Raw genomic sequence first — 56748 nt, 5'->3', positions numbered from 1 at the left:
CTTAATTCCCCGCTTTTATGATGTCACAGGGGGAGCAGTTCGCATTGACGGACGAGATGTAAAAAGTTTTACCCTCAAAAGCCTCAGATCGCGGATTGGGATTGTATTTCAGGAAACCACCCTCTTCTCTGGCACAATCCGTGAAAATATTGCCTATGCAAAACCCGATGCAACCCTAGATGAGGTGATTGAGGTGGCAAAAACTGCCCAAATGCACGATTTTATCAGTAGTCTACCTGATGGGTACGAGACGATTGTGGGTGAACGGGGCGTGGGCTTATCTGGTGGACAAAAACAACGAATTGCGATCGCTCGTACCTTACTGACCGATTACAGCATTCTGATTCTGGACGATAGCACCTCGGCTATAGACGCTAAAACGGCTGCCCAGATTCAAGCCGAACTAGATCGCTTAATGCGCCAAAAAGCTTGTACAACTTTTGTAGTAGCTCAACGCATTAGCACCGTTAAAAATGCCGATCGCATTTTTCTCATGGATAAAGGACGATTGATGGCACAAGGCACTCACGAGGAATTGATGCAAACCAGCCCACTCTATGGTGTGATTTTGGAATCTCAAGTAAAGGCGAAAGAAAAAAATGATACCAAACTAAAATAAATAGTCTTGCATCAGATTTTTATCACAGCCTTGTAATCAAAACAAAGACTTTTAATCAAAAATTCAAAATCTAAAATCCAAAATTACTATGAGAGGCACAGTTCCCGTTGTTGCATCCGAGGATCAAGCGAGTAAACAACTCTCCACCCTGCGGCGCTTTTTGCAATACTTGCTACTTTATCGCAAAGAAATTCCCATCGCCCTGACATTAGTATTTATTGGTGCTGTAACCCAGGCAATTGGGCCGTTTTTCCTCGGTTGGTCGATTGATCACCTAATTGCACAAGGAAATTTGCAAGGACTGCTACTGTTATTAGGGCTACTAGCACTAAACTACGGACTTGGTGTATTAGCAATCCGAGGTCAAATTATTCGAGTCGGCTGGATTATGCAGCGATTGCTGGCTCAACTGAGGCAAGATATTTTTACCAAAATCCAAAGTTTGCCACTTAGCTTTTTCGATCGCAGCGAAGCAGGCGATTTAATGAGCCGCCTGCTGAATGATGTCAATACTGTAAATCAGGCTTTTGGACTGACAATCGCCCAAATGCTGGGCAACACTTTCAGTTTGGTAGGTATCATCATTGCAATGCTCTCAATCAACTTACAACTCGGCTTATTGAGCAATCTGGTTGTGCCATTGATGATTTTTACCACCAGCTTATTTGCCCGTTGGGCGAGAGCCAGGTTTCGCGTTACCCGACAAACTATTGGCGAGCTTTCCGCCAAGTTAGAAGAAGATATTGGCAGCGTCAGAGAAGCACAGGCATTTAATCGTGTACAGATGAATATTCAAGAGTTCGACGTTCTTAACGCAGCCAATAGAGATGCTAACGTCGAGGCTGTAGCAATTACTTCGGCCTTTTTGCCCTCCATTGATTTTCTCAACACCCTAGCAACGGCAGGCGTGCTGGCTTATGGCGGCTATCTCGCAGTCACCGGAGTTGCAACAGTGGGTGTGGTAACATCCTTTTTACTTTACGTCCAGCAGTTCTTCCGTCCGATCCAAATTCTCAGCCAGTTTTACACCCAAGCTCAATCTGCCTTCGCAGGGTTAGAGCGAATCTTTCTATTGCTAGATGAACCGTCACAACTCAATGACGCACCCGATGCGACAGAAATGCCTCCTATTCACGGTGAAGTGACATTTGAGAATGTCAAGTTTGGCTATAACCCAGATCGACTGGTTCTCAAAGGGGTGAATTTGCACGCCTATCCAGGGCAGATGATTGCGTTAGTAGGGCCGACCGGTTCAGGAAAAAGTACAATTATTAACTTGATTTTGCGCTTTTACGATGTATCTGGTGGTGCAGTGAAAATTGATGATATTGACGTGCGTAGCGTTACTCAAGCAAGTCTACGGCGACAAATCGGCATCGTTCTGCAAGACAATATTTTGTTTAGCGGCACTGTAGCCGAAAATATAGCTTTTGGCGTTCCTTACGCCACTCAAGCTGATATCGAAGCGGCTGCACAGTTGGCAAATGTGCATGAGTTCATTACCTCACTACCACAAGGCTATACAACTCAATTGGGTGAACGGGGCGCACCCTTGAGCCAAGGACAGCGACAACTAATCAGTATTGCTCGTGCGGTGTTGATTAATCCCCGAATACTGATTCTTGATGAAGCAACAAGCAGCATTGACACGCGTACAGAAGCGCTAGTACAGATTGCGATCGCTCGTTTGTTGCAAGGTCGTACCAGCTTTGTAATTGCCCACCGCCTCAGTACAGTTACCCAGGCAGATCAGGTATTAGTAATTGAGCAGGGAGAAATTGTAGAGCAGGGTACTCACGCCGAACTCATCAATCAGCAAGGTGTCTATGCCAATCTTTATGCCCTGCAACTAGGTACAGCAGACACAATGGTTTAAGGATAACTGGGGTCAAGTTAGCTGGTGTGAGTAGCCAGACAGTAGCCAACAGCGTTAGTTGACAATAGTAACACAGAACAAGATGAACACCCAAAGTAACAACACTGGCACTGCTTACACTTCTCCTAGTGTCGAACTTATGTTAGAAAGCGAACGTGTTTACAAAGCCTTTTGTCGTGCTATCCAACTGAGTACAGGACTTAAAGGAACTGCTCTGAAACAAAGGATTGAAGAATGCCATAGCGCTACTTATAAGCTGTTGTTTGGAACTGATGATAAACAAGAGCTAAACACAATGGAACAAGTTTTTCTAAATTGGCAATTGTGGTTGACTGTTGGTATGGTTGCAGCATCTAGGGGCGTGAGTGCAAAAGAACTACTAGAGGGCTTAGAGCTTCCGTTGTTTCCGTGAACTGACACTAGAAGAGGGTACGTGTTTTAGGTGCGCCCTCTTTTATTTAGCTACAGATTACTTTTGTGTATGTTCTACAGTTTGAGGTAGTATCTTATCCCAATGCTGTATAGCTTTTGGCGCAAGCCTGACAAATGCAAAAGTTAGGAAAGACAAGATAAAAGCAACGACTTGAGCGTTGGTTGGGTTTGTAACGGTTTCTAAGTTTTCTTTTGCGCGGTTAGATAATAGACCTTCTTTAGGTTGAAGGCTTTCTTTTGGCTTACCGTATTTGCTTTCGTAATAGCGTTGGTAGTTATTCATAAGTCAATGTATACATAATAGAATTTAGTATTTACCGTAGTTCAACATACGTCAGTGATTTGTATCACCCGTCATAGGTGTATCTAACTTGAGTTTGCTGTCTATCGTGGGGTCTGTACTTCTCCCCATTAAGGTACATTATTCTGAAACCCCTGTGGTTAAGCCATTCGATACCCCACCGTACCCCCTTTTTTCAAAAACAAGGGTAAACAGTGGGGAAAACTTAGGCGGATTTAGCAGCGTTTCTATTGCCCTTGTTCTTACTTTCGGCTAAGGAATCGAGTAGCATTTGAGAGTGTACCTTGCTAAAACTTTCATTTGCCTACACGCTAAACTGGGTGTATTAAAGTCTACAGAAGTAAGCACAAATGTTAAAAAACAAACATATACTTATACCAACTCTACTGATTGCAGTTTTAGCTAATGTATCTGTCATCTTTTTATCAGAATACCAACGTTTTAGAGACAAACAAGAGCAAGCAATCATAGATAAACAGAAAGCGGAAATTTTAATCAAGCTATTGAAAGCTGATGCTAAAAGGTTACAAGAGGAAGAGCAAAACAGAAGAGAAGTGTCCGCTATGTTAACCAAGCGTGCTGAACAAATAGTAGCCGATAGCACGAAGGAACAGCAAGAGTTTAGTAAGGTGTTAAGAGATAATCAGGTTAAGCTTGACCTAAAACCCCTGCAACCACTCAATAGAGAAGGGCTGGTTCAACCCTAGTTTTGCCCTCTCTTTTGCTTTTAACCTTAGTTCTTAAGAATCGCTTGCTGGGTAGGGCTTTGGTCGCACGGCATCAGTTTGGCTGCTGTGTGACAGACCTTGCGACAAAAACCCCAGCTTAAGACAGACCTTGCGACAACTAAAACCCTTACCCACAAAACACTTGCCACCTCTGTCTTCAGTGTCTTAAGGTGTCTTAAGGTTTTTAAGACTAGTGGGTATAGGCAGGAGTAGCAGCATTAGCACAGGATTTTTTAACTCTCTAGATTTGTTAGAAAAAGCTGGCGACACCTGGCGACACGTAAGACAGCAGCCTGAAAACCTTGCTGTGTAAGCGTTTTGTGTGTCTTAATCCTGTCTTAAGCACCGTGTCTTGAGGTGGCGACATTAAGACAGCAAAAGAAAAGAGCGCCTACAAAGGTAAGCGCCCCATCTATTATTCTTTTGTGTGTCTTAGGCTTGAGGTTAGTAATACTCAACGGCTGGGATGTTTTCTTTAGTCACCCTCACATCATTTGCTTTAACATCAGCAAGAGAAGGTAAAGCCCAGTAGTAGCCCTTAACGCCCTTGTGCCTACATTCTTTCTTTGTACACCCAAGCTTACGTAAGATAGCAGTGATTTCAGCGTGTGCCTTCTTATCGTTACACCTGCTTAGGTCAAACCCTAGCGCATTTTCCATGATGTCTTTGAGGGTGCAGGGGGTGTGGTGGGTCAGGTAAGCGGCGATAGTCTCCTCCCAAGGGCTTACGTGTTCATATTGGGCGGTATCTAAAGCTGCTAAGGCTGTCTCTGTCTTAGTCAACCACCATTGTTCTTTGTTTAGGAAAAGGGCAAGTACAGCCGCCCAAACATCATCCCTCATTTGGGTAATGGCTTCGGTGTCAATGTCTTCTGTCGCAGGCACTACCCAAAAGCGTCTATTGCCTGTGCTGTCGCTTAAAAACTCACCTTGGTTTGTCGTGCCGCAGATAACAAAATGCCTGGGGTATTCGTCTGGTTCACTGGCGTAAGGTCTGCGGAAGGTATCGCTTTCGGTACTCATAAAGCTTTTGATTGCCGCTACAGCTTTTCTACTAAACGCATTTTCTATTTCGCCATACTCAATGCACCAGCTACGCGCCATCGCTAACAGTTGGTCTACATCGCTTTTGTGTTCACCCAAGGTTTGAAAGAACTCGCCAAACAAAGAACTAAAGAAAGTTGTCTTTCCCTTTCCTTGCTCACCTTGTAACACTAAAGCCACATCAGCTTTTTGCCCTGGTTCTAAGGCACGAGCAACAGCAGAGATAAGCCACTTACGGATGTAAAGCCTATGCAGTGGCGAATAAACACCCATAGCTTGATAGAGGGCGCTTAAGATTGGTGTTGGGTCTGCTGCTACGGTGAGGCTTTGTAAGTAAGCTCTCGCAGCATGGTAGGGGTAACGCTGGGCTGTGGTTGAGGCTATGCGCTTGAAGTTATCAAAAGGTAGGTCTAAGTCTAGTTCCCTTTCTGCTGTGTCGTGCAATTGTTCTAAGCTCAAGCACTCGCCCCTAAACCTAAGCTTATTCTTCATCTCATCCCACTGAAGTTTGCCATCAAAGTAGTTGTCTAGTGCCTCTCTCATTATGTTGCTCTTGCTTCGGTTGCCTCCATTACTTTTAAGTGTAATCGGGCGCTCTGTTCCTTTGTTGGCACTGGCTAAAGTGGCATCTATTTCAGCTTTAGATAGACCAATCTCAAGCGCCACAGCTTTAAGCACTTCGTCTATTGTCTCCAGTTTGTCTGGAAATGCCCCAGCGAGTGTGTACTTTAACGTGTTGAGTGTGCTGTTGCGCTCACCTTCAGGAGCTTTTCTCAGCTTGTTGGCGAAAGTGTCTAGTGTCGCAGTGAAGTTAGCGTTAGGAGGCACAGCAATAGTTTGTTGTTGGGCTACTGCCTTAGTGTTGGGCTTAGGTTTAGCTGTCTCTAGCTCAGGTACACCAGCCATGATTTCCTCTATGGTGTCCCACAAAGATAAGAGATATAGGCTTGGGCTTGCGCGTAGTCTTGAGTTTGAGATACAATTGAGTCAAAATAGTTCATTTCTTTTTCCTTTGTTTTTGTTAATAAGAGCCAGCTTTGGTTGCCGCCTTAGCTGGCTTTTGATTTTGTCTTGTTAGTTTTCCTCAGTGAACAAGCGCAGCACATCATCTAGATGAACTAAGCCGTTGTGTTCTCTAATTGGACTACCGTTGAGGTTAACTATGGTTTCATCTCCTAGCTTCACTCGTGGCAGGTTTCTGTAACCTTCCATTACAAGCGCCTCAGCTACGGTTGGGAAGTCTTCTGCTACTTGTTCAATGTCTTCAGTGGTGTAACGGCGAGAGTAAATACCAGGCTGGATGCGTACTCTGAAGCTTTCATCAGCCCTTATCTCAACAACAAGCCCACCTATTACTTGCTCAGAGGTCAGCATTAGGCGTCCTCTTTCCTCAGCGTGCGCCCTTACTCTCTTGCAAGCCGCCTTGAGTTTGCTTTCTATGACCAATACCTCAGCGTCAGACTTGCCCTTGCAGTAGTGTATGTCTCTTCTTAAGTATTCAGTTAAGGCTTTTGTTTCTACGAAGCTGACTTCCATAAAGCTTTCGGTGCGGTCAAGCCAAGCTATGAAGTCGTCTGCGGTGTATTTTGAGCAATCTACAGCGTCTACTACAGCTTTTGCAGCGTCCATCTGTGCTTTATACTCTCGCTTCATCTGTGCCTTACTCTTGGGCTTCACAGGTGCGCCTAAAAGCTTACTCTCATTAGTTGCTACTTTCTCTGCCTCAGCCTTAAAGTATTCGGTTTCTTTACTTTGCTTAGGTTTGGTCACTTTACTTATCTCCTGTGCTTACTGCTTGTGTGTCACTTAACACTTGTCTGATATAGGCTGAGAGACTTAACCCAAGTGCGGCTGCTATAGTCCTGAACTCATCTATCTGCTCTTGACTCTCGAAGTAAATTTCAGCGCTTGCCCCATACTTACGTCGTCTACTCATCTAAAAGCCTCCTTGCTTGTGTTTAGTTAACTCAGGACAGACGTTTATCCGTCTCTATTAATAAGTCTGTGGATGGGATTTTGAGGACTTGACCGAACCACAGCCCTACACTTTTAGTAGTGATTGCCGAACCTCAGCTAACACTTATGCTGTGTTCCTTCCAATAGCCCTCTAAGCTCCTCTAGCAAGCGTTTGCAAGCGTCATACCTTGGGCTAGTCTTATGCTCTGGTGAATTAGCCTCAGCTTCCCAAGCACTCACTACAGCTTTGAGGTCATCTCTTAGGCTCACGAGAGCGTCACCATCCATGTTCTCTGGAATGCGAAAGGTCTTAGTCTTCTGTCCTTTGTATTTACTTCTGTGATCGCCGCCCCAGGTTGTCTTTAGACTGCCCATACTCACGCCTCCTTTGGTTGACACAATCAAGAACAAAGTAAAAGCTCAAGCCAGTCTTTCTTCTTCTGCCAACTTCCGCCCCTCTTCTGCCCAAGCTTGCCCTCAAGAATATTCGCTACACTCATGCCACTTTGGTAGAGTTCTCTTAGGGCGTTCACTTGTTCAGGAGTCACGTAAACACCAGTCAAAGGCGAGTTTTCTAGCATCTGTTGAACGCTCTGAACGTCTGAACACTGGCTCTCTGTAAGGATTTCAGCCGTTTCTGTCTCTGAACTTTTGTTGAACTGGGAAGTCGGTTGTGTATGAGTTCGGGCAAGGGTGGGGCGTAAGGCTGGCTTATCATCTACCAGACACACCTGCTTACCACCTCGTTCTAGCCAGTCAACTAATGCTGTGTTCTTCAGTAGCTTCGCCCTGTCTATTGCACTCTGACCTAAGTAAACGCGCACAAAACAACTGTCTCTTAGGCTTGAGTCACCCTCTAAACCCAAGTTCTTTACTGTGTCGTTCTGTGCCACTACAGCAATGAAGCGTTTAACCCTACGCCCTCTCTTTGCTTGCTTAGACATCCATTCTCTTGTGACCTCTATCTCATCAACCAAAGCAGGCATTTCCTCAGCCACAGTGAGGCAAAGATTGGGTTGCCATCGGTTGCCTGCTTGCTTTCTCTGCTGTGTTAGGTCTTCTATGGCGTTTAAATCCGCCTGCATCTGCTCACCTATGCTGATGTAGCTTTCAAACAAAGAACAGCTAGGAAGAGAGCGCAAGTAAAGCCAGTCATCTACGGTACAGTCATTGTCATATATTTTGTAATGCCAACTGTAGCCCAACACTGATGCAAAAGCCTGCACAAAAGTACTCTTACCTGCGCCAGTGCCGCCCACAATGAGAAGGTGCTTATCTTCTGCTTGCCAATAGCCCACCACATCAGTGATTAAGTCAGCTTCTATAGGCTTAATGTTCTCTACCGTAAGTGTTTGCTTCCTTGACAGCAGCCCGTTATACCATGCTATCGACTGCTTACGGTCTATGATGCCTAAGTCTTCAGAGATGGCTGACAGTGCATTATTATCTTGTGCCATTCTGTAGCCCACTAAGCTGCAAGCAAGCCCAGCTACAGCAGCAGACAGCCTACCTACGCCTTTATTCTGTAGTCCTACTGTGGGTAATAGCAAAAGACTAGCCACACCTAAGCCCAATACACCTGCCTTAGTGCTTTGCTGTAGTCTCAAAAGTGTTCTTACGAAGCTTACTGGATATTCACTGCGTTCACTTTGCATAACTACAGCCCTCCTAAGACTACACCAGCCACTACAGCACAGCAAAAGAGAAGGGCGCTTGTTTCTAATCTTGAGCGTATTGCCCAGTGCAAGCCTAAGCCGAACACAGCACACCCTACGACAGATGATAGGAGTCGGTCAAAAGAGATTATGGGCAAAGCTAGAGCTAACAACAGTTGTGTGATGACGGCGCTTGTGAAGGCTGCTGAAAGAGCTAAGAACAGAAGCGCCCCAATCCCACTTTTGTCTACTGCCGTGGGCTGTGGTAGTTGCTCCTGCTTCCCGTCAAAAGTGATGGTGAGTGCAGTCTTATCTTGGCTTAGGTTGGTGCTGACGCGGTTCTCTGTAAGTGTTGTCTGTGGGCTGTTGTTCATGCTCGGTTCCCTCGTAAGTGCAAAAGAAACATAGGTTTATCTCTGTGCGATTACTACCGCTTTTACCTGTTGAAAGTAAAAGCAGCAGACCTCCAATCATTAGTGCTGCTGCAAGTCTGTCCAAGTTCTTATGTCTCCTTATGTCTTCTTATGCTTCCTTACGTCAGCTAAGGTTCACAAGATACCCAACAACTCCTGCCGTACTGAAGTGTTGCTGACTAAGTAGGCTGACAATCTCATGCTTACTAATCTTGACGAATAGCTCACTACTCTCTTGAGAAGTCACAAAAGGAGTGAGTAAAGGAAACTTCAAGCCTGCCACTTCTTGAGCATTTGCTGAGATAGAGCCAGACAGCTTAAGGCTTTTGCGCTCCTGCGTACCTGTTGCTATGAGCGTAGGTAGCTTTCGTTGGCGCTTTGCTTTAGTCTTGCTATTACTGTCTACCGTGTTCTTACCATTACTGGTGATTAGTTCTGTCGGTGTCATACTTGTACTTCTCCTATGTTTTTACTTGCGTTTGTCGTTCACTACGTCAATCACAACAGCTTCAATCTCTAGAGCGCTGCTGTATTCGTCTGTTGACATGCTGTAGACAGTTGTTTCTTTGTCATCTCCTACAGAGAATGTCACTTCCTTGTCATCTACCGTCAGCCTTGGGTCGTCTATCAATGAAGAATCGCTGGTGAACATAATCGCTTCGCTCTTGGGCTAAAGTTTGCTGAAAACTACTTGAGGCTCAGGTAAGCTAGAGAGTGTGAGCCAGACAACTATTGTTAGCTTTGTTAGCTAGCTATAGTATATCACATTTGTTAGCAATGTTAGCAGCGTGAGTAAAATGAACATGACCCAAGACACTACCACTCTTTACATTCGCAATTTCCCCGCAGAGTTATCTAAAGACCTTAAGAGACAAGCACTAGAGCGCAACACTACATTGCAAACACTTGTCACGCTCATACTTGAAGATTGGGTGAGACAACAGCACGACACAAAAGCGTAATAACTTCGCTGTAGCTTTCTAAGGGGTGTTAGAAGTTGACAATTTGTGATTACTTGGCTATAGTTAAGGAACAAACACAAGTAGAGAGCGCCACAGTGAGAAACAAGAAAGCCAAACCCAACCCTAACGCAGTTGTTATCTACCTAAGAGTCAGCACAGATGAGCAAGGCAAAAGCGGCTTAGGTCTAGATGCCCAACTTGAGTCTTGCCAACGCCTATGTGAGATGAGAGGGCTGTCTATCGTGGGTGTGTACTCTGAGATAGTTAGCGGAAAGATTGACCCAAGAGAACGCCCTATCTTTATGCAAGCCCTAACCACTGCCCAAGCTAACGGTGCAAGTGTGCTAGTGAGTAAGCAAGATAGATTTTCTAGAGAGGTGTTTCATGTCTCAGGCTATGTAAACAATTACTTCTTTGGTTCACAGACGCCCCCACTTATTGCAGCAGATAGCCCTAAAGCTAGCCCTATGGAAATCTACCTCAAAGCTATGGTGAGTGAGCAAGAGAGGCAAGCCATTAGTCAGAGAACAAAAGACGCACTAGCTCAACTAAAGAAGCAAGGTAAGCAACTTGGGTTAGCTGGCAGACAAGCGCACTCAACCCAAGCACAGGACAAGACAGCATCAGCTTTGGAAAGGGCGCAAGAGTTAAGAAAAGGTGGGTTATCTCTAGAAGCCACAGCGAAAGCCCTAACCTCAGAGGGCTTTGTCACAAGTAGAGGTACAGCTTGGAGTAAGCAATCGTTAAGCAAAAGACTAGCAGCAGCATGAGCGCCCCTCTCTCAGTTCTTTGCCCCATACATAAGCTCTTTCACCCACAGCTACAAGTCACAGCAGAGTACTCACTACAGCCACGCTTCATCTTAGGTGAGTACTAATACTTATGTTAATCTAACAAAGAAATGTTTAAGTATGCTTGGAGCAAAGCGACACTAAAGTAATAGGGGGATACTGAGCTACGATGGTACGACGGTAAAACACAGGAGAATTTATACTATAGTTTTTCTCTCCACACAAGTCAGCCACACACTTGAAACTCTCCACAGCAGGAGATAACCCAAGCTTGGCGGCTCTCTTGCTTATTGGGTAAAGAGTGTAGGCTATGCGAGTGTGTTTCTCTACGGTGGAATAATAAAAGCATGAGTATAAATACCTGCCCGCTTATGTTTACGGAAAGTAATCTCATGTGGTTCTAATACAGTGGTGGCAAGGTTTTACAATAGTTAGATAGGCTAAGTGTCATAGGTTCTCTTGTCTTCTGTTGCTGCTGTCCCCTGCTAAGGACACTTAACCCAAGTCTAAGGCACTTGTGTAAGCTGTAGGTCTTCCTCTTCCTGTTGCCCCTTTCTTGTGAGGCTGTAGAAAACCTTAGCTTTATTAAGGTAGCTCAAAGCTTTAGACACACTTCTATATTCGGCGCACTCTTTAGGTAATTGCTGACGATACACTTCTAAGCTTACGGATGCTGACCATAGTAGCTGAGTGGTGTTTCTGCTCACTTAGCACTCTCCTTAATGTTGTTGCACTCCAAAGTTTACCCCGCTTACAACAGATTGGGAACTTCTAGGCTACTTACACACCCTGCGTAATGTCTCATGATTATCTCTGGGCTGTTGCCAACCCACCTAGCTATCTGAGGAATAGGCACACTAGCCTCTATGCACTGGCTAATGAATGTGTGGCGAGTGTTGTAGAGACAACGATAGCGCTGTACTTTGCCTTCGTCTACTAAAGTTGTGACTATACCTCTGTAAACCTTCTGACCATCTTTCCTACCTTTCCATACTTTATTTGTAAACTCACTGTTATGCACTGGTAGACCTGTAGGCGAGGTAAACACCAGAGAATCAGAGCTTGGGTTAGTTGGGCGGATAGATAATAACAGGCTGGATAACTGATGATTACAAGGAAAACGCCTACTTACGCCAGTCTTTGTAGTCTTCCTAAGCTTAAGCTCACCATCGTAAGACTCACAAAAAGTAATCTGTGTACAAGCTGAGTTTATGTGCTTCCACTGGAGGGCGATAGCTTCACCTGTGCGGCAACCAGTGAGAAACAAGAACTGAACAAAAGATAAGTAGTGGGGCTTGCGTTGGCGAAAGGCTTCTAAGATTGCAGTGCGTTCTTCTGAGGTGAATGGGTCTATGGCTCTCTGGTGCTTAGGTTGTCTCACATCAGCAGCCATGCCAGCAAAAGGATTAACAGTTATTATCCCAGACTTCACAGCCCACGCACAACACGCTGCTAAACTTCTGAGTACTTTCTTTGCTGTAGCCGCGCTCAAGTTTAGAAGTAAGTAGTCTCTGATTACGATGGCTTCAGTTAAGCTTCTAGTTGGTAGCTTTCTCAAGTGGTAGGGGAACTTTCGTAAGTAATCTTTTCTGTAGGTTGTCTCAGCTAACTGGTTTCTTTTGTATTCGGCATAATCAAACCAAAGCTCTAGTAAGTCAGGTGTTTTCTTTTGTGTTATTACAACTGTCTTGGGTCTAAACTGTTGTTTGTATCGCTCTAAAGTAGGGTCTAGCTGTCCTGTCTTAATGTCTTCTTCTATCTGCCAAGCGACTACCTGAGTTTTCTTTAGGTTTTCTGGTGTTGCGCCCAAGCCTGTGCTGATGTAGCGTGAGCTTCCTACGGCGATAGCTCTTGGTAGTCTCAGCCTTAGCTTACTTGCTTTGTTTTCTATGCCCACTTCAGTAGCCATTGAGTAGCCATTCCGCGATAACTGGGGTTAACTGATAGGCTGGTGACTACTTCTCATGAGGCACATATACACCCAAAGCTTGCTGTGCCGAATATGCCAATCTTTATGCCCTGCAACTAGGTACAGCAGACACAATGGTTCTTCAAAACGAAAACTAAAATATATAGATATAGCTCTAATTTATCAATTGCCAGCAAAAGTATGAAGCTACCTGACCTCGATTCACAAACCATTGATCGCATCATTGAAATGGCATGGGAAGATAGAACATCTTTTGATGCTATTGAGGCTCAGTTTGGGATACTGGAGAAACAGGTAATCGCTCTAATGAGGCGCGAAATGAAAGAATCTAGTTTTCAGATGTGGCGAGAGCGAGTCACCAAACGTAGTACAAAACATTTATCTAAGCGAGAATTTATTGCAGGTCGGTTTAAATCGCACAATCAAAAAACGTAAGTAATTGGGTGAAAACTACCAAATTCAGAAGCACAATGACGAAAGTTACACTCTACATTGCAGCTAGTTTGGATGGCTATATCGCTCGCAGTGATGGCGGAATTGATTGGCTATCAATCCTTGATACAGAAGGTGAAGACTACGGTTACACTGAGTTCTACGAATCGATTGATGCGATCGTGTTAGGTAGCAATACATATCAAGTAGCGCTTGGTTTTAATGAATGGCCTTATCCAGAAAAAAATCCTTCGTTTTCACCCAGCGCCCTCTCCAATCTAACCGTGAAGATGTTACATTTATTTCTGATCCAGTGGAGCCAGCCTTAGCAAATATAGAGGCTCAAGGTTATGAAAACATCTGGTTAGTTGGTGGCGGAGCATTAATCAATTCGTTTCTTCAGCACAGCTTGATTGACGAATATATTATTTCAACTATTCCAATTATCTTAGGTGGCGGTATACGCCTTTTCCCACCGCCTAGCCCTGAAGAAGAATTGGAACTGGTTAGCTCAAAACAATATTCTACCGGCTTACTTCAAGCGTATTATAGGCGAAAACAGAAGATTTAAAAAATTCATAATTCATAATTACGTGACTGCCATCATTAGGCAGTGGAATCATATTATGTTCCGTTTAACACTTATCATTATGATTGACGCAAGGAAACTTCCATCATAAGTGATTACCTGGACTTAATATCAAACCCTTTTTAATTACGAATTACGAATTACGAATTACGAATTACCTAAAGAAGCTTCTGAACAGCTTTGCTAAAGTCCTCGTAAGGTGAAACTCCTACGATAGTTTCAGCTAAATCACCATCTTTAAATATTAAAACTGCTGGAATACTGCGAAGACCAAATCTTTTGAAAATTGGCTTGTTGCTGTCAACGTCTACCTTAACAACTTTGGCGCGACCTTTATATTCCTCAGCAAGTTGATCCATTAACGGACTGACCAAGCGACAGGGGCCACACCAAGTAGCAGTAAAATCAACAACAACAATTTTCTCTTCACTTCCATTTAAAACAGTATCAAATTCGCTTTCTTGAACGTAAGTAACTATGTCAGTATCTGTAGACATTTTCTAATCCTTTAGTGTCAAACTCAAATTTCAGCAAAAAGCTAACTATACAAACTATACTCCCTTCTGCCTGTCAGATTCACCAGTCACTTAGATTATTGAAACCCCACACCTGATTTTTGCTTAAGTAAGCCGATGTGAATAAATCGAACTATGTTAATTAATGTAAAATTATTGTAATCCATTTCATAGTAAGGACTTCAGTCCTTTTTTTAAGACTAAAGTCCTTACTACAAAGCTTTAATTATTTACGCCGTTTTACTTAATAGCATGGATTTAATAACCTACAACTTTCTTACGTAGGGTGCTTTAATACGCCCTACCAACTGACCTAATCCAAAAACCTATACCTTAAGGCGTAGAGGAATCATTCTCTCGATCAAACAGTTCTAACAACCCAATTGTGCCTACGAAAAAAGTATAAATAGCATATTTTATTGGCATCTTTTTTCTTGAAGGTGCATAAAAAGCTGCTATAATGCTTTCGATAAAATGGCTAGTGACGGCAAAACGCTCAATCCAAAAAATTGGATTAAGGCTGCTTGATAGATTAGTATTAGTTATTAATGCATAAATATTCCATGATTCCAATCCAATCGCGCTTGTTATAAGGATTGTAGAGATAATTTTTACAAAGGTAAAAATGTATCTTTTTATAAGCTTTAAATTCATATCATTCACAAAATTTTTTTAAATTATGGGGCAATACTCTGTGAAGTAATAGACAAGTTGATCTATGAAGACTTATGCAAAAACTTTCTAAAACTGTGATTTTGCCATATCCTCTGTGGTAGCCTGCGGCAAACCTATTATCTACGAACGCGCAGCGTGTCGCAGACAGACGTTTTGCATAGCTTGCTTCTCTGTAGGAGTATACGTCTAGGTTTTTCCGGTACTCATGCGTAAGTCCTATGTATTATCTAAAATTCCCCTTAAGTCAACCAATCTTATATCATAATTTCCATTTTTATAAAAGCCTCTAAAAATACGGGCATGATGTATTAAGCCTGTTATACCCGTAAATACTACTACCGCAAAGCGAAAGTCAAAAGTATTGTATCCCAAGCTTTTGCGCCATTTGAAATAGTATGTTTATTTACGTTGTGCTGTCCTACGAGCAATGAAAATTAAATTACCAAATATTTAAAAAATGGTGAAACTGTGAAATAATACATAGGTGGTAAATTTAATTGCATTCAGTAGATTGATAAAAAATATAAAGCTATGATTACTCAACATTACAATTCAATTAATTTTGAAAATAACTTGCTTAAACAAATCAAGATTAAAGAAAATCAGCTAAAAATTGCACAAGAATCTAATATGCTATATGTAGCAGAAGCATTAGAAGAAGAATTATCAAAGTTACAAGGTCAATTATCAGAGTCCCAAAACGGTGAAGTTCAAGCGTTGATGAGTTTACTAGACGATTAAGATTATAAATTTGTGTTGCAAAATTTATTGAAACACAAAAACTCTGTTAGAGGGACGCAGATCATAATAATTGTGATAACTGAGGCTTCTAAAGTTTTATAAACGCATGATGATTCTTACCTAGTTAAGATATTAGGGTTTTGCTGAGTACGGGGTACTTTTATCTGCGGTACTGAATTAATCTTAAGAACAGGTTTAATTGGGCGCAGTTGCCTTTGCCTAAGAATTTGAGTTTCTCTCTCAATCAAATTTTTTCCTTGCCTCAAAAAGTCTTGAGAGTTATATGGAACTAAGTCGCGGGATAAATGTTGAGCTTGTGCTGGAGTCAAATTAGGAAAGGCTTGTTCAGCATTGGCAGAAGTTTGTATAGCCAGTAAAAAAGCTGTTGAAAGAACCAAGGGTTTTATTTTTATACATCCGGTGAATATCAGGTTTAACATAATTGATACATCTATTGCGTGAATGTTATTTCAAACCATCTTCTGTTGGTCTGATTATAAGCAAAGTATACTTATTGGTTTACTAATTATCTCCCACAAATGGGTGAATTAATTAGCTAAAGTTTTATCAAAAATAATAAAGGCATCAGTTGTCAGAATTCAGTTGGTAAACTGAACAGAAATTGCGGATAGCGTAGACTGTACCTTTGCTCAGTCGTCTTTAGATGACTTTGGCTATTAGACTCAGAATTCTTTCTGAGACGGGGTAGATGAGAATGAAATAGCCTTGTTAGGTTGGACGGATAGGCCGCACCCTTAGTAATACATCAGCTAAATTACTAGTTTAGGAATGGTGTCGATCCGGTTCAGTGATAATGCTGTAGTAGATATTCTAGTCTGTAACAGTCAATACTAAATCATAAAATTGTATTTTATACAGTCAGTCTTTACCAAAATAATAAAATTACTAACTTAGTTATTGGCAAAACCTCAGTTTGTATACAGTTTATTTACTAAGTTTTAAAATATGCTAATATAATTTACACTAAACCATATCAGTATTTTAACTGTTGCTTTACCTGTTAATACTTACTTAATATGTAGCACAATCTTTTCCATTATCTTACTCATCGTGAAACCTCTTCTACAGACTTACTTAGAACAAGAAATCTGGATACTAGTACGAGACAAATGGTATTTCGCCACAGTTATTGGAGTTTGGGATGATTTGTTGTGGTTTAAACATAGAACTTACAACAAAGATACAGAGGAGGATACTCTCTGGGAAATGGTTGTCAAAATCAGTGAAGTAGTTGCTATTGATAAAGTTAGGTCTGTTATTAGTAGAAAAGCAGACGTGCTTATTTCACGGCTACTAGAAACTGAGCAAGGATTAAACGATCATCATCAAGATCATGAACATTAATTAGCTCAATAGTAAAATATTTGCTTGTCTCCTAGATGAACGGATAAAAGTTGAGACAAGCACTATAAATCAGTATGATAGAAGATTAGCGGATCTCGTAGTTCCCTTTGGGTTGGTTGCCGATAGATACATTAGGTTAATCTAGCTTCAAGGTTTCTTTTGTAGAGGTTATGCCTACGCTAAGACAAAAAAGATGTTCGCACAACGAAGGTTTAATACTAATCTGATAGACTATCTTAAATTTGAAATTATAAAAACTGGTAGCTCAGGGCTGATAACTAAACTATGAGTGAAGCCTTATTCTGTATCGAAAATCTGCGAGTTGCCTATCCTGCGCGGAGTGGAGAAGAAGCAACCTGGGCGGTTGATGATGTATCTTTCACCTTACAACCAGGTGAAAGAATGGGATTGGTGGGAGAGTCGGGTTGTGGTAAGTCAACTATAGGACGGGCAGTAATGCGTTTACTACCAGCCTCTAGTCGGATTGAAGGACGGGTGACATTTCAAGGACAATCGGTGTTTGACTTGATGCCTAACCAGTTGCGTAAATTTCGGGGAGAAACGATCGCCTTAATTTTTCAAGATCCCATGACACGCCTCGATCCGTTAATGACGATTGGTAAGCATTGTATTGAAACCCTCCAGGCGCACTCACCAGAATTATCAACGCCAGAAGCCAAAGAAAAAGCACTTGCTACCTTGGCAAAGGTGAATATTCCAGCTAGTCGCTGGAATCAGTATCCCCACGAGTTTAGCGGCGGAATGCGCCAACGGGTAGCGATCGCTTTAGCTTTACTCCTCAACCCCAAGTTAATTGTTGCCGATGAACCCACTACCAGTTTAGATGTCACCGTTTCTGCACAGATATTAAAAGAATTAACTCGTCTGTGCGGTGAAGAAAACATGGGATTATTGCTGATTTCTCATGATTTAGCAATGGTGGCTGAGTATTGCGATCGCATTGGCGTTATGTACAACGGTAAGATGGTGGAAATGGGTGCTACAGAAACCGTATTTAGACACCCTCAACATGAATACACGCGATCGCTCTTAAAAGCAGCTTTACATATTCAAGCAGTAAATGATGACGGAGAATTGATAATTGCCAATGACTCAGAAAAGCAATTACCGATTGTTAATAAACAATCCCCAATTTTGAGTGTCAGTGAACTCAAGCAGTACTACACTATAGAACCTAACTTTATTGAACGGCTGTTTAAGACACAAGCCCAGACAATTAAAGCAGTAGATGGTATCAACCTAGATATTTATCCCGGAGAAATTCTCGGTTTAGTTGGGGAATCAGGTTGCGGTAAAAGTACGCTATCACGGACAATCTTACAATTAATTCGTCCCACTAGTGGCAAAGTTGAGTTTTTAGGACAGGATTTAACTAAACTGTCGCGTCAAGAAATTCGCTCCTCGCGGCGACAAATACAAATGGTTTTTCAAGATCCCCATGCTTGTCTCAATCCAGCGATGACAGTGGGACAAAGTATTGCCGATCCTTTATTTATCCACAATCTAGCCGATCCCGTTAAGGCAAAAGAACAGGTTTTGTGGATGCTAGAGAAAGTTGGGTTAACACCGCCAGAAGTCTATTATGAACGTTATCCATCAGATTTGTCTGGTGGACAGCAGCAAAGAGTTGCGATCGCTCGTGCTTTGATTACTCACCCTAAACTTTTGATCTGCGATGAACCAGTGAGTATGTTAGACGCTAGCGTACAGTCGCAAGTGCTGGATTTGATGTTGCAATTGAAAGAAGAATTTGAGCTAACTTATCTGTTTATCACTCACGATCTTTGGTTAGCTCGATTTTTGTGCGATCGTATTGCCGTAATGAATGGCGGTAAAATTGTCGAACTCGGTCTGACAAAAACCATTTTTGCTAATCCTCAGCACCCTTATACCAAAACCTTAATAGCTGCTGCCCCCTTACTAGCACGCGCTTAACCAAACAAACTCCTAACTCTTTCTTGTACAGACGCGATTCATCGCGTCTCAAACTCCTACCTCTCTTCACTCCCCTCAAGTAATTTAATTGGTTCTCCAGTAGAACCATATAGCTCAACATATCTTTTAAACAGCAATGCAGTCTCGTGATTTGAAGTCCTACTTAAATTAAATAAACGCCCTATATTTTTATCAGTTAAAGCTCTTAGATACGGCAAATCTTCAAATAGTGTCAAGCAAGAAGCAAAATGCAATATTATTTGTAATAATGGCTTTGGCCACTCTAAATCACTATAAATATCTATAAAAAAGTGATGCTCTAAGTCATTTAACGGAAAAGCATGAAATATAACAATTATCCTTTTGTTATTGTAGACTGGAATACTCAGCTCAACAGTATAGGGAGTATGTAATATTAAATCCACCTCTACAATCGGTTGACGCCAAATTCTCAGAGCATTACCTGGCGAATCCAATATTGTTTGGAATTTGATTATTCCACCAGTCTTTGTTGGCTGAAAGTGGCTAATTTGAAAAATCTTCAGGTTATTAAGACTAAAGCTATGAACTGTTTCTAAATGCCTTAAATTCAATAAATGATAAATTTGGCAAATATAAGGGAACGGTAAAATATACTCCTGGCTAATCATGTGGAGCTTTTTCACTTGAAGCTTGTTAGCTTGAGTACGAGCAAGATATTCTTGATATTCGTTGGGGTCTAAATCATTGCTATTAAAGCTTTCATCAGGCTTGAGATATAGCCAACTCAGAAAAAAGAAAGAGGCTGTAAGTAGCTGAAATATTTCTATAGGAGATAAATAACCATCCGCAAATGCAGCTACGCTTCTATCAGTTATGCCAAAAAGCCAAGATGGAATACCAAATAGCCAGATATTACTTTTGATTTGATCTATAAAAAGTGCTATCTCAACATTTGATATATTCTTATCCTTATTGACACTTAAAGTATCATTGTTTTTAAAGCAATTAGTAAACATAGCATTTTGATTATTACTTAATACTAGTAATTCATAAAAATTTACTATTTATATTAAGCTTAAATACAAAATATAGTAACAACCTCTATCTTTAGCTGTATATACAAGTTGTTTTTCTTCATAGCTGTTGAATATCAAGTTCTCTCTCATGAGTCTGACTAAAGATATCAAGCTCTTGTTAGATATAATCCCAAACCCTATGCATCTCCAGTCAAAATAAATTATTTGTAAGTCTTGCCAATAAAGGATTTTATATTGACTTCTGTGATGCATAAATTAAAAATAACAACTTTGCTAAAATCTTTCTGCTAGCTGAGTACAAAACTTGCAGTTATCTCATTTTTCCAAAATTGGTATATCTAGCTAGATAAAAAAGTTGATTTTTCCTGACAATAAAGGAAAGGATGCCGTACTATCGGCGGTAATACAACGCAGTTAGCTCAAGTAGGGAAACCCGCCACACGACTGGCTCCCCTACGTGTCTTTTCACGCAATCAAATAGAAACCCTATATAGAACTGATATTTATTTGGGGATTTTTGCGTAAGTCCTAATAATTTATCTTGTTTGATGCCAAGCTATCTGGGGAGAATATGTCAAAACTCCAGTGAGATATAAGCAATGGTTAATCAGACATACACAGCTGATGTTTTAGTTGTCGGTGGAGGAACCGGTGGTACTGCGGCTGCTATCCAAGCGGCGCGACGGGGAGCCAAAACGATTCTAGTGAGTGAATTTCCTTGGTTGGGGGGAATGCTGACTTCGGCAGGAGTATCCGCACCCGATGGCAACGAATTAGAAGTCTTTCAAACGGGATTATGGGGTGCGTTTTTGCAGGAATTGCGACAACGACAGCCCGGAGGATTAGATAACAGTTGGGTAAGCTTTTTTAGTTACGATCCTCGGATTGGGGCAGAGATTTTTGCAGATTGGGTGCAGGAATTGCCAAATCTGGACTGGATTTCTGGACAAGTGCCAATAGAAGTGTTTCGCCAAGGTGATTCTATTACTGGTGTGCGCTTTGCTGATTTTGCTGTCACAGCCAAGATTATTCTCGACGGCACAGAATTAGGAGATTTATTGGCTTTAGCTGAGATACCCTATCGCTGGGGCTGGGAATTGCAATCTGAGTGGGGAGAACCCAGCGCCCCAGCAGCTTTTAACTCTTTAACTGAAAAATATCCAGTGCAAGCGCCCACTTATGTAGTGATTATGCAAGACTTTGGTGAAGCGATGTCTACGACGGGCGTAGCTGCGGCACCAGAAATTCCACCTGCGCCTAACTATAATTCATTGCAATTTACAGGCGCTTGGGATGGCTATGGCACAGAGACATTTTTGAATTATGGACGTTTGCCTGGTGGCCTATTTATGATGAATTGGCCAATCTGTGGCAATGACTACGGCGAAGGAATAGGGCGATTGATAGAGTCAAATGTATCCAGAGGTGAATTCATCCAAGAAGCTCGCTGGCACAGCCAAAATTTTGCCCATTTTATCCAAAATCAGCTTGGTCCTCGCTATGGTTTAGCAGAAAAAGTATTTCCTCACACCCCTACAGCTTTTGCTCTGCATCCCTATTACCGGGAAAGCCGCCGCTTAGTGGGACTAACTACTGTCCGAGAACAGGATATTTTGCCGATCGCTGGAGGTAGAGTTGCATCTATATATGAAGCGTTCGGCCTACAGCCCTTTGGGCATCCTACGGCAGGCGTTTGCGTACCACTTCGTGGAAGCAAGCTACGCGAAGCGTCTCCGACAGGAGAAGCGATCGCAGTTGGTAACTACGCCAATGACCATCATTATCCTGGTATTCAATTCCCACTACAACCAAAATCTATCCGTTGGGGAGGACGCTGGACTGGAACTCCTTTTACAATTCCCTACAGTTCTATCATTCCAGCCACAACAGATGGTTTCTTGGTTTGTGAAAAGAATATTTCTGTCTCCCATATTGCCAATGGGGCCACTAGATTACAACCTGTGGTTATGGGCATTGGTCAAGCAGCAGGGATGGCAGCAGCGATGTGTGTTGAGTTAAACTGCCAACCGAGGGATTTACCTGTTAGGGCCCTGCAAAGGGCTTTATTGGAAGATAATCGCTCAAAAGTAGCAATTATTCCTTTATTTAATCTTCCGCCCAATCATTCGGATTGGCTGCACTGGCAACTGTATTACTTAAATAACCCACAAGCCTATCCAGCTAGTGGTGATTGCCCTTGCCCATCGTGGAATCATTACCCTGACTCTACTTTTGGCAAGGGATTAATTTGGGAAAGTAACTGTTTCCAAGGCATTTTTTACCGCTTGGGTCAGCAGGAATACAGATTCACTGTCACAGCACCAGCCGCATATCAAGGTCAAAATTGGCAGCTTGTGACTTTGCGATCGCATATCGACAAGCAATTACGCACTTATCCTCACGAAAAATTAGTTACATTGTGGGGTTGTCAAAACCACTCTGGTAATTGGTTATTAGTCGAACATTTGAACGGAGGATAAGAAGAGTTTATTTTCAGTAAAACAGAATACTTTTTGATTAATTGTCCGGATATTAATCAAAAAGCTAAGTATCAGTGAAGTGGAGAGTTTCAAAATAGACATCTGCTATGCGTACTGCCATTTCTCTTTTAGTCTCTAGTCTGATGTTCGGCCCCTTAGCTTCTAACTGCCAAACAATGGTCAATCACTTATCCTATGGGCTGCCTTCCACGCCTGCTTTGGAACAGTGGCGCTCGGCATCATCTGAACAAGCTTCAGATGATGCGCCACGTCATCGCGGTAGTGGGCGTAGAGAAGTAACGTAAAAATCCGAAAATATCTATGTTGTGGTTTAACTACCGTAGGGTAATGCCTTTTTTCTCAACGAAAACAAAGTACCAGAAAACACAGCGTTGTACTAACATCGTTTATACAGGCTTTCTGGCAGATATATATACAGTTGACACACGAAAATCTTCAGCGATCGCTTAGTATTTCAACTGCAAGCTTTGTATATATAGTTAGCGTCAATCCTGGCGATCAAAACGCAAATTAAATTAAGTGCCTTGATTAACAGCATCAGCAACTTCTCAAAAGTTACATAACTGTTGCTCATATTCGGTAGGAAGCTTTGCGTTTCAATCCTCAACTTTTCTATAAATAGATGTTACTTAGACTATCAGTTAATCTAAAGCACATCTAAATTCAGACATTTTGCTTATTGAGGAAACTAGTCTTAAGGCAAATCCACTTTATTCCCAAATAGGTTTTCTCATACATTGAGTAGCTGGCTATCTACATCAGGAAATAATTGATCTTCACTTTGGCGTGCTTTGCCGAAGCATAAAATTTCTTGGCGCTGCATCTGAGCTTATCTAGAGTAGAGATTCGCACAAGTAGTATAGGTTTATTGCACTTGGCAGCGAATCTTACTATTTTTGACTTTTGACTTCCCCAAAGGGGCCGACCTACTCTTGCCCCTGGTTCCTTCTTCTCGCAGATGGCTCCCGACGAAATAAATATTAAGAAGGATCTGCTAGCTCCTCTTAGTCCTCTTAACTATTCTACACCCAAGGGCAGATGCAAAATTTTGCATCTGCCCTTTTTGAGTAAAGTTTATTTAAAGAAAATGTTTGAGAAGGTTTTATGTTGGCTTATGAGCAATGAAATACTTGCTCATAAAATGGACTTGCGTCTCAATATTCTCAAAGCCTACTCTCTGTAAACGTTCTAGCAAGTTATCAGTGGTGTAATGCCTGTAATAGGGTTCATGGAAAGTTTCAGGGAAAGAATCGATTATATGTTCCAACTCAGGTGAATCACTCAACTGAATTGAGTCACAGATAATAAAGACTCCTCCTGGTTTTGTTACCCGGAAGCATTGCTCAATCACTGTCTGACGTACAGTTGCTGGTAACTCATGGAAAAGAAAAACAGAAGTTACAGCATGAAAATAGTTATCTAAATAGGGTAACTCTTCGGCATTCGCTTGTAAAAGTTGCGGCAATTCTCCTGGAATTTGGGATAGTAGTTCATTTGCTTTACGCAAATAAGCTGGTGACAAATCTGTGCCAAACAGAGATGCTTGAGGCAAGGCTGCCCGAATTAACTTTAGAGTCCGCCCAGTTCCACAAGCTACATCTAAAATACAGGCTTGCCGTGGTGCAACCGAATCAATTACTTTCCATCCTTGCTTGAGGGGAGCGAGAATCCGCCGTCGCATTGGATCGGCTGCTCCACCAAAAAGAATTTCTACTTGTAAGTCATATAAGTTGGCTGACAACTCACTCAAGTAGCCATTACTTTGGTGATGGAAGTTCTGCACGTAGTAGCTGGGATAACCATCTGTGTCAATGTCGGGCGAAAAATCTTGGTAATTCTGTTTTTGAACCCGCTCCCACGTTTGAGGGGAATCTAGCCATAACAACGGATAGTAGCGGAAAAAGTCATCCCAAGAGTTGTCAAACAGCAAACTTTCCGGGTACACACCTTTTTCGGCATCTTGCCAGTCTGTTTCCAGTAACTGATTCAATCTCTGTTGAAGCTTGAGTAAAAGCTCATTCGGGATAGGTTTGGTCTTTTGTTCAAGTGTCGGATACACCAGGTTCCTCAACCGTGAACTTAATATTTTGTGAGCCAGACCAAAGTAATTTTTGCTCTGCTGAAAGGTTTGATAAGTCAGCTTAGTTAAACTCTCAGTCATAAAAACAGCTCAAGTTTTGATACTTCTATGTAAATAATTGTAACGAAAAAATATTTACCGTTGCAAAGGTAAAGGCTCCCAGATGAGACAAATCCGAAGCCAGATGATTTTAGCCATCAAAGGTAGATTAGGGAAGATTTTTCGAGCTTTGGGGAAAAATACCTGATATTGTCAGCAAAAGCAAACATTATTTTTTAAAAAAGTAGCTTATGTTACAGAATTTTTGCTATAGTAGTTTATAGAGAGCAAGCCAAAAATATATAACAAAATAAAGAGGAGTATGGTTATGTCTATCGCAGATAAATCTCGTGCGTTAATGGTGCGTGAACATCAGCAAGTCAAGAATCGCCAACAATCAATGCTGATGCGGGCTGCACAAGAACTTGGTCTTCCTGAAGAAGCATCCCACTACTGGAACCCGATTCAAGGCAAGGTTGATGCTAACACTCGGATGATTTATGGGCCAAGTCATGCTTCCATGAGCTAAGTTTCAAGAGTTTTAAGGTTGATTTTGAGTGAATGTCTCAACTGACAACTCTGAAAAAAAGCCACCCTAGAGTAGAGGGTGGCTAAACTTATATATTTAGTTAGATAGCTACGGTACTTAATTAAGCATCGTAATAGAGGTAAAACTCGTAGGGATGAGGGCGCAGCTGTAACTGCTTGACTTCGTTACCTAGCTTGTAGTCAATCCAATTTTCGATAAAGTCTTCCGTGAACACGCCTGATTCGGTCAAGAAGGCGTGATCTTTTTCTAGTGCTTGCAACGCCAGTTCTAAAGAACCTGGAGTTGAAGGAACCTTTGCCAGTTCTTCTGGAGAGAGTTCATAGATATTCTTATCTAAGGGTTCACCAGGATGAATTTTGTTTTTGATGCCATCGATACCAGCACAAAGCATTGCAGCAAATGCCAAGTAGGGGTTAGAAGTAGCATCTGGACAACGGAATTCTAAACGTTTGGCTTTGGGGTTAGTGCCAGATAAAGGAATACGGATAGAAGCAGAACGGTTCCCTTGGGAGTAAGCCAAGTTTACTGGTGCTTCATAACCAGGCACTAGGCGCTTGTATGAGTTAGTGCTGGGATTGGTAATTGCCAATAGCGCTGGTGCGTGTCTGAGAAGACCACCAATGTAGTACAACGCCATCTCACTCAAACCAGCATATTTATCACCTGCAAACAGAGGTTGGCCGTCTTTCCAAATGGATTGGTGACAGTGCATTCCAGAACCGTTGTCGCCAAAAATCGGTTTTGGCATGAAGGTGACGGTTTTACCGTATTTTTTGGCAACGTTCTTGATGACATATTTGTAAATCATCAACCAGTCAGCCGCTTCGATCAACTTCCCAAATTTGAAACCTAGTTCGCACTGGCCACCAGTAGCTACTTCGTGGTGATGCTTTTCAATGGGTACACCTAATTCTGCCATTACCAACAGCATCTCTGTACGGATATCTTGAAAAGAATCCGTTGGTGCGACTGGGAAGTAACCTTCTTTGAAGCGTGGTTTGTAACCCAAGTTGGGTTTGTTCTCTGTACCGGCTTTACCGGAATTCCAAGCACCTTCTTCAGAATCTAAGAAGTAGTAGCCTTCGTTGGCGGTTTGGGCAAATCTAGCACTGTCAAAGATAAAAAACTCAGCTTCAGGTCCAAAGAAAGCTGTGTCACCAAGACCAGTAGAAACCAGGTAATCTACTGCTTTTTGGGCAATAACCCGTGGGCAACGATTGTACCATTCACCCGTGCGGGGTTCTTTGATACTACAAATTATACTTAGCGTTGGCTCTTTCATGAATGGGTCGATCCAAGCAGTGTTGGGGTCGAGTACCATCGTCATGTCTGATTCGTTGATCGCTTTCCAACCCCTGATGCTGGAACCGTCAAAAGGTACGCCATCAGTGAATGCAGTCTCATCGATTTGGTCTTGGAACAGTGTGAGGTGCTGCCAAGTCCCTACTGTATCGATGAATTTGAGATCAATCAGTTGAATTTTTTCATCTTGAATTCTCTTCAAGAGTTCTTGTGGTGTTGTCATTGTTACTCCTTCTCTACCAATTTCCTAAAGTAAACCAGAATCTTACATTGCATCCTAACCCTGCTGATCTCAATCAGGCCGTGACACACCAGAAATATCTTAAATACTAGACATTAGGAGATTTTGTAGCTTGTGCTACAGATATCTGGATTACAGGTTATATTAACCTTTCAGCGATCATCTCTACAAAACTGGAAAGTTCATCACATCAGGGGTCAACTTTGGCATAAAATCCTTAAATAGTGGATAAATTGTTTTTGTGCCAAATCTATTTTAAGTAGCACAAAAATTTACTGGTGCGTAAGTGCAGCCAAATAAATATCAAACCATAAATAGCAAGGATTGGGAGAAAAAATAATGCGCGATGCGGTAACAAGTTTAATTAAGAATTATGACTTAGCTGGTCGGTATTTTGATCGGAATGCGATCGATAGCTTGAAGTCTTACTTTGACAGTGGTACAGCACGAGTACAAGCGGCGGCGGCGATAAACTCTAATGCAGCCGCACTTGTCAAGCAAGCTGGTTTAAAGTTATTTGAAGAACTGCCAGAATTGATTCGCCCTGGTGGAAATGCTTATACAACTCGTCGTTATGCAGCTTGTCTGCGAGATATGGACTACTATCTGCGCTACGCCACCTATGCGCTGGTTGCTGGAAACACGAATGTATTGGATGAGCGTGTGCTACAAGGGCTACGGGAAACTTACAATTCTTTAGGAGTGCCTATTGGCCCTACGGTTCGCGGTATCCAAATTCTCAAGGATCTGATTAAGGAACAAGTGGCAGCAGCAGGTGTGGTTAATACTGCTTTTGTGGATGAACCATTTGATCACATCACACGCGAGTTGAGCGAACAGGATATTTAGTCATTTAAGAAAAAGTATAAAATATAGCGATCGCACTTTTGTCTTTGTTGGGAAAGAGCGATCGCTTTTTTGTGAATTGTACCAGGCGTTGAGAAGGGCTTTATTTAAGTTTTCGCCTTGACGAGCAACTAGAAAGGATTATCAAATGCATAAGCTAGCTCGGTATAGTGAAATTATTCGTCAGTGATTTTGCTGTATCTTAATTATTTTGATGTTTGTATTTGCAAAAAATAATACATTAAGTAGCGATCGCTCTGAATAGCTTATTAATCCAAAAAAATGGCGATCGCAAGTCTTAATATACGAATGAAAAAATATAACCGGATCAAACTTCAGGAAGGGCTGCGCTCTAGCTACTGGTTTGTGCCATTACTGATAACAGGCGCAGCGATCGCACTAGCGTTCTTTATGCTCAGACTTGACTTAATAGGCGAGTCAGGACTAATGGAAAAGTCGGGCTTGAAGATTTACACTGGCGGAGCGGATAGTGCGCTAACTCTGCTTTCAACCATTGCTAGTTCAATGATTACCGTAGCTGGTACTGTCTTCTCAGTCACGCTCGTTGCTCTGACGCTCGCTTCTCAACAGTTCGGGCCGCGAGTGCTGCGAAATTTTATGCAGGATGTCAGATTTCAGTTCGTACTCGGCACGTTTATTGCTACGTTTATCTACTGTTTGCTCGTGCTACGGAGTGTTCATGATGGATTTGTACCGAAAATTTCAATCACTGTCGCTATCCTGCTAGCGATCGCCAGTATCGCTGTACTAATTTACTTCATCCACCACGCCTCAACTTCAATTCATGCATGGCATATCATCAGGGAAATTAGTGACGAATTGGAATCTAATATTGATTATGTATTCTCTGAAAATCTGGGAAATAGTCACCCCAATCACAAGGGGCAACTTGTTGAGGAAATCGCAAGGGATTTGGAGCAACAAGCCTATCCCATCTTAGCGACTGGCAATGGTTATATTCGGGCAATTGATTACGACTGCTTGATGAAGATTGCTAAGTCGAAAGACCTTGTATTGCATTTAAAGCAGCGCCCAGGCAAGTTTATTGTGCGAGGTAGCAAGCTGGTTAGGGTTTTTCCTTTTGAACGTGGGAATCAAAAGCTCACAAAGCAGATAAATCAAGCATTCATTTTGGGTAGAGAACGCACTGCGTTTCAAGATGTAGAATTTTCGATTAAGCAACTAGTGGAGATTGCTATTCGTGCGATTTCCCCTGCGGTCAACGACCCATTCACGGCAATTCGGTGTATTGACCAGCTTAGTGTAGCCCTATGCCGTTTGACTCAAGGGGAGTTCCCATCCCCCTACTGCTACGATGATAACAATCAGCTGCGGTTAATTGCCGACCAGGTGACGTTTGCAGGACTAGTTGATGATGCCTTTCACCAGATTCGACAGTACGCGCGACAAGAGGTAGCAGTCACAATCCGCTTGCTGGAGGCAATCGCAACTATTGCTGAGTACACACGCAACAAAAACAACCACGCAGCGCTATTACGTCATGCCAATATGATTAAACGTGGTAGTCAAGATTTATTGGAGAAATTGGATCGAGAGGATGTTGAGGTACGATACCAGGTTGTTTTGCAAAGACTAGCAAAGATTTCGTAAAAGTGCTAAAGACAGACTATTTTAATTTAATTTAATTTAATTTAATAATTTTATCAGGAGAATCAAGTTAATTGGTTAAACAGCGACTCGATACATTATTAGTAGAGTTAAATTTATGTTCTTCTCGCGCCTTAGCACAACGGCTAATTCAGGCGGGGGAAGTTACTGTTAATCAGCAGTTAGTTGATAAGCCTGGTACAGAAGTTGATATTACTGCTCAAATAAATATTAAGGAGCGATCGCCTTTTGTTTCTAGAGGCGGTGAAAAACTCTCCAAAGCTTTATCAGTATTTGCCATTCCCGTAGCAGAGCGCATTTGTTTAGATGGTGGGATTTCTACTGGTGGTTTTACTGATTGTCTCTTACAAGCTGGAGCAAAAAAAATTTACGGTATTGATGTCGGTTACGGACAAGTTGACTGGCGGTTGCGAAATGATTCGCGGGTAATTTTACGGGAACGCACGAATTTACGGCAACTACGACCAGATGAGTTATATAGCGAAAATGACCCGATTCCTGATTTGGCGGTGGTTGATGTATCGTTTATTTCTTTAACAAAAATTCTGCCTGCTTTGTGGCAACTAACTCAAGCTAACCGAGAAGCTGTATTGTTAGTCAAGCCACAGTTTGAAGTCGGCAGATCCCGTGTGGGTAAAAAAGGTGTTGTGCGCGATCCAAACGACCAAGCTGATGCCATTTTCCAAGTGTTGCAAACAGCCCACGAATTAGGATGGAAATACAAAGGCTTAACTTGGTCGCCGATCACTGGGCCTGCTGGGAATATTGAATATCTTTTGTGGTTGGGAATGGAAAGTGAAACGCCACCACCTGATTTAGAAGCAATTAGGCAAATAACGCAATCAGCAACAACTGATTTACGGAAGAGTTAAACGTCGTAGATTAGACATTCTACAGATTCAGGATGGCGATCGCAGTAATTTTCCAAAGAGGTTTTCTTTGATTTTGCTTGCTGTTGATCGGATTTTTCAGCTTGTAATTCTTCCACAATGTCCCAGGCTACGGCACAAGCAGAAGAATCACTGCCATCTAGCTCACAAGTTGTGCGGGCTTCAGTAATGGCTTCAATAATGGCTTCTTCAAGATTTGTTGCCCCAGCATCAAATGAGTTTAGTGTAGTTGTCATGATACTTTTACCTTTAATTACAGAGATAGATATTAACTGTGAGCTTTCAATGACCCAAAAAGCTCACACTCCGGGTGACGCTCCTGCGTCGCTAACGCCAGTCCCTCTTTGTTGGAGCAACAAGACAGGCCTTGCTCACATTTCCAGTTTAGATAGGCTTCCCACAAGAGGTGGTGGTAAACACCGCCATCTTTTTAGCTAATTTGAGTGGGAATTACCCTCTTGTCATCTTTGATTCAAAAAGCTAGGCGAATTCCACTAGTTGAAGTCCCTAGTCGAGATGGTCATGTTCTCAGTCTTGCATCCCAAATTCGGAATGTCAGTCAATTGTCAGAAGAGTTTGATAGAAGTTGATAAACACTTATAAACAGCAACAAAAGGGAAACAATTGTTATTTATTCTCAATACTTTATGCCTAACTCTTGTCGCAAGCGATACAGAATTGTATTTTGGTCAACTTGAGAGAGAATTTCTTGAATGACGCTGCTAGCGCCCAACTGTCCCCAAGTGCAGCCTTTTTTAAGATACACTTGAGCGGCTTTGCCAACGGAGTATGCACCATAACCAGCGATACCAGCTTGAGCGATCGCACTGCCAGCAAAGGCAGTAATATTGCTGGGATTGTCAGCACTGGTTATTGCAGCAGTACTTTTACCCAAGCCCAAAAGCAAGCTGCTACCTAATTCTCCTAGTAGCAAGCCACCAGAACTAAATAAAATCGTTTTTAAAATTTTCCCAGCTTCGTAGCTAGTCATTGGCAAACCATACAATCTAGCTAGGGCGCGAATTAAAGCCAAATCCGCAACAGTTCCGCCAAGGATATCTAAAAAAGCAATTGGATTGAGCATTACTGCCAAAGCTTTGTATTTGGTAAATTGCCAAATGATATCTTCAGCTTCTTGTTCGCGTAAGTCGATGGTTTTTTGAGCGATCGTGGCTTCTGCATCCCGTGCTTGGATGAGTGCATTTAAAGCCAGAAGCGATCGCCCTTCCCGATTCAGAATATTCAGAATTGTCTCTTTGAGTTCGTCTACTTGCGGTGGTGGTGTCTCCCATTCATAACTGACACGTCCATCAGGCCACTCAACCCGGACTTCCATTGGCGCTGGTTCCGCCGCCACCATCACAATTTCATCAGGTAGTAAAGGCTTTGCTTGAGGATGTCCAGCACCCAGTTGTTGCAAATTTTGGTAAATCACTCCCTGGTCTGTATCTGGATAAAGGTCTATCTTGTTAAATACTAAAATTAGGGGTTTTTGTGCTTGACGTAATTGCAGCAGTGCTTGATACTCAGTGCGCGTGATATCGCCAGACACGACAAACAAAATCAAATCAGCCTGATGCACTACTTCTCGCGCCATATCTGCCCGTAACTCACCCTCAATTTCATCTAATCCGGGGGTATCAATTAACTCTACTAGTACTTTACCGCCGGGTTGCCAACGGACGGAACGGGGCCATTGAGTGACACCGTTCAGGGGCCCAGTTTGCAGAATCTTCTCTCCCAGTAAGGCGTTTAAAACTGCCGATTTACCACGACTCACCAAACCAAAGGCAGCAATTCTAATAACGTTAGAATCCAGCTTCTTGAGTGTGGAGTTCAAAGCTTCTAATTCTGGTTTCAACAAACCTGCCAATTCTGGGTTGGATGAAAGCTGTCCTGACTTACGAAGATATCCATACCAAGACAGCGCTTGTCTGAGACTGGCGCGGGCACGATTTAAGTGAGTTTCTTGCAGATTTCGCACGAAGTTAGGTTGATTCAAGGTTGGACAAACAACAGGCTACATATCCATTTTGATCTAATTCCAAGATTGTCAGTCTGTTTTGTCAAATTAGGCAATACCTTTTAATGCAATGTCCATCTAAAACGTAGGATCGTGTTCATTATCCCAACACTTGCGATCGTGCCAGATCCTCTCAGTATGTTCACATTCAGATGCATTATCTATCCAAGGAATCGATGTAGAGTAATGCGAGGTTCCAATGGAAGCGAATAAGCTAGCAGTGAATAAAGGTAATAAGAAGGATAAAATTATCAATGTACAAATCGGTAGAACTATTAAATATCCACTGAGCAGTAGAATGTTAGTAGGTGTCCAAAAATTTATGCATATTTTATTATTTCTTTTGCAATTTTTTAAACTGGTTTTTGAATCCGAAAAAAGCATGATGCAGCCCTATTAATGTCAGGTTATATAACAATTCCATTTGAGTTTTTACAGCAAAGCTGACTGAGAGCTAGCCGAATTAGGTTTTGGCTATCAGTATATTTAGCAAAAATCAAATAGGAATCCTATATGAGTACGAATTTTTACATAAGAATATTATTGAAGCTATATACTTTAATGTCAAAGGTGCAAGTTACGACTTCTTATAAGTTTTAATTTATGGACACTAAAAAGTATTTTTAATGAAAATATGTTGAAGTTTTAGCAATCACCCTTACGTAAATCCCGGTAAATTTAACTTATAGCCTTCCACCGCCGATGCTAGATTGTTGTATTGCGATCGCCTTCTGGGTAAACAGGAAATTTTACTTACCGTCCCAGGCTTTCAGCCTCAAAAGTATGATTTTGGATTCGCTGCTAAGTGTATACCTAATACGTAATGGTGGCAGTATAGAAGTAGCGTTAATTTTTTTTATACCTAGAGACGATAAATCCGAAGCTTCAAGTAGAGGTGCATCTGCGATCGTTGGCTATGAAGATTTTTGAAGTGAATTAAAAAGCCGAATTTCTAAGGCTCAATTACGTTTCAGTTCGCAACCTCAAGTATATGCGGGCATTTACCGAAGCTTATCCAGACGAGGAATTAGTGCAACAACCTGTTACACTAATTTCTTGGGGTCATAATGTTAGGATTTTGGATACTGTTAAGGGACTTCCAAATAAAAAAATGTTCCAAAACTGAGGCAAAAACTCTCTCTATTTCTTCTCTCTGCGTTCTCTGCGCGGCAGTCGCTCATGGGGGAAACCCCCAAGACCGCGCTGCCTTGTCTCTGTGGTTCGTTTCTTGGAATAATTTATTTCTTGGAAGTCCCTAAAGACCAAACAGAACGCTTGTGGTACGTACAACAGACTATCGAGTATGGATGGAGTCGGAATGTTTTAGTTCACCGGGAGCAATGCGATTTTGTGAGGTGCTTAAAATTCGGGTGCTAAATCACCTATTTAGTGGTGCGATCGCAGCCAAATAACTGTTTTTATTGAGAATTGAACTCTGTAACTGAGAATTCAAGTCCGATCTAACAAAATCGCATTGCTCCCTAGTTCACCAGATTGAAAGCAAGTTGTATCACCAATTCTGAGCGAAATAAATGCTAATACAACTATAGATTCTGATTTAATTTAGAGTGTATTCCAATGCATAGAAAAATATCTTTTATCTATAGCCTTCTGTCGCTGATGCTGTAAAAACCACTTATACAACTCTGGATTATTATATGTCTGCGTCCAAGAGTCGTGCTTGGCTTCTGGGTAAACTGTAAATTTCACATTTCCGTCGTAGGCTTTGACCATGATTTCAGGCTCGCTTAAGGGAACTACATTATTCTTTGTCCCTGTGAAATGCCCACACAGCAAGATTTTTGAAATTACGTGCTGCTTGTAGATTACCACCGCCATAGATAGGCGCGATCGCACGTTCTGGCTGTGCTGCTGCTAAATGCCATGTTCCGTAACCACCCATGCTTAAGCCGATCAGGTAAACTCTATCTGGATCAACAGGATAGGATACAATAACCTGCTCCAGAAGGGTGTTTAATCGCTCTACATTCCAATATTCACTGCACGGAGATTGGGGTGAAATTGACAATAAAAAGAAAATCGCCCGTTGTTCTACAATCTTGGGGACGCCGTACTTTTTCACATCATCTAAGTTAGAACCTCTCTGGCCCGCACCATGTAAAAACAGGATTGTTGGCAAAAATAGCTGTTGTATTTGGTCGCGTAGCCGTAGCCCGTCGTAGATATCGCCTCCATCTACATGTACCCAATCGGGTAAAAATAACAGGTAGTTATAGCTGTCGATAGAACTAACTTGTCGTTATAGTGGCGGCATAGCGTTAAAAATTTTGTTAGTTCAATCTTTACGAACAGCAATAGTATAACTTGGCCTTTGTGTTGCTTCTCGTTGAGTTTTAACTAACCGAAAATCATTATCTATATATAGATGCTCTAAAAAAGAAGTTGCTAGGTAAACTTTTTCAAATTTCTTGACAGTATTTCTGTCCATATCTTTTAATTTGAGTTCTTGCTGTAAATCTATGTTTGGTGCTGCTTCCTTAAATTTAGATTCGACTGTTGTTGTAAACCACTCGTCTGCATCGTCAATTGTCAATGGAATTTCTCTATTCTTCAATGCTTGAAATATTCCAATATTTTTAATATCCCACTGCTCATCTCGAATGGAATACTTTTGCAATACCATTAAGTCGTAAGCTGGTAGTTTTGATGTAAATCTTTGCCAAAAACCAGACTGATGTCCTGGTGCATAGCGGGCAATATTTGCATAGTAACCATCATTATGAAAAATTTGGTAAGAATGCTCGTGTATCCTACCAGGTAAAATATCTTGAAAAGGTATAGTAGACCATATTGGCATCCATACTCCCGTGACGATCGCTACTTGCTCTGCAACTTTTGCAAAAGGGTTACGTTGGCTCAACTCTGCAAAATATGGTGCTAATTCATTTTTATAAAATTCTACTTTAGTCTTTAACGGCTCTAGATCGCGTCCCTTAACAAGTTCTAAAATTTGTTTTTTAATTTCTGTCGTACTCCAATATGCCAAATCTTTGGTAGTTGTGACATTTGCCATTACCGTCTATCCTGGGAAAGTTTCCAGATTTTGATTGCGTCATTAATAGACTACCTTGCTCAAAGAAGACAAATACGGGGACTCAAAGAAATAACTCTCCCTATCCCTGTGTCCCCGCGTCTTTTTAGTGAAGGGCTACTACCAAATCCGATTTCCATTTTCGTCAACTCGTGCTGCCCGAATTACGTCAGAAATCTCTTCGGCATCTTTAACGTGGTGGAGTGCTTTTTTTGTGCCGTCGGGTTCATCTACAACAAAATAAGTCGGGACTGTGATTTTATCGCCTGTAATATCTGGTACATCATCTACAGCTACCTGTTTAGCCTTTTCTTCAACAGATTGAGACTCATCAGCAATTTTATCTCCTGGATTTGCTGTTAAGTTTCTTTCATTGACGTTCGGTTCTTCGCGTAAATGTGTATCCTCACTTACTGGTTGATTAATTTGATTTTCTTGATTTTTATCACTCATGGCTTTTTCAGGTATTGACAAATCTAGCTTTACTAGTAGCATTCTAAAAAATCGAAGCTACAAAGAGTTCTTTCTCTGGAGAGACTTTGAAAATAACACGTCTTAGGTTAGATATTTACTCTGATTAATTTACTTCTTTAGTTGAAATAGGGTATATTTTCCCCTAATGCTTCTACAATTGTACGGGTATTCGCCTCCATCATTTTGATGTAAGAATCTGCTGGACTTCCTTTAATTCATTAGTAAGTTGCGATGCCTTTTGAGTAAATTTTTCTCTATCTTCAGGTGATATCTTCATCAAAATCCCGCATTGCGATCGCATTTTTCGCACTCCCCCAAATGTACGGATCTGGCACAACTTCTCCGTAATTGTAAAAGTACAAAAAAGGAGAATATTTTCCACACTTGATATAACTACTGATTCCCTTGCGATCGCAAACTTTCTAACGTTCCCTGCAAAAATTTACCCCATTCTGCTGCCAAAGGGATTTCTGTAAACGGAACCCGCACTGAATCAACAGATTCGGAAAATAGAAATTCTAACTCTATAGAACGACCTTTTTCTGGTATATTTTCTAAATCTACTTTTTTGTCATCTACTAAAAGATATATTTCTTTAAGATCAAGCAAAGAGAATGTTTCTAGTTTAACAGGCCCTTTAGGCGTGGGTTTTCCCCAAGTTATATTGTTGCCTTTTTGACCTAATACAGCGTAGATGTCATACTTAGCCCGTTCAAATTGCTCTGCCCAAGCGCGATAGGCTTCAACTTTTTGATATTCCTTCGAGCCTTGCCAAGCCAACCAGAAAAACATTACTAATAACGGTAACCACAAAAGACCACGTTCCATCGTTGAAAAAATTCCTGAGTGAAACTTGTAACTAAAAGTGCAAAATCCACCACTAAATGATAGAGATAAGTTATGGTAGTGAGCAAACTGGCAAAAAGCGGTGATGAGTTAATATGAGAAAACTTATATTATTGTGCTTGTTTGTCATTGGGTTAGGATCTGCCATATTTGCTTTCCTGAATTTCCAGGGATTGGCAGCTAAAGGAGAGTTTGAGACGATTTTGCTTGATTTTCGGGAAGATATCCCATCACTGGTTGTGGAACAGGATCTGCAAGCGATCGCCAAACAATACAACGTTACACCCCAATTAGACAACAAGCTTTCCAAAAAAGATAATGTTTATATTATCAAGGGCGATCGTCAACGGCTCAAAGAACTGAAAAAATCTCAGTTTGCCCAAGCTACAGAATTCATTGAACCAAACTATATCTACAGCAAAATTCCTCAACCCGGTCAAGCAGCTTGGCTAGGAGAATTTTTGAGACCCCAAGAAGATGATGATGAGACAACCCCCTCATTAACTGGCCCCAATGACCAATATTACAGCAAGCAGTGGAACTTGCACAAAATCGGCATTGAAGGCGCATGGAGTCAAACTAAAGGCAGTGGCATCACAGTTGCAGTAATAGACACCGGTATTACTAAGGTGCGGGACTTATATGAGACAAAATTCGTCAAAGGCTATGATTTCGTTAACGACCGAGAAGAAGCCACAGACGATAATGGTCACGGTACCCATGTTGCCGGAACTATAGCCCAAGCCACAAATAATAAATATGGCGTAGCTGGAATTGCTTACGAAGCTAGTCTGATGCCGCTAAAGGTACTTAGTTCTTATGGTGGCGGTACTGTTGCCGATATTGCCGAAGCGATTAAATTTGCTGCCGATAAAGGCGCAGATGTGATTAATATGAGCTTAGGCGGTAGCGGTGAAAGCAAGTTGATGAAAGAAGCGATCGAATATGCCCATAGAAAAGGCGTAGTTATCATTGCCGCAGCCGGAAATGAAAACACCAATGGGGCAAGCTATCCAGCCCGCTATCCTTACGTCATTGGCGTTTCCGCAATTGGCCCAGATGGTGAAAGAGCGCCCTATTCTAACTTTGGTGCTGGGGTAGATATCTCTGCTCCTGGTGGTAGTGAAGCTGGTAAGATTCTCCAAGAAACTATCGACGAAAAAGGCGAAGGGGTATTTCTGGGTTTCCAGGGTACAAGCATGGCTTCTCCCCACGTTGCTGGTGTTGCGGCATTAATCAAAGCTGCTGGCATCAAAGAACCAGATGAAGTCTTAAAAGTACTTAAACAGTCAGCGCGAGTTATCCAGGATGATGGTTTGAACTATTATGGCGCTGGACAACTCAATGCAGAAGCAGCAGTAAAACTAGCCTTTAGCGGACAAATCAGTTTTCCAGATTTCTTTAGGTGGTTAAGGGATAGCGGCTATCTTAACCCCGGTTTTTGGATTGATGGTGGTGCGATAGCACTGTTACCCAAGATTTTAATGGTAGTTGGTTCCTATCTGCTGGCTTGGTTTTTACGGGTTTACTTCCCCTTCACTTGGAGTTGGTCTTTATTTAGTGGACTAATCGCTGGTAGTTCTGGGTTATTCTTCCTCAAAGGAATCTATATTTTTGATCTTCCCCAATGGCCTTTCCGGGTTTTAGGCAGTTCAATTCCCGAACTAGGAAATACTCTCCAAGGAACCCATGCATTGAATCCTTTATTTGCTAGCGTACTGATTCCCATTGTGTTAATGGCATTGCTGCTGGGACATCCTAGTTGGAGATGGTTTGCCATTGGTTCAACCTTAGGTGTCACAGCGTGCTTGACAGTAAGTGCGTTTTTCGATCCAGCAGTTATGGGTTTGGGAAGTGGTCACTTAGCACGCCTCTTCCTCATCACCAACGCCCTAATCTGTTATGGACTTGCTCGTTTAGCATTGAAAAATGACGAAAAAATAGCATAAATGGGGAATGGGGGAAGAGTTATTAATAGCTCCTAACTCCTATCCCCTATTTCTTATCCCTTACTCCCCACTCCCCACTCCCTACTCCCCACTTCTTATGAGCATTACACTTACAGGTACAATCGAACGCCGTGATATTGGCACAGGCGCATGGGCGTTAGTTACAGAAGATGGCGTTACTTACGAAATCCTCAGAGGAGCTGACAAAGACTTACTCAAAGCCGGACAAAAAGCAAAAGTTAAAGGACAGGTTCGTGAAGATATCATGACAACTGCCATGATTGGCCCTGTCCTAGAGGTTAAATCTTTTGAGGTAATTTAGTTCTGACTAGCTGTGGAATTTAGAACCTCTTGAAGACGGCTTCTAAACTCCCCTTTGGGATGACCTCCTTTTACTTCACCCACAATCTGAAATTCCCCTTCTGGAGAATTGCAGATGATGTAAGTAGGCCATCCCATTTCTGATTTATCGGGATACTGAGTTAATAAAATCTTGCGATACTTGCGGTAAGCAGCCGTATCCTGCATTTTTACATCGATAAATTCTAAACCCAGTTCTTCAGCCACTTTTTTGTCATAAAAAGACATTTTGTGGCAGATGCCGCACTCTTCTGAAGAGAACTTAATTACAGCTAAACTCATGGGTTGGGGACTCTTTGATTCTAGGCAAAGTTTTTTAGCATAATGCCATGAAATATTACCATATAGCTGGTCATTCTTGGCAAATTAATAGTGAAACCCTGAACCAGTAACTTTTTTTCCTTCCCTGCTTCTAGTAGGGAGGGCAATTCTTTGGGAGTAAGGGTCAAAATGTAGAAAAAAAATTAAGAATATGATTAAATATCATAGCAATCATTTTGCTATAGCATCTCTAGCTCATAATAAAAAGAAAGCGATTCAGGACGGCATTATCAGGTTACGCTTTATCCTGGCAACATAAGGATACTCAAGGTCTACCAGCAGTAACAACAAGTAGAGTAATGCACTACAGTTACGTAGGCAGTGTCTAACGACAAGCCGCTACGCATCTAAGCCAAAAAAAACCCCCAGTGGGTGTTAGCCAACCAGGGGAGTTAGTTATCAGGGTGCATCTACCAATTAAATGTTCTCAGGTTAAACGCCATACTCCGGATAAATTTGTACAAAGGTTAGTTATTTATTAAAATAAAAAAACCCCTGTTGGTGTTAACCTAACTAGGGGAGTGAGTTATCAGGGTGCATCTACCAGTAATCTTTTCTAGGGGCAGCCAGTATCTTCCGGAGAAAATCGTCAAAATCGGTTTTGATGGCAATGTCTACAACAGGCTACGCCTACGAAACTAGAAAAAACCCCCAGTGGGTGTTAGCCAACTAGGGGAGTGAGTTATCAGGGTGCATCTACCAATAATCTTTTCTACAGTAAATGGGTCGCTACCGGATAAATTAGCAGAGGTTGAATTTGTTACTGTTTGTTTATCAAAGAAAAACCTCAGAGGGGTTAGTTATCAGGATTAATTTGCCAATTAAATAATCGGTGTGTCAAGCATGATTGCTGCTTTAGGGCTTACGCATAAGAGATCCTCGAACCCCTGAAAAAGTTAGCTCTTAGAGTTTCCCCTTTTCCAGAGGAGCCATTAGATTGCTCTTAACGTAGCGATAGCAACGTAGAAATGCGTAGGGTAGGAACTACTAAAAGGGTTCCCTGACTCTTAAAGCTTGCTAGAACGTCTTTGAGCAGGAGAAGCAACTGGCGTAGGCTGTATTAGATAAAGGTTTCAAGCTTTTAGTGCGTAAGTTTTGTGCTTACTTCTTTCATAAAAAAACCCCCCAGTGGGCGTTAGCCAACCAGGGGAGCTAGTTATCAGGGTGCATCTACCAATTAAATGTTCTAGGTTTAACTACCATGCTCCGGATAAATTTCTGAGAAAATTGATTTTTCTTTTGTGCCAAAAAACAAAAGTGGATATTAATTGAATTAAGGGAGTTCTAGATCAAGGGACATCCCATCTACTAATCAAGTATTCTAGGGTTAAGCACTATTTTCTGGTAGAGAATATCTGCGTCGGAAGTTGCTGTTGTTTGCCAAAATTGAAAAAAACCCCCAGTGGGTTTTAGCCAACTAGGGGAGTTGAAGATCAAGGTGCATCTACCAATTAAATGTTCTAGTCGCAAGTAATCCGATCCGGATAAAGTTGTAAAGGCAGAAAAAGCAAAACAACTAGAATCAGAAACATTCAGGAGTCGGATGCATCTAAGTTATGAGAGGGAGCGAAAAATCGACTTGAAACTTTCGCGTTTCAAACCAGATTTAGGAGGCAAACAGGAGAAACTGTGACCCAGGAATTCCACATTTCGGTAACTCCTGTAGGGCGAAATGACTACTTGGTGCGGACGGAACAAGTCGCGCCTGGGGTACCATTGGCAGAAGAATTGGTGAGTTGGCCTGTAGCTGATTGGTTAATAACTGCTGGGCATTTGATGAATGATCCGTTAAAGTCGGTGTTGCAAGGAGATCCATTTGCCTCTGGTGGGCACGAAAGCGATATAGCTAGAAATTCTGTTAATTTGGTGGTCTTGGGTCAACAATTTTATAACGCCCTATTTCAAGGCACTCTCAGGGATAGTTGGATTACTGCCCAAGGTATTGCTCAGAACCATCAACAAGTACTACGCTTACGGTTGGGGCTAAAAGACACTAGATTAGCTCGTCTGCCTTGGGAAGTCATGCACGCAGGCGATCGCCCTCTGGCTACCGGGCCTTATGTCGCTTTTTCTCGCTTCCAAAGTGGAATTTTGGGAGTTTCGCCTTTGCGATCGCTTCGGGGGGCTACGCCTACACAAAATATGCCCACACCACTACAACAAGGTGGTGTAAGAGTATTGATGGTAATTGCTTCCCCCTCAGATCAAGTCCGCCTTGACTTACAGAAACAGGAAGCTGTCAAACTGCAAGCAGAGCTTCACCGAATACCACGAATTGCCGAAAATAGCAATCGCTTTCCAGAAATTGAACTAACTGTATTAGATCAACCAGGGCGGGAAGAACTGACGCAAGCTCTAGAACAAGGCAGATATCATGTTCTCCACTACTCAGGTCATAGCAACTTAGGTTCCAATGGCGGAGAAATTTATCTTGCTAGTCGCAGAACTGGTTTAACGGAAATCTTGACTGGGGACGATCTCGCTGGTTTGCTCGTCAACAATAATATCCAAATGGCGGTGTTTAACTCCTGCTTGGGGGCGTACACAGCTGCATCCGATCCCTCTGGAGATACTGGCGAACGAAATCTGGCAGAAAGTCTGGTGAAGCGCGGAATTAGAAGCGTTTTGGCAATGTCAGAACGGATTCCTGATGAAGTGGCGTTGACGCTTACACAATTGTTTTACCGTAACTTGAGTCAGGGATATCCAGTAGATTTGTGCGTCAGTCGGGTACGCCAAGGATTAATTTCTGCTTATGGTTCTCACCAGATGTATTGGGCATTACCGATTTTATATCTTCAGCCAGAATTTGACGGTTTTCTGAGCCAGGAAACTGAGTTATCGGAAAGTGCAAAGCCCAATCAGTATAATTCGCCTTTAGGGGCAACTTCTACGATGTACTCTGCTATGGCAGACGATAGCGAGATGCCTTTAGGAATGGAAGATATGATTCCTTCTAATTTGGCGCGTGATTCTGGGTTGGACTGGCTAGGTGAAGATACTTGGGGCGATCTTGTTGATGAAATTGAGTATGATGACCCAAGCTATGCAGAAGATTGTGCTATAGTTTCGGATTTATTTCGTCAGCTAGATAACCAAACAGTTCCAACTGAACTGGATCAACAAATTTCAGAAAATAGTCTTCAGCAAAGCCACGTTTCAGAAGAAATGACTTCTTCGCAAGAGGAAGCAGATTTGTGGGGAGAAGCCCCAACACCGTCGCCTCCAACTCCTGGAAACTTGGAAGGAAATTGGCAAAATTCTGCTGATTTTTTGCGTAGGCGTAGCCAGCCGCAGGTATCGCAACCAGCCCTACCAGCATCTCGTACCCGTCGCCGCCAGGTGTGGCCGATTGTGGGTATTGTGGGGATCAGTGCGTTAGTAGCTGCGATCGGTTTAAATTGGTGGTGGCATCGAACCCAGCAGTCAATTCTGCCTAACATCCCAGTAATTCCTACCCAGTCTTTACCCATTAAAAAGCAGCAAAATATAGACTTACAGGCAGCAGATACTGGAATTGTCACTGCCACCGCTACAGAAAAATTGAGCCAAGGCGACTTGCAAAGTGGGTTATTGGCTGTAGAAGAACTACTCAATCGTGGCGCACTGACTGCGGCTGAAACTGCCCTGAAACTGATTTCAAGTAAACAAGCTGACGATCCATCGGTGAACTTTTACAAGGGACGATTAGCATGGCAGTCTATCCAAGTCGGGAACAATAACTATAGCGTCGATGATGCCCGTCGTTACTGGGAAATTGCTGCAAAAGCTAACCCAGAATCGCTTTTGTATAATAACGCTTTGGGATTTGCTTACTACACTGAAGGCGATCTAAATCGAGGTAATGATTCTTGGTTTAAGGCTTTGAATTTAGCTCTTAAAAAGCAGAACACAGACTCAACATCTACAAAGACAGCAGTGCCTCAAGATGCTTTAACTTCTTATGCTGGTTTAGCTCTCGGACTGTATAAATCTGCACTGAGTCAATCTAATGGTAAGCAGACACAATATCTGAAAGAAGCGATCAAGCTGCGGCAAATGGTTCTCAAGTCTGATCCAGTCAATTTCCAGGTAGATAAATTAGCTAAAAATTGGCTGTGGACGGAGAAGGCGATTGAAGATTGGCGATCGCTCCTTCAGGAGAAAGGTGAAGAGCAGTAATTTGTTGCAAGTGAAAAGGGCGCTTAGAAACCGCGTCTACACAGGCAAAACCCACCTCTGTGGGTTTCAAACCCTCAATTCTTTCTTAGTCCGCACAGGCGGACTTTGTTTGTATAGCCGAGAATTCTATTCGCCGGGCTTTGATACTCGTGAACAAGTCTTTAATACTCTTTTACTTTTATTAGCCCTTGTTTAAATTTAAACTTTCGCCGCAGCAGCACTTGGTAAATTGACTTTCAATCGCTTAAACATCGCTTCTCGTGCTTGTGCAGCGAGGCTATCATCAAAAGGTTTTAAGGTAATTTCCTGCTGATACTTTAGCCGCAATGCTGTTTGAATTAACCAATCAGCGACAAAAGGATTTTTCGGTAACAAAGGGCCGTGGGAATAAGTAGCGATCGCATTCTGATAAAATGCTCCTTCTGTCCCATCCTCTCCATTATTTCCCAAACCGTACACCACGCGCCCCAATGCTTCCACTTTCCCCAACTTGGTACGTCCGCCGTGATTTTCAAAGCCTACCAAATATGGTGTGCTACCCGTCATCTCTTTTAAATCTCGCGCTAGGCGTGAAGCTGTCACTTCAATTACCAAGTTACCAATACAACGCTTAGTATTTTCACCAGGATGCACGGAAACTAAATCGAGGATTCCTAAACCATCAATCCGTTGTCCCAAGCCTGGTTCATAATAATGTCCTAGTAATTGGGGTGAACCACATGTAAATACTCCCGGTGTTCCATTTTCGATTTTCTCGCGCATCGCGTCAGCTTTCGCACCCTGCAAATCACGCATGACAATTTCTTGCTGACGATCTTGTGCGCCACCACCAACTATTACATCTACAGTTTTAATATCTGCGGCTGTAGTATTTTGATCTAGGGGTAACACTTTAACATCGTATCCCCGCCACTCGGCGCGACGTTCTATAGTAATTACATTACCGCGATCGCCATAAGTACTCATCAGCGTTGGATAAAGCCAACCTATTGTTAATTCTAAATTTTGGGAACTCATATTCATAATTCGTAATTCGTAATTCGTAATTCGTAATTCGTAATTTGATTGGGTATTGGGAACTGGGGAATGGGAAAAAATTTATCTAAATCCTTACTCCCCACTGCTCAATTTAAAGAATTTTCCGCCCAGTCAGAACTTCTCGCACTTCTAACATGGCTGAGTAAGTGGGTAGAATATGCAAGGTTTCATTCTCTGGTGTATGCTCTAATGCAGTAGCGATCGCTTGTCGCAAATCTTCTTCCACAATTAAATTTAAGTTACTCTCAGGGGACTTTTGGCTGTAACGTAGACGTAGTGCCATATCATAGACGCGATCGCCACTCACTACTAAAGTCCCGCCGCGTTCGACTAATTTCTCGGTATCTACGTCCCAAATCCAGGATACATCAGTACCATCGGGTGTGCGATCGTTCAAGACTAGCAGTGTGGTTTTATCTGTGCTTTGAGTAACTACGCGAATAGTTTCATTCGTTCCTACAGGATTTTTTGATAACAATATTCGCACTCGTTTACCGTTAATTACCAAATCTTCTGCACGACCAAAGGCAGCTTGAAAGGTATTAATAGTATCTCTGATTGTTGCTTCATCAACTCCCAACTCAATAGCCGCAGTTGCAGCAGCTAAAGTATTATATTTGTTGTACAAACCAACTAGAATTTGCGACCATTCACTACTTTCGAGAGTCGGTTTACTTTTACTAAAACCACACTTGGGACAAGTAAAATCTCCTAAATGAGACAAATAAACACCCTTGTAATCTAGAGAATGTCCACATTTGGGACAATAAATAGAATCAACTGCGTGAGGAATTGCTTCTAAATAATGTTCTGGTTCATTCAAACCAAAGAACAACACCCGTTGGGGTAACTGCTGACCGAGATTAGATAAAGTTGGGTCGTCAGCATTGGGAATTACCACTGTTTCTGGTGGTAGGGTAGAAATAACTTTTGTCCAACGTTTACTAATTGTATCTACTTCACCGTACCTATCAAGTTGGTCGCGGAACAAGTTTAAACAGAGAATAATTCGCGGCTGGAGTGGTGCTAATACTCTTGGGACAATATTTTCGTCAACTTCCAAAATGGCGTAATCAGTATTTAGCGTACCTAGTAAGTTGGTGCTTTCTAATAGCGCCGTCATCAAGCCATTTTCCAGATTTGCACCTGTAGAATTATGAGTGACGCGAAAACCCTTGCGTTCTAATATCGTGCATAAAAGCAGGGCTGTAGTGGTTTTGCCGTTAGTACCAGCAATTAAAATAACTCCGTTTTTAACTTGCTGACTCAATAATTGTAAAAGTCGGGGTTCAATGCGACGAGCAATCGAGCCTGGTAATACACTAGCAGCACCCAGACGGAGCGATCGCACTATAAAGGTTACACTTTTTGCCACTAACACCGCGAAACCCAATCGCAGCCTATCTATGAATTGTATTTTCTTTCCCACATCGGTATCCTAGTCTTCTGGCAGTTGCTAATTGAAAATATTTAATTGCAAATTTAATATGCGTGAGTTTAGCGAATCCTAGCTGAAAAAGCCAGCCTTAAAATCAAGTTGCAGGAAATTAGGGGGAGTGGAGACAGGTGGCAGGGGACAGGGGAGAGTTAGAATCTAGTTCATCCACCTTGGAACTCCGTTCATCCACCTTGGAACTCCGTTCATCCACCTCGGAACTGGATTCATCCACCTTGGAACTCCGTTCATCCACCTCGGAACTGGATTCATCCACCTCGGAACTGGATTCATCCACCTCGGAACTCCGTTCATCCACCTCGGAACTGGATTCATCCACCTCGGAACTCTGTTCATCCACCTCGGAACTGGATTCATCCCCCTCGGAACTGGATTCATCCGCCTTGGAACTCCGTTCATTCACCTCAGAACTGGATTCATCCACCTCGGAACTGGATTCATCCGCCTCGGAACTGGATTCATCCACCTCAGAACTGGATTCATCCGCCTTGGAACTCCGTTCATTCACCTCAGAACTGGATTCATCCACCTCGGAACTCCGTTCATTGTCTCCATCATCCACTTACAAGAGATAATCTCAGTAGACGTTATCTTAAAAAGTAGTGCGCGGGCGTAATTACATATCCAGCCCAGTTTGCCTAATTCAGCACAAACTCACGACAAGTAGTAGCTTGCAAGGTTCCTTTTGATGAATAGCACAAAGTTTCTTTTTTTACATAAACAAATTACTGGCTGGCAAAGGTGGTTGTCCAAATGCCTGTTGTTGCTTGCAAGTCTTTTCATTATAAGTATGCAACCTGCACATGCTGGTCTCAATAATGATTTATATGATGGCAACATCTTTGTAGTTTATGCTGGCAATGGTTCATTGGTTCCTCCCAGACAGACACTTGCACAGGCTTTAGCGGAACATAAACCCATATTTTTGGCCTTTTATTTGGATGACAGCAGCGATTCCAAAAGATATGCCATTTCCATTTCACGGGTACAGGAATTCTATGGTCGGGTAGCAGAAATTATGCCTATTAATGTAGATGGTATCCCACTGAAACAGACCTATAATCCTACAGAAGCAGGATATTATTATTCTGGGGCTGTTCCTCAAGTTGTGGTGTTTAATAAATCAGGTGAAGTCGTTTTAAATAAAAAAGGTCAAGTACCTTTTGAAGAGATAGACGATGAATTTCGTAAAATCTTTGATTTAGTACCACGCACTGAAACAGCACAGCTAAAACGGCGAGCTTTTAATGAGTTTAGTAGTGAGTTAGCTAAGTAACTTATAGGGTAGGCCAAATTGGTCTGCCCTAATTTTTAGTGATATCTGTTACTACATTGCCGCCGATGTCAAAGCATAATATTGAAATATCTGTGTTAACAGATTAGAAAGTTTATTCATAGTCTATAGTCCGTAACAAATGACTAATGACTAATGACTAATGACTCATGACTAACTAGAGTGTATTCTAATGTCAAAAGTTTACACGACTCAGGAGCTAATTCAAATTTTGGCAGCCGAACGCCAAGCCTGCCTCAAGGGAAAACGCCTAAAATTAGAAATACCAGTCTCTGGCAATCCTGTAATTGACCAGTTTCTCATGACTGATGGGCTGCAAAAGTTCACTGCTTATCAAGATTTCAAAGCTGCAATTCATGAATATCAGAGGGAAAACCAAGTTTCAGGTATTATTTGGCGTGAGGTAACAGTCAAAGGTAAAAATTTAAACTATCCCGAAGTAGACAGCGAGTTAATAGCCCTCAGCAGTGACTTAGAAATATTAAAAACTGCTAAAAATTCTATTGTAGAATTTTGGTATGAAGTCTCGATGGGGATGGATTTATACTTGAGTTTCAATAATAATAAACAGTACCAAAAAATTGTCACATCTGATGTAGAAAGAATTGTTCAAATAACAGAATGGGCAAGTTTATGCAAGTGGGAAAATTCTAGCTTTTTGGAAATGATTTTGCAGCTAGGATGGGGAAAACCAGAAGAAGCTTGTTATAAACGAGGAAGACCGCAATCGGGTAGTGAATATATTCATGCAGTCAATCCTGGTAATCGACCTATTGGTTGAGTGAAGAGGCAGGGGGGAGGTAACAGGAGGCAAGAGGGAACAACCATATTATCTTTGCTTGATTGCTTATTAAACTCGAAGAACCCGTTTTCTCAAAAACTCTTTCTTTTCTCTTGCCTTCTGCCTCCTTCAAAATTGATTCTGTCCGATGAGATTGACGATCGCACTAGCTAAATCTCCTGGATCGACGGGTTTAGGTAGGTGTTTTTGAAATCCTGCTGCCATTGCTTGGTTGTAGTTAATTTCTCCAGCATAAGCTGTCAGTGCGATCGCGGGAATTTGCCCACCTTGCTCTGGCGGTAATTTTCTCACCTCGCGCAGCAGCATATAGCCATCCATTAAGGGCATTCCAATATCACTTAACAAAATATCTGGCTTTGATTGAGTTAGTATTTCCAGCGCTTCAGTTGCTGACTCAGCTAGTGTTACAGTTGCGCCATATTGTTCTAGCGCAAAGCTAAAAAACTCTCGCACATCAGCTTGATCGTCCACAAGTAGAATTTTTACTCCAGCAAGTAATGTGTCATCAGTACTGAGTTCTGGTTGAGAAGCCTCATCACTGCTGACTCTTAACTCTGAGTTTTTGAGCAAAGGTAGTCTGACTGTAAAGGTAGCTCCTTGTCCTTCTCCTAAACTCTCTGCCTGAACTGTACCACCGTGAAGTTCTACCAAGTGACGCACAATTGCCAGTCCCAATCCCAGCCCGCCAAATATCCTGGTTGTCTTGGCATCTGCTTGTCGGAAGTAATCAAATACGTAGGGCAAAAATTCCAGCATGATTCCCTTACCTGTATCAATCACCTGGATTTGGGCTTCTGACCCAACTTGCTCTAGACGCACTTCTACTCGTCCTTCTGTGGATGTGAATTTAACGGCATTGGAGAGGAGATTCCACATTACTTGTTGCAAGCGATCGCCATCACCCAAAACTTTGCCGATATCAGGACTTAGCACCGTTTTTATTTCAATTGATTTGGCTTCTGCCGCTAAACGCACCGTTTCTAATGCACCTGCGATCGCTACTTTCAAATCCACTGCATAAAGATTTAACCTAACCTTACCTTGTAATATCCGCGAAACATCAAGTAAATCTCCAATCAGTTGGGTTTGTAACTTGGCATTACGCTCGATTGTTTCCAATGCCCGGATTCTCGTGGCTTCGTCAAAGTTGCGGGTTCTGAGTAACTTCGCCCACCCTAAAATCGGATTCAGGGGAGTTCTAAGTTCATGGGAAAGGACAGCGAGGAATTCATCTTTAATGCGGTTAGCTGTCTCGGCTTGCGCCCTTGCAGTTTTTTCGGCTTCGTAAAGTTGAGCGCGGGCGATCGCTTGGGCACACTGCTGTCCTAGTGTCAACATAAATCCCCGGTCTTCTTCATTAAATATTTGAAGAGGAGTAAAGCTTAATCCCAAAGCCCCAATTACTTTACCTTCTGCTACCAAAGGAATAGAAGCCCAGGCATTATTCCCTATAACAGTCACAATATCTGCTAAGTCGGGATATCTAGCAATCATGGCTGCTAAATTTTCTAAAAAAACCGGCTGCCCAGTTCTGACTGTTTCTGCTATTTGGTTAGATGCTGTGATGGGAAAAGTTACCCAAGTATCTATAAGTGTTTGCGGATAGCCAATTGCTTGCACAACTTTTAGGGTAGTACCTCCCTCAGTAAGTAAGACAACGGAACCACCAGTAGCTTCCAAGGCGGCAATGCCTTGGTTCACCACTACATCGGCTACCTGTTGGGGAGTTAAGGCTTCCGAGAAGGCAGCAGTTATTCTTTGCAAAAGTATGGTGCGATTGACAGACCTTTCAGTTTCTTGGTATAGTCTGGCGTTGTCGATCGCTATTGCTGCCCGACGAGCGATATCCTCTGCTAAAGCCAAGTCTGTCTGTTGATAGTGCCGACCTGACTCGGCTGTAAAAAAAGAGATTGCTCCAAATAATTGCCCACGGGAACGAACGGGAATCACCATTAAAGAAGAAATACCCAGGCTTCGCAGCAATTGCAGATGTTCCTCATTTTGAGCCATCTGGACAAAATTATAGTCAGATAATTCGGGATAAAAGATAGATATTCCCAATCCTAACTGCTCCACAAGCTGTTTTGTTCGAGTTTTGGGTGGATAACGCCGTCGGATTTCATCTAAAATACTTTGTTTTGTGGGATCGGCAATTGCGATCGCAATTTGTTTACTTGACCAATCTTTCTGGAAAACATCTACAATACACCAGTCAGCTAGGGTAGGAACTGCTAAATTAGCCACACTTTCGAGGGCGATTTCATAATCCAATGAGGCAGCTAGTAAGGTGCTGGCTTCGACTAAAAACTGTTGTGTGGCTTCAACTCGTTTGTGATCGTAGAGCGCAGCTTGCCGTTCGCTAATATCTTCAATAATGCCTAATGCATACTTTGGTTGTCCCTTATCATCCCAAACTGCTGATGAAGTTAGGTTTACCCAAACAATAGAACCATCTTTGCGGATGTAGCGCTTTTCTAGAGAATAACCACTAATTTCTTTTGTTAAAACTCGTCGAGCATTTTCCCAATCAATTTCTAAATCGTCAGGGTGGGTAATTTCCTGAAAGTTTAATTGGATTAATTCTTCATGGCTATACCCAGTAATTTCGCACAGAGCAGGATTAACCTGAATAAATCGTCCATCCAAAGCTATTAAACTAATGCCCACAGCTGCCTGGTTGAACATTGCCCGGAACCTTTCTTCGCTTTCTCGCAAGGCAACTTCTGTTTGCTTTGCTGCTGTCACATCTGCCAAAATAATCCCAATTCCTACCGTTTCCCCCATTGGGTTGTTGACCGGGTAATAGTTGCCCAGCCAGTAGCCGTAACGTTCTGGTTGTTCCCTTGTCTTACCACTGATTTCTACATTCAGCAGGGGTTCTCCAGTATCTAACACGCGCTGTAACTGTAGCTCCCAATCAGCCGCCATCGCTGGTAAAACTTCCCCAAATTTGCGCTCTAGATGTTCTTCAATGGTTAAACCGTTAATGTCAGCGAAAACTTGATTAATTCGGATATATCGCAGTTCCCGATCCAAAAAGCATACAGCAACGGGAGCAGCTACTAAGAGCGCATCTAGAAGAGATAGAGATTCGGCATAATGGACTAAAGCCTGGTGGATGTCTCGATAAAGTCGGGCATTTTCCATTGCTAAGGCAGCCCGATGGCTAATATCTGTTGCTAAAGTTAGGTCAGTGCGATCGTAGCGACGGTCTGATTGGGTGCTGACAAAACTAATAGTTCCGAGGACTTGCCCTTGTGCGATTAATGGCACAATCATCACAGACTTTATCCCTAATTGCCGAACAAGTTCTAAGTGTTCTTCATTCTGAGTACCTGCTACTAATAGCGAGTCAGGTATCTCTGAGATTAATTCACTTTGCCCAGTTTGCAGTACTTTAGTAATTACACTTGCACCCTTGTAATCTGTGGCATACTCCTGAAGTTTACGCGCTAACTCCGCTTTGGATGGGTCTGCATGGGCAATGGGTAGACGGCGAATGGAACCATCTTCATTTAAAATGTCAACGCTACACCAATCAGCTAGCTGGGGAACTGATATTTTGGCTATCTGTTCTAAGGTTTCTTCGTAATCTAGCGAAGTAGAAAGTAAACTACTAGTTTGGGCGATATGGCGAAGTCTTTCTTCAGCCTGCTTGCGCTCTGTAATATCAAGAACAAAAAAAGCTCCTCGATCTACAGTCCCTTCAAAGTGGCTACCACCCGCCAAAATTGGGAAGCGCGAACCGTCTTTACGAATATATTCTTTTTCAAAGGGGGTACAAAAGGAATTGTCTTGAAATTGAGTTAGTGCTTGCTTATCGAGTGGCAGGTATTCTGTAGGAGTTAGGTCTTGCCAATGAAGTGTTCCGGCAAGTAATTCTTCACGGGTATAACCCACCATATTTAGCAAGGCATCGTTAGCGTCTGTAATCCTACCGTCTCTATGCCAGAAGCCAATACCAATCATATTAGACTCAACCACACTGCGAAACTTCGCTTCGCTTTCTTGCAGTGCTTGCTCAGTTTGTTTCAGTTGAGTAATATTTACACCTACACAGATAATACCCTGAATGCTATTGTCTACATCCCTTAGCGGTTCAACCAGCAAATCGTAGTAACGGTTTTCTCCACCAATTGTCAGATAAACTTCTTCACGGGTTGAAATACCAGTTTCTAGTACCTTCTGCTTAATTGCCCTCAATTGCTCTGCTACTAAGGCTGGAAATAATTCATAGTCGGACTTACCCAGGATTTCCTCAGCAGTGTTTAGACTTTGAGGATTATGAATCCACTGATATCGCAAATCGCGATCCTGCTGAAATACTACGATATCTGAACTACTTAACGCTAATCGAAATCGCTCCTCACAAACTCTGAGCTTTTGGAGATTTTCATCAGCCCAGCTTTTAGCAGTCTTTAATACCTCACATAAGATACTAAAAAGCAATCCTTGTAATGCAAATAACCCAATTCGGAGAAAATTGGATAAGTCAAAACTCAGATCATCAGATAGGGGGAGAAAGAAGTAACCACTCAGTAACGCAGACAAAGAAGTTGCTAACAGCCCCGATTTCAAACCACCATACCAAGCACTCACCATTACAGCGCTAAAAAACAGCAAGAAAGGAGTTTTCCTCATGCTTAACCAGGGGTCTAGCATCAACATCAGCACTAATGCAAGTGTGACAATTAATACGACAATGCCATAACGCAGTAAGTGGGAATAACGAATATGGGGCATGAAAATATTTTGGAATAACCAATACTTATTGCAAAGGCTTTATACACCCTAAGCTAGTTTGTAATTTTTAGTAATTTATCCACAGATAGATTTTTATTTATTTAAAAAACTTCTTTTGTAAGAGGTTAATTACTCAGTAATATAGTATGTAAAGCCAGAATTTATTACTAATCTTCTATATCTATAACATCAATTTGCTGCCGATAAATACTCAATTCCAAGAAATGCATTGACCCAAGTTTATAAAAAATATCAAAATAAATAGCTGAAACCGCTACTCTTGTCTTCGATTTCAAAAGTTTGTGGTTGATCGACTTTTTATAGTTAATTACTTTGTCCTTCTGTCACATACTCGATTGCTAGATTGATGGTATTTTATTTTTGCACTCCTTTATCCCAATCGCGATATAAGCTATGACACTCAATTTATATTTACTGCGACATGGAGAAACTACTTTTAGTCAAAGTGGTCATTTCTGCGGTGAAACCGATGCGGAGTTGACAACAGAAGGGATGCAGATGGCATCCGGTTTTGCCGATGTTTATCAAAAATTGAAGTGGGAGGCGGTTTATGTTAGCCCGATGAAGCGCACAATTGCAACTGCCAAGACATTTTGTGATGCTATTGGTATGGATATGCAGTTGCGTGACGGACTTAGAGAAGGTAGTTACGGCGAATGGGAAAGGAAAAGTAAATCGTTTGCCCAAGAGAATTACGCAGAAAACTATGTAAAATGGTTGACAGAACCCGCTTGGAATGCGCCCATTGGTGGAGAAACTGCGGTAGATATTGCTAACCGTTCTATGCCTGTAATTGCTGAAATTCAAGAAAAACATCCCCAAGGTAATGTTTTAGTAGTTTCCCATAAAGCCACGATTCGGATTATGCTTTGCAGTTTACTGGGAATTGATTTGGGACGCTATCGCTATCGAGTGAATATTTTGGTCGCGTCGGTAAGTATGGTTAAATTTGACGTTAATGGCCCTTTGTTAGAAATATTAGGCGATCGCTATCATATACCCGATCGTATTCGCTCTCGTCCGGGAACATAATAGGGGAGCATCCCGTTTTGGCGAATTGCCCTCAGACTAGAAATTGCTGGCTCACAAACTCTCGTCCGCCTAGCCTGCGGCAATGACATTTTTCAGCACTGCTACCAATTTTTCAATATGTGCTGCTTCATGAGTTGCCATTAAAGATATTCTAATCCGACTTGTGGGGACTGTCGGGGGGCGAATTGCTGGGGCAAAAATGCCAGCATCTCTTAGCTGTTTTCCAGCTTTGACGGCATCTGTTGCACTGGACAATTGAAAACATAGTATAGGTGATTCCGAAGGTAATAATTTTAGATTAGGTAACTGTTCTTGCAGCAAATTTTTTAAGTGATGTACATTTTGCCACAATTGGACACGGCGTTGTGGTTCTTGTTGCACTATCTTAATTGCTGCTAAGGCCGCAGCTGTATCAGCAGGTGAAAGCCCAGTTGTGTAAATCCAAGTGGGTGCGCGGTTTTGCAAAAAGTCAATTAGGGCTTTACTTCCTGATACATACCCGCCTAAACTACCCAAAGCTTTACTCAAAGTGCCAACTTGAATTAACTGCTTTCCTGTACATCCAAAATGTTCGACACACCCAGCGCCAGTTTTTCCTAGTACCCCAGTGGCATGAGCTTCATCAACTAGCAGCATACAGTTAAATTCATCAGCGATCGCCAACAGTGCTGGCAACGGACATAAATCGCCATCCATACTAAAGACGCTATCAGTAAGAATCAAACAGCGTCGGTAGTTTTGTCGCTGTTGACTCAACTGAGTTTTTAAAACTGCAATATCACAGTGTGGGTATTCTATAAATACTGCACCACTGAGAATTGCTCCATTTTTCAGGCTGGAATGATTGTACTGGTCAGATAAAATTAAATCACGCTTGCCTACAAGGGCGGTAATTGTACCCAAATTGGCTAGATACCCGGAACTAAATACCAAGGCATCTTCTGTTTGTTTGGTAGATGCGATCGCTTCCTCTAATCCTCTGTGTAATTGCCGATGCCCACTGAGTAATCTAGAACCAGTACTACCAGTTCCAAATTCTGCGATCGCAGCAGTTGCGGCTGCCATCAATCGCTCATCCCCAGTCAATCCTAAATAATCATTGCTGGCAAAATTAATTACCTCTTGCCCAGCTAAAATCACCGTTGCACCCGGACGACCGTGGATTGTTTGTACTGAACGATACCAGTCCGCCCGATGAATTGTTGCTAAGGAATGTTCTAGCCAGGCATAAGGGTCGGTGGGCATGGGGAGGCAGGGGAAGAATAACAAAATGACAAATGACTAATGACAATTAAACTTGTTCGCTGCTGAGATGAGCGATGGCTTGTTTAATCCAATCTTCGACATAGGCATCTTTGGGTAGTCCGATGTCTTCGCTTACCACATGCAGGGCGTGACTAACTTCATGGGCAGTATATCCCAAGGCGAAGAGGGTCATTTGTACCTCTTCGAGAATTCCTGGTGCTGGCCCACCTGTGGCGACGAAGAACCCGGCTGATTTGCGCCACTCGACTAATTTGCTTTTCAGTTCCAAACAGATGCGTTCAGCGATTTTTTTACCGACACCAGGAGCCTGAATTAATATTTGTGTATTGCCAGCGATAATTGCTTGGACTAAATCTGGTAGTTCCAGAGTGTCCAGGAGGGCGATCGCTAAGGCTGCACCAATACCAGTAACAGTCAGCAAGTGGCGAAATAAATCGCGTTCGGCTGGCGAAGCAAAGCCATATAGAAAGGGCACTTCTTCACGAATTTGGAAATGGGTAAAAATTTGTGCCACTCCTCCTGACTCTGGTAACTGGTTTGCTAGCCGTTGAGGAACTTGCAAATCATACCCCAAGCCATTCACTTCCAGAGTCAGAATCACGCGATTCGCGCCAATTGTTTGGATACCAGCGACTATACCTTTTAAATAACTAATCATTACAAGAGACCAAAATAATTTAATCCTTCAATAATTCCACCTGCACAAAAACATGAAGCCAGGTAGCGGTGTTCAGAGGGATGCTCATTGTGCCATTGGAGTAACTCTTTTCGGGCATTCCCCACAATGATTCCCTGTGCGTTGCCTACAGCAAATAAAGCAATATCATTACCTGAATCACCACAGACAACTGTTTGTTCTGCTGCAAATTTCCACTTCTGTCGTAAAAACTGCATTGCCTGACCTTTATCGCTGCTATGGGGTATAATGTCAAGGTCAATACCGCTACTGTAGATTAACTTTACATTTAATTTATATTTCAGGAACTCCGCTTCAAGTTGTGGTAAAAAATTTGTAGATGCATCTTGTTCTAGGAAAAAACTCACTTTAAAGGGACGCTGTTCTGAATCTGGTTGCCGAACTAACTCCCGGTATTTTTTAGTAATAGATAATACAGTTTCTCGTTCCCATCCCGGAGAGAGAATTTCTGACCAACCTGAGTCTGGAATATCACTACCATCTAAGTAAATTTCTGTACCTACAGAAAGAACGAGGGCATCGGGTTCCAAAAGATTTTTTTGAGCTTGGAGTTCTTTGTAAAGTACAGGCGATCGCCCAGTGGAATAAACAATTTTTGTACCGTATTCTTGGCGATGTTGACTCAGCAGTTGATTTAGTTCTGCTAAGGCGCTGTCATCGCCCACAGTGCGATACACGAGGGTGTCATCCAAGTCAGTTACAAAAAGAAATTTAGCCATAATCATCTCTTATGCTTTGCTTTAACATCAAAATTGCACTTACTTAAAGAAAGCATAGATGTAGTCTGCTTCAATAAAAAAATCAGCCAGTAAATATACTAGAGAAATACTCCTGCAAAAACTGCCTTTGCTATTATATTTCACGTAATAAATAGATTCATAAGCTCATTACAATGATTGCTGCAAATACTTAAACGTTTCTTATACATGGAAGAAGATTTGTTGCAAAGTATTAAGCGTTTGCAACAACTAATTATACATTTGCTGCAAATGCTTAAGCCTTTCTTATATATGGAAGAACATTTGTTGCAAAGTATTAAGCGTTTGCAACAACTAATTATACATTTGCTGCAAATGCTTAAGCCTTTCTTATATATGGAAGAACATTTGTTGCAA

The 56748-nt window shown here is 42.1% G+C and carries 62 protein-coding genes (1 of these 62 only partly in view); 30 read left to right on the top strand and 32 right to left on the bottom strand.

Annotated elements, in window-relative coordinates; genetic code table 11:
- The 3 genes from V7K25_RS11885 to V7K25_RS11875 form a co-directional block, all read left to right on the top strand.
- Positions 1-619, top strand: the 3' end of a protein-coding gene (locus V7K25_RS11885) for an ABC transporter ATP-binding protein (protein ID WP_335158084.1). Its footprint begins 1178 nt before the window's first position; 619 of the gene's 1797 nt are visible here — the last part of the coding sequence; the start codon falls outside the window, past its left edge; its stop codon occupies positions 617-619.
- 88 nt (positions 620-707) lie between these two features.
- The gene (locus V7K25_RS11880; RefSeq protein ID WP_335158082.1) at positions 708-2495 is read left to right on the top strand and encodes an ABC transporter ATP-binding protein; all 1788 of its coding nucleotides are present in this window, start codon (positions 708-710) and stop codon (positions 2493-2495) included.
- Positions 2496-2577: 82 nt separating this feature from the next.
- Entirely contained in the window at positions 2578-2907 is a 330-nt protein-coding gene (locus V7K25_RS11875) for a hypothetical protein (protein WP_335158080.1), read from the top strand.
- A 57-nt stretch (positions 2908-2964) separates the two neighbouring features.
- Here the strand turns inward: V7K25_RS11875 and V7K25_RS11870 are convergent, their stop codons facing one another.
- Positions 2965-3210 (bottom strand): hypothetical protein, encoded by a 246-nt coding sequence (locus V7K25_RS11870; protein WP_335158078.1) that lies wholly within the window; start codon positions 3208-3210, stop codon positions 2965-2967.
- 368 nt (positions 3211-3578) lie between these two features.
- On the opposite strand from V7K25_RS11870, the gene V7K25_RS11865 reads away from it, so the two are divergent.
- Complete coding sequence (locus V7K25_RS11865) at positions 3579-3935, top strand: hypothetical protein (RefSeq protein WP_335158077.1); 357 nt, start codon at positions 3579-3581, stop codon at positions 3933-3935.
- A 465-nt stretch (positions 3936-4400) separates the two neighbouring features.
- Here V7K25_RS11865 and V7K25_RS11860 read toward each other — a convergent pair whose 3' ends face one another.
- The 8 genes from V7K25_RS11860 to V7K25_RS11825 all read right to left on the bottom strand — a co-directional run bounded on the left by V7K25_RS11860 (position 4401) and on the right by V7K25_RS11825 (position 9676).
- On the bottom strand, positions 4401-5906 hold the full coding sequence (locus V7K25_RS11860) for a virulence-associated E family protein (RefSeq protein ID WP_335158075.1): 1506 nt from the start codon (positions 5904-5906) through the stop codon (positions 4401-4403).
- Positions 5907-6074: 168 nt separating this feature from the next.
- Positions 6075-6770 carry a hypothetical protein gene (locus V7K25_RS11855; RefSeq protein ID WP_335158073.1) on the bottom strand — a complete coding sequence of 232 codons (696 nt, stop codon included), beginning with the start codon at positions 6768-6770 and terminating at the stop codon, positions 6075-6077.
- 1 nt (position 6771) lies between these two features.
- A complete protein-coding gene (locus tag V7K25_RS11850) occupies positions 6772-6936 on the bottom strand; it encodes a hypothetical protein (RefSeq protein ID WP_335158071.1) in 165 nt (54 codons plus the stop codon).
- 137 nt (positions 6937-7073) lie between these two features.
- Complete coding sequence (locus V7K25_RS11845; protein WP_335158069.1) at positions 7074-7331, bottom strand: hypothetical protein; 258 nt, start codon at positions 7329-7331, stop codon at positions 7074-7076.
- A 26-nt stretch (positions 7332-7357) separates the two neighbouring features.
- Positions 7358-8611: a hypothetical protein gene (locus V7K25_RS11840; protein ID WP_335158067.1), complete on the bottom strand. Its 1254-nt coding sequence runs from the start codon at positions 8609-8611 to the stop codon at positions 7358-7360.
- A gap of 2 nt (positions 8612-8613) precedes the next feature.
- Positions 8614-8985: a hypothetical protein gene (locus tag V7K25_RS11835; RefSeq protein WP_335158065.1), complete on the bottom strand. Its 372-nt coding sequence runs from the start codon at positions 8983-8985 to the stop codon at positions 8614-8616.
- Positions 8986-9148: 163 nt separating this feature from the next.
- Positions 9149-9472, bottom strand: coding sequence for a hypothetical protein (locus tag V7K25_RS11830; protein ID WP_335158063.1), 324 nt, complete (start codon positions 9470-9472; stop codon positions 9149-9151).
- 21 nt (positions 9473-9493) lie between these two features.
- Entirely contained in the window at positions 9494-9676 is a 183-nt protein-coding gene (locus V7K25_RS11825; RefSeq protein ID WP_335158061.1) for a hypothetical protein, read from the bottom strand.
- Positions 9677-9827: 151 nt separating this feature from the next.
- On the opposite strand from V7K25_RS11825, the gene V7K25_RS11820 reads away from it, so the two are divergent.
- Positions 9828-9986 (top strand): hypothetical protein, encoded by a 159-nt coding sequence (locus V7K25_RS11820; RefSeq protein ID WP_335158059.1) that lies wholly within the window; start codon positions 9828-9830, stop codon positions 9984-9986.
- Positions 9987-10039: 53 nt separating this feature from the next.
- Positions 10040-10756: a recombinase family protein gene (locus tag V7K25_RS11815; RefSeq protein WP_335158057.1), complete on the top strand. Its 717-nt coding sequence runs from the start codon at positions 10040-10042 to the stop codon at positions 10754-10756.
- Positions 10757-11283: 527 nt separating this feature from the next.
- On the opposite strand, the gene V7K25_RS11810 is transcribed toward V7K25_RS11815, so the two are convergent.
- Together V7K25_RS11810 and V7K25_RS11805 are read right to left on the bottom strand one after the other, a co-directional pair.
- Positions 11284-11484 (bottom strand): hypothetical protein, encoded by a 201-nt coding sequence (locus tag V7K25_RS11810; protein ID WP_335158055.1) that lies wholly within the window; start codon positions 11482-11484, stop codon positions 11284-11286.
- Positions 11485-11528: 44 nt separating this feature from the next.
- Complete coding sequence (locus V7K25_RS11805; protein ID WP_335158053.1) at positions 11529-12686, bottom strand: tyrosine-type recombinase/integrase; 1158 nt, start codon at positions 12684-12686, stop codon at positions 11529-11531.
- A 201-nt stretch (positions 12687-12887) separates the two neighbouring features.
- On the opposite strand from V7K25_RS11805, the gene V7K25_RS11800 reads away from it, so the two are divergent.
- From V7K25_RS11800 to V7K25_RS11790, 3 genes are read left to right on the top strand one after another with little or no spacing between them, the layout of a single operon-like run.
- Entirely contained in the window at positions 12888-13142 is a 255-nt protein-coding gene (locus tag V7K25_RS11800) for a TIGR03643 family protein (RefSeq protein WP_335158051.1), read from the top strand.
- 35 nt (positions 13143-13177) lie between these two features.
- On the top strand, positions 13178-13468 hold the full coding sequence (locus V7K25_RS11795; protein ID WP_335158049.1) for a dihydrofolate reductase family protein: 291 nt from the start codon (positions 13178-13180) through the stop codon (positions 13466-13468).
- Positions 13453-13710: a dihydrofolate reductase family protein gene (locus V7K25_RS11790; protein ID WP_335158047.1), complete on the top strand. Its 258-nt coding sequence runs from the start codon at positions 13453-13455 to the stop codon at positions 13708-13710. Before V7K25_RS11795 ends, V7K25_RS11790 begins: the two co-directional genes overlap by 16 nt.
- Before the next feature lie 176 nt (positions 13711-13886).
- Here V7K25_RS11790 and trxA read toward each other — a convergent pair whose 3' ends face one another.
- Entirely contained in the window at positions 13887-14225 is a 339-nt protein-coding gene (trxA, locus tag V7K25_RS11785; RefSeq protein WP_335158045.1) for a thioredoxin, read from the bottom strand.
- Between the two features lie 351 nt (positions 14226-14576).
- Positions 14577-14897 (bottom strand): hypothetical protein, encoded by a 321-nt coding sequence (locus tag V7K25_RS11780; protein ID WP_335158103.1) that lies wholly within the window; start codon positions 14895-14897, stop codon positions 14577-14579.
- A gap of 552 nt (positions 14898-15449) precedes the next feature.
- On the opposite strand from V7K25_RS11780, the gene V7K25_RS11775 reads away from it, so the two are divergent.
- A complete protein-coding gene (locus V7K25_RS11775) occupies positions 15450-15659 on the top strand; it encodes a hypothetical protein (RefSeq protein WP_335158043.1) in 210 nt (69 codons plus the stop codon).
- 116 nt (positions 15660-15775) lie between these two features.
- Here V7K25_RS11775 and V7K25_RS11770 read toward each other — a convergent pair whose 3' ends face one another.
- Positions 15776-16099 carry a hypothetical protein gene (locus V7K25_RS11770; protein WP_335158041.1) on the bottom strand — a complete coding sequence of 108 codons (324 nt, stop codon included), beginning with the start codon at positions 16097-16099 and terminating at the stop codon, positions 15776-15778.
- A 631-nt stretch (positions 16100-16730) separates the two neighbouring features.
- Between V7K25_RS11770 and V7K25_RS11765 the strand changes: the two genes are divergently transcribed.
- Together V7K25_RS11765 and V7K25_RS11760 are read left to right on the top strand one after the other, a co-directional pair.
- On the top strand, positions 16731-17024 hold the full coding sequence (locus V7K25_RS11765; protein WP_229488624.1) for a hypothetical protein: 294 nt from the start codon (positions 16731-16733) through the stop codon (positions 17022-17024).
- Between the two features lie 285 nt (positions 17025-17309).
- Positions 17310-18980: an ABC transporter ATP-binding protein gene (locus V7K25_RS11760; protein ID WP_335158039.1), complete on the top strand. Its 1671-nt coding sequence runs from the start codon at positions 17310-17312 to the stop codon at positions 18978-18980.
- Positions 18981-19036: 56 nt separating this feature from the next.
- Here V7K25_RS11760 and V7K25_RS11755 read toward each other — a convergent pair whose 3' ends face one another.
- Positions 19037-19978 (bottom strand): hypothetical protein, encoded by a 942-nt coding sequence (locus V7K25_RS11755; RefSeq protein WP_335158037.1) that lies wholly within the window; start codon positions 19976-19978, stop codon positions 19037-19039.
- 620 nt (positions 19979-20598) lie between these two features.
- Between V7K25_RS11755 and V7K25_RS11750 the strand changes: the two genes are divergently transcribed.
- The 3 genes from V7K25_RS11750 to V7K25_RS11740 all read left to right on the top strand — a co-directional run bounded on the left by V7K25_RS11750 (position 20599) and on the right by V7K25_RS11740 (position 22950).
- On the top strand, positions 20599-22479 hold the full coding sequence (locus V7K25_RS11750) for an FAD-dependent oxidoreductase (protein ID WP_335158035.1): 1881 nt from the start codon (positions 20599-20601) through the stop codon (positions 22477-22479).
- A 107-nt stretch (positions 22480-22586) separates the two neighbouring features.
- Positions 22587-22784: a heterocyst-inhibiting protein PatX gene (patX, locus tag V7K25_RS11745; RefSeq protein WP_335158033.1), complete on the top strand. Its 198-nt coding sequence runs from the start codon at positions 22587-22589 to the stop codon at positions 22782-22784.
- A gap of 16 nt (positions 22785-22800) precedes the next feature.
- On the top strand, positions 22801-22950 hold the full coding sequence (locus V7K25_RS11740) for a hypothetical protein (RefSeq protein WP_335158031.1): 150 nt from the start codon (positions 22801-22803) through the stop codon (positions 22948-22950).
- A gap of 652 nt (positions 22951-23602) precedes the next feature.
- Here the strand turns inward: V7K25_RS11740 and V7K25_RS11735 are convergent.
- The gene (locus tag V7K25_RS11735) at positions 23603-24661 is read right to left on the bottom strand and encodes a class I SAM-dependent methyltransferase (protein WP_335158029.1); all 1059 of its coding nucleotides are present in this window, start codon (positions 24659-24661) and stop codon (positions 23603-23605) included.
- Positions 24662-24947: 286 nt separating this feature from the next.
- On the opposite strand from V7K25_RS11735, the gene V7K25_RS11730 reads away from it, so the two are divergent.
- Positions 24948-25148: a hypothetical protein gene (locus tag V7K25_RS11730; protein ID WP_100899525.1), complete on the top strand. Its 201-nt coding sequence runs from the start codon at positions 24948-24950 to the stop codon at positions 25146-25148.
- Positions 25149-25269: 121 nt separating this feature from the next.
- On the opposite strand, the gene glnA is transcribed toward V7K25_RS11730, so the two are convergent.
- Entirely contained in the window at positions 25270-26694 is a 1425-nt protein-coding gene (gene glnA, locus V7K25_RS11725) for a type I glutamate--ammonia ligase (RefSeq protein ID WP_335158027.1), read from the bottom strand.
- A gap of 357 nt (positions 26695-27051) precedes the next feature.
- On the opposite strand from glnA, the gene apcB reads away from it, so the two are divergent.
- The 3 genes from apcB (at position 27052) to V7K25_RS11710 (ending at position 30080) form a co-directional block, all read left to right on the top strand.
- Positions 27052-27561, top strand: coding sequence for an allophycocyanin subunit beta (gene apcB / locus V7K25_RS11720; protein ID WP_334769947.1), 510 nt, complete (start codon positions 27052-27054; stop codon positions 27559-27561).
- 306 nt (positions 27562-27867) lie between these two features.
- On the top strand, positions 27868-29190 hold the full coding sequence (locus V7K25_RS11715) for a DUF2254 domain-containing protein (RefSeq protein WP_442948082.1): 1323 nt from the start codon (positions 27868-27870) through the stop codon (positions 29188-29190).
- A gap of 71 nt (positions 29191-29261) precedes the next feature.
- Entirely contained in the window at positions 29262-30080 is an 819-nt protein-coding gene (locus V7K25_RS11710; RefSeq protein WP_335158023.1) for a TlyA family RNA methyltransferase, read from the top strand.
- On the opposite strand, the gene V7K25_RS11705 is transcribed toward V7K25_RS11710, so the two are convergent.
- A complete protein-coding gene (locus tag V7K25_RS11705) occupies positions 30077-30334 on the bottom strand; it encodes a Calvin cycle protein CP12 (protein WP_335158021.1) in 258 nt (85 codons plus the stop codon). The two genes, V7K25_RS11710 and V7K25_RS11705, sit on opposite strands and share 4 nt — an antisense overlap.
- Positions 30335-30556: 222 nt before the next feature.
- On the opposite strand from V7K25_RS11705, the gene V7K25_RS11700 reads away from it, so the two are divergent.
- Positions 30557-30688, top strand: a complete 132-nt coding sequence (locus V7K25_RS11700; protein ID WP_335158019.1) for a hypothetical protein — start codon at positions 30557-30559, stop codon at positions 30686-30688.
- 47 nt (positions 30689-30735) lie between these two features.
- On the opposite strand, the gene V7K25_RS11695 is transcribed toward V7K25_RS11700, so the two are convergent.
- Positions 30736-32082, bottom strand: a complete 1347-nt coding sequence (locus V7K25_RS11695) for a GTP-binding protein (protein ID WP_335158101.1) — start codon at positions 32080-32082, stop codon at positions 30736-30738.
- 741 nt (positions 32083-32823) lie between these two features.
- On the opposite strand from V7K25_RS11695, the gene V7K25_RS11690 reads away from it, so the two are divergent.
- The 3 genes from V7K25_RS11690 to V7K25_RS11680 all read left to right on the top strand — a co-directional run bounded on the left by V7K25_RS11690 (position 32824) and on the right by V7K25_RS11680 (position 33533).
- Entirely contained in the window at positions 32824-33051 is a 228-nt protein-coding gene (locus tag V7K25_RS11690; protein WP_335158017.1) for a hypothetical protein, read from the top strand.
- A gap of 61 nt (positions 33052-33112) precedes the next feature.
- Complete coding sequence (locus V7K25_RS11685) at positions 33113-33247, top strand: hypothetical protein (protein WP_335158015.1); 135 nt, start codon at positions 33113-33115, stop codon at positions 33245-33247.
- A gap of 151 nt (positions 33248-33398) precedes the next feature.
- Entirely contained in the window at positions 33399-33533 is a 135-nt protein-coding gene (locus V7K25_RS11680; RefSeq protein ID WP_335158013.1) for a hypothetical protein, read from the top strand.
- A 151-nt stretch (positions 33534-33684) separates the two neighbouring features.
- Here the strand turns inward: V7K25_RS11680 and V7K25_RS11675 are convergent, their stop codons facing one another.
- The 5 genes from V7K25_RS11675 to V7K25_RS11650 all read right to left on the bottom strand — a co-directional run bounded on the left by V7K25_RS11675 (position 33685) and on the right by V7K25_RS11650 (position 36475).
- Complete coding sequence (locus V7K25_RS11675) at positions 33685-33855, bottom strand: hypothetical protein (protein ID WP_335158010.1); 171 nt, start codon at positions 33853-33855, stop codon at positions 33685-33687.
- Between the two features lie 28 nt (positions 33856-33883).
- The gene (locus V7K25_RS11670; RefSeq protein WP_335158008.1) at positions 33884-34261 is read right to left on the bottom strand and encodes a hypothetical protein; all 378 of its coding nucleotides are present in this window, start codon (positions 34259-34261) and stop codon (positions 33884-33886) included.
- Positions 34262-34417: 156 nt separating this feature from the next.
- Entirely contained in the window at positions 34418-35155 is a 738-nt protein-coding gene (locus tag V7K25_RS11665; protein ID WP_335158006.1) for a hypothetical protein, read from the bottom strand.
- A 138-nt stretch (positions 35156-35293) separates the two neighbouring features.
- On the bottom strand, positions 35294-35626 hold the full coding sequence (locus V7K25_RS11660) for a hypothetical protein (protein WP_335158099.1): 333 nt from the start codon (positions 35624-35626) through the stop codon (positions 35294-35296).
- A 414-nt stretch (positions 35627-36040) separates the two neighbouring features.
- Positions 36041-36475 carry a hypothetical protein gene (locus V7K25_RS11650; protein WP_335158004.1) on the bottom strand — a complete coding sequence of 145 codons (435 nt, stop codon included), beginning with the start codon at positions 36473-36475 and terminating at the stop codon, positions 36041-36043.
- A gap of 113 nt (positions 36476-36588) precedes the next feature.
- Here V7K25_RS11650 and V7K25_RS11645 point away from each other — a divergent pair, with 113 nt between their 5' ends.
- Both V7K25_RS11645 and V7K25_RS11640 read left to right on the top strand, forming a co-directional pair.
- Positions 36589-38442 carry a S8 family peptidase gene (locus V7K25_RS11645; protein WP_335158002.1) on the top strand — a complete coding sequence of 618 codons (1854 nt, stop codon included), beginning with the start codon at positions 36589-36591 and terminating at the stop codon, positions 38440-38442.
- 97 nt (positions 38443-38539) lie between these two features.
- A complete protein-coding gene (locus V7K25_RS11640) occupies positions 38540-38764 on the top strand; it encodes a hypothetical protein (protein WP_335158000.1) in 225 nt (74 codons plus the stop codon).
- On the opposite strand, the gene V7K25_RS11635 is transcribed toward V7K25_RS11640, so the two are convergent.
- Positions 38761-39084, bottom strand: a complete 324-nt coding sequence (locus V7K25_RS11635; protein ID WP_100899583.1) for a thioredoxin family protein — start codon at positions 39082-39084, stop codon at positions 38761-38763. The two genes, V7K25_RS11640 and V7K25_RS11635, sit on opposite strands and share 4 nt — an antisense overlap.
- 1668 nt (positions 39085-40752) lie before the next feature.
- On the opposite strand from V7K25_RS11635, the gene hetF reads away from it, so the two are divergent.
- Positions 40753-43284 carry a cell division protein HetF gene (gene hetF / locus V7K25_RS11630; protein ID WP_335157998.1) on the top strand — a complete coding sequence of 844 codons (2532 nt, stop codon included), beginning with the start codon at positions 40753-40755 and terminating at the stop codon, positions 43282-43284.
- A gap of 198 nt (positions 43285-43482) precedes the next feature.
- Here the strand turns inward: hetF and V7K25_RS11625 are convergent, their stop codons facing one another.
- From V7K25_RS11625 to V7K25_RS11615, 3 genes are all read right to left on the bottom strand, one after another.
- Positions 43483-44301, bottom strand: a complete 819-nt coding sequence (locus tag V7K25_RS11625) for a type 1 glutamine amidotransferase (protein WP_335157996.1) — start codon at positions 44299-44301, stop codon at positions 43483-43485.
- Positions 44302-44413: 112 nt separating this feature from the next.
- Positions 44414-45751: a Mur ligase family protein gene (locus tag V7K25_RS11620; RefSeq protein WP_335157994.1), complete on the bottom strand. Its 1338-nt coding sequence runs from the start codon at positions 45749-45751 to the stop codon at positions 44414-44416.
- A gap of 118 nt (positions 45752-45869) precedes the next feature.
- Positions 45870-46340: a hypothetical protein gene (locus V7K25_RS11615; RefSeq protein WP_335157992.1), complete on the bottom strand. Its 471-nt coding sequence runs from the start codon at positions 46338-46340 to the stop codon at positions 45870-45872.
- A 126-nt stretch (positions 46341-46466) separates the two neighbouring features.
- Here V7K25_RS11615 and V7K25_RS11610 point away from each other — a divergent pair, with 126 nt between their 5' ends.
- Together V7K25_RS11610 and V7K25_RS11605 are read left to right on the top strand one after the other, a co-directional pair.
- Positions 46467-47054: a thylakoid membrane photosystem I accumulation factor gene (locus V7K25_RS11610; protein WP_335157990.1), complete on the top strand. Its 588-nt coding sequence runs from the start codon at positions 46467-46469 to the stop codon at positions 47052-47054.
- 190 nt (positions 47055-47244) lie between these two features.
- Positions 47245-47853 (top strand): hypothetical protein, encoded by a 609-nt coding sequence (locus tag V7K25_RS11605; RefSeq protein WP_335157988.1) that lies wholly within the window; start codon positions 47245-47247, stop codon positions 47851-47853.
- A gap of 129 nt (positions 47854-47982) precedes the next feature.
- Here V7K25_RS11605 and V7K25_RS11600 read toward each other — a convergent pair whose 3' ends face one another.
- Positions 47983-52617: a PAS domain S-box protein gene (locus V7K25_RS11600; protein WP_335157986.1), complete on the bottom strand. Its 4635-nt coding sequence runs from the start codon at positions 52615-52617 to the stop codon at positions 47983-47985.
- 414 nt (positions 52618-53031) lie between these two features.
- On the opposite strand from V7K25_RS11600, the gene V7K25_RS11595 reads away from it, so the two are divergent.
- Positions 53032-53670 carry a histidine phosphatase family protein gene (locus V7K25_RS11595; RefSeq protein WP_335157984.1) on the top strand — a complete coding sequence of 213 codons (639 nt, stop codon included), beginning with the start codon at positions 53032-53034 and terminating at the stop codon, positions 53668-53670.
- Between the two features lie 69 nt (positions 53671-53739).
- On the opposite strand, the gene bioF is transcribed toward V7K25_RS11595, so the two are convergent.
- Genes bioF through V7K25_RS11580 form a run of 3 tightly spaced genes read right to left on the bottom strand, consistent with a single transcriptional unit; the run spans position 53740 to position 56352 of the window.
- Positions 53740-54915: an 8-amino-7-oxononanoate synthase gene (gene bioF / locus V7K25_RS11590; RefSeq protein ID WP_335157982.1), complete on the bottom strand. Its 1176-nt coding sequence runs from the start codon at positions 54913-54915 to the stop codon at positions 53740-53742.
- Between the two features lie 46 nt (positions 54916-54961).
- On the bottom strand, positions 54962-55594 hold the full coding sequence (gene ruvA / locus V7K25_RS11585) for a Holliday junction branch migration protein RuvA (RefSeq protein WP_265269913.1): 633 nt from the start codon (positions 55592-55594) through the stop codon (positions 54962-54964).
- On the bottom strand, positions 55594-56352 hold the full coding sequence (locus V7K25_RS11580; RefSeq protein ID WP_335157980.1) for a sucrose-phosphate phosphatase: 759 nt from the start codon (positions 56350-56352) through the stop codon (positions 55594-55596). The genes ruvA and V7K25_RS11580 overlap by 1 nt, the downstream gene beginning before the upstream one ends.
- A 207-nt stretch (positions 56353-56559) precedes the next feature.
- Here V7K25_RS11580 and V7K25_RS11575 point away from each other — a divergent pair.
- Positions 56560-56748 (top strand): hypothetical protein (locus V7K25_RS11575; protein ID WP_335157978.1); only part of this gene is annotated, 189 nt, incomplete at its 3' end.

Source organism: Nostoc sp. (assembly GCF_036919495.1).
In the GTDB taxonomy this organism is placed as follows: Bacteria; Cyanobacteriota; Cyanobacteriia; order Cyanobacteriales; family Nostocaceae; genus Nostoc.
The sequence above is the reverse complement of the archived record's forward strand: the minus strand, read 5'-3'. Positions and strand labels throughout refer to the sequence as shown.

Excerpts from the sequence above, each read along its gene's own strand:
- V7K25_RS11880 (WP_335158082.1), top strand. The coding sequence starts at position 708 with ATGAGAGGCACAGTTCCCGTTGTTGCATCCGAGGATCAAGCGAGTAAA.
- V7K25_RS11875 (WP_335158080.1), top strand. The coding sequence starts at position 2,578 with ATGAACACCCAAAGTAACAACACTGGCACTGCTTACACTTCTCCTAGT.
- V7K25_RS11870 (WP_335158078.1), bottom strand. The coding sequence starts at position 3,210 with ATGAATAACTACCAACGCTATTACGAAAGCAAATACGGTAAGCCAAAA.
- V7K25_RS11865 (WP_335158077.1), top strand. The coding sequence starts at position 3,579 with ATGTTAAAAAACAAACATATACTTATACCAACTCTACTGATTGCAGTT.
- V7K25_RS11860 (WP_335158075.1), bottom strand. The coding sequence starts at position 5,906 with ATGGCTGGTGTACCTGAGCTAGAGACAGCTAAACCTAAGCCCAACACT.
- V7K25_RS11850 (WP_335158071.1), bottom strand. The coding sequence starts at position 6,936 with ATGAGTAGACGACGTAAGTATGGGGCAAGCGCTGAAATTTACTTCGAG.
- V7K25_RS11845 (WP_335158069.1), bottom strand. The coding sequence starts at position 7,331 with ATGGGCAGTCTAAAGACAACCTGGGGCGGCGATCACAGAAGTAAATAC.
- V7K25_RS11840 (WP_335158067.1), bottom strand. The coding sequence starts at position 8,611 with ATGCAAAGTGAACGCAGTGAATATCCAGTAAGCTTCGTAAGAACACTT.
- V7K25_RS11835 (WP_335158065.1), bottom strand. The coding sequence starts at position 8,985 with ATGAACAACAGCCCACAGACAACACTTACAGAGAACCGCGTCAGCACC.
- V7K25_RS11830 (WP_335158063.1), bottom strand. The coding sequence starts at position 9,472 with ATGACACCGACAGAACTAATCACCAGTAATGGTAAGAACACGGTAGAC.
- V7K25_RS11825 (WP_335158061.1), bottom strand. The coding sequence starts at position 9,676 with ATGTTCACCAGCGATTCTTCATTGATAGACGACCCAAGGCTGACGGTA.
- V7K25_RS11820 (WP_335158059.1), top strand. The coding sequence starts at position 9,828 with ATGACCCAAGACACTACCACTCTTTACATTCGCAATTTCCCCGCAGAG.
- V7K25_RS11805 (WP_335158053.1), bottom strand. The coding sequence starts at position 12,686 with ATGGCTACTGAAGTGGGCATAGAAAACAAAGCAAGTAAGCTAAGGCTG.
- V7K25_RS11800 (WP_335158051.1), top strand. The coding sequence starts at position 12,888 with ATGAAGCTACCTGACCTCGATTCACAAACCATTGATCGCATCATTGAA.
- V7K25_RS11795 (WP_335158049.1), top strand. The coding sequence starts at position 13,178 with ATGACGAAAGTTACACTCTACATTGCAGCTAGTTTGGATGGCTATATC.
- trxA (WP_335158045.1), bottom strand. The coding sequence starts at position 14,225 with ATGTCTACAGATACTGACATAGTTACTTACGTTCAAGAAAGCGAATTT.
- V7K25_RS11780 (WP_335158103.1), bottom strand. The coding sequence starts at position 14,897 with ATGAATTTAAAGCTTATAAAAAGATACATTTTTACCTTTGTAAAAATT.
- V7K25_RS11775 (WP_335158043.1), top strand. The coding sequence starts at position 15,450 with ATGATTACTCAACATTACAATTCAATTAATTTTGAAAATAACTTGCTT.
- V7K25_RS11770 (WP_335158041.1), bottom strand. The coding sequence starts at position 16,099 with ATGTTAAACCTGATATTCACCGGATGTATAAAAATAAAACCCTTGGTT.
- V7K25_RS11760 (WP_335158039.1), top strand. The coding sequence starts at position 17,310 with ATGAGTGAAGCCTTATTCTGTATCGAAAATCTGCGAGTTGCCTATCCT.
- V7K25_RS11755 (WP_335158037.1), bottom strand. The coding sequence starts at position 19,978 with ATGTTTACTAATTGCTTTAAAAACAATGATACTTTAAGTGTCAATAAG.
- V7K25_RS11750 (WP_335158035.1), top strand. The coding sequence starts at position 20,599 with ATGGTTAATCAGACATACACAGCTGATGTTTTAGTTGTCGGTGGAGGA.
- patX (WP_335158033.1), top strand. The coding sequence starts at position 22,587 with ATGCGTACTGCCATTTCTCTTTTAGTCTCTAGTCTGATGTTCGGCCCC.
- V7K25_RS11740 (WP_335158031.1), top strand. The coding sequence starts at position 22,801 with ATGTTGTGGTTTAACTACCGTAGGGTAATGCCTTTTTTCTCAACGAAA.
- V7K25_RS11735 (WP_335158029.1), bottom strand. The coding sequence starts at position 24,661 with ATGACTGAGAGTTTAACTAAGCTGACTTATCAAACCTTTCAGCAGAGC.
- V7K25_RS11730 (WP_100899525.1), top strand. The coding sequence starts at position 24,948 with ATGTCTATCGCAGATAAATCTCGTGCGTTAATGGTGCGTGAACATCAG.
- glnA (WP_335158027.1), bottom strand. The coding sequence starts at position 26,694 with ATGACAACACCACAAGAACTCTTGAAGAGAATTCAAGATGAAAAAATT.
- apcB (WP_334769947.1), top strand. The coding sequence starts at position 27,052 with ATGCGCGATGCGGTAACAAGTTTAATTAAGAATTATGACTTAGCTGGT.
- V7K25_RS11715 (WP_442948082.1), top strand. The coding sequence starts at position 27,868 with ATGAAAAAATATAACCGGATCAAACTTCAGGAAGGGCTGCGCTCTAGC.
- V7K25_RS11705 (WP_335158021.1), bottom strand. The coding sequence starts at position 30,334 with ATGACAACTACACTAAACTCATTTGATGCTGGGGCAACAAATCTTGAA.
- V7K25_RS11690 (WP_335158017.1), top strand. The coding sequence starts at position 32,824 with ATGCTAGATTGTTGTATTGCGATCGCCTTCTGGGTAAACAGGAAATTT.
- V7K25_RS11685 (WP_335158015.1), top strand. The coding sequence starts at position 33,113 with ATGCGGGCATTTACCGAAGCTTATCCAGACGAGGAATTAGTGCAACAA.
- V7K25_RS11675 (WP_335158010.1), bottom strand. The coding sequence starts at position 33,855 with ATGGTCAAAGCCTACGACGGAAATGTGAAATTTACAGTTTACCCAGAA.
- V7K25_RS11665 (WP_335158006.1), bottom strand. The coding sequence starts at position 35,155 with ATGGCAAATGTCACAACTACCAAAGATTTGGCATATTGGAGTACGACA.
- V7K25_RS11660 (WP_335158099.1), bottom strand. The coding sequence starts at position 35,626 with ATGAGTGATAAAAATCAAGAAAATCAAATTAATCAACCAGTAAGTGAG.
- V7K25_RS11650 (WP_335158004.1), bottom strand. The coding sequence starts at position 36,475 with ATGGAACGTGGTCTTTTGTGGTTACCGTTATTAGTAATGTTTTTCTGG.
- V7K25_RS11645 (WP_335158002.1), top strand. The coding sequence starts at position 36,589 with ATGAGAAAACTTATATTATTGTGCTTGTTTGTCATTGGGTTAGGATCT.
- V7K25_RS11640 (WP_335158000.1), top strand. The coding sequence starts at position 38,540 with ATGAGCATTACACTTACAGGTACAATCGAACGCCGTGATATTGGCACA.
- V7K25_RS11635 (WP_100899583.1), bottom strand. The coding sequence starts at position 39,084 with ATGAGTTTAGCTGTAATTAAGTTCTCTTCAGAAGAGTGCGGCATCTGC.
- V7K25_RS11625 (WP_335157996.1), bottom strand. The coding sequence starts at position 44,301 with ATGAGTTCCCAAAATTTAGAATTAACAATAGGTTGGCTTTATCCAACG.
- V7K25_RS11610 (WP_335157990.1), top strand. The coding sequence starts at position 46,467 with ATGAATAGCACAAAGTTTCTTTTTTTACATAAACAAATTACTGGCTGG.
- V7K25_RS11605 (WP_335157988.1), top strand. The coding sequence starts at position 47,245 with ATGTCAAAAGTTTACACGACTCAGGAGCTAATTCAAATTTTGGCAGCC.
- V7K25_RS11600 (WP_335157986.1), bottom strand. The coding sequence starts at position 52,617 with ATGCCCCATATTCGTTATTCCCACTTACTGCGTTATGGCATTGTCGTA.
- V7K25_RS11595 (WP_335157984.1), top strand. The coding sequence starts at position 53,032 with ATGACACTCAATTTATATTTACTGCGACATGGAGAAACTACTTTTAGT.
- bioF (WP_335157982.1), bottom strand. The coding sequence starts at position 54,915 with ATGCCCACCGACCCTTATGCCTGGCTAGAACATTCCTTAGCAACAATT.
- ruvA (WP_265269913.1), bottom strand. The coding sequence starts at position 55,594 with ATGATTAGTTATTTAAAAGGTATAGTCGCTGGTATCCAAACAATTGGC.
- V7K25_RS11580 (WP_335157980.1), bottom strand. The coding sequence starts at position 56,352 with ATGGCTAAATTTCTTTTTGTAACTGACTTGGATGACACCCTCGTGTAT.